The 50,421-nt window shown below is 74.1% G+C and carries 34 protein-coding genes, 1 tRNA gene and 1 pseudogene; 9 read left to right on the plus strand and 27 right to left on the minus strand.

Features of this window, described 5'->3' with window-relative positions; all coding sequences use genetic code 11:
* Positions 1-216 (minus strand): annotated as a pseudogene (locus AB0K65_RS00425) (FUSC family protein); the annotation flags it as partial.
* 83 nt (positions 217-299) lie between these two features.
* On the minus strand, positions 300-1,430 hold the full coding sequence (locus tag AB0K65_RS00430) for a DUF2786 domain-containing protein (RefSeq protein WP_365712744.1): 1,131 nt from the start codon (positions 1,428-1,430) through the stop codon (positions 300-302).
* Positions 1,431-1,628: 198 nt separating this feature from the next.
* Here AB0K65_RS00430 and AB0K65_RS00435 point away from each other — a divergent pair, with 198 nt between their 5' ends.
* Positions 1,629-2,360, plus strand: a complete 732-nt coding sequence (locus AB0K65_RS00435; protein WP_365712750.1) for an ABC transporter ATP-binding protein — start codon at positions 1,629-1,631, stop codon at positions 2,358-2,360.
* Positions 2,354-4,567, plus strand: coding sequence for an FtsX-like permease family protein (locus AB0K65_RS00440; protein WP_365712752.1), 2,214 nt, complete (start codon positions 2,354-2,356; stop codon positions 4,565-4,567). Before AB0K65_RS00435 ends, AB0K65_RS00440 begins: the two co-directional genes overlap by 7 nt.
* Before the next feature lie 235 nt (positions 4,568-4,802).
* Here AB0K65_RS00440 and AB0K65_RS00445 read toward each other — a convergent pair whose 3' ends face one another.
* On the minus strand, positions 4,803-5,720 hold the full coding sequence (locus tag AB0K65_RS00445; RefSeq protein ID WP_365712754.1) for an NADP-dependent oxidoreductase: 918 nt from the start codon (positions 5,718-5,720) through the stop codon (positions 4,803-4,805).
* A gap of 140 nt (positions 5,721-5,860) precedes the next feature.
* Here AB0K65_RS00445 and AB0K65_RS00450 point away from each other — a divergent pair, with 140 nt between their 5' ends.
* Entirely contained in the window at positions 5,861-7,105 is a 1,245-nt protein-coding gene (locus AB0K65_RS00450) for a LuxR C-terminal-related transcriptional regulator (RefSeq protein WP_365712756.1), read from the plus strand.
* Between the two features lie 238 nt (positions 7,106-7,343).
* Positions 7,344-9,053 carry a bifunctional 3'-5' exonuclease/DNA polymerase gene (locus tag AB0K65_RS00455; RefSeq protein WP_365712758.1) on the plus strand — a complete coding sequence of 570 codons (1,710 nt, stop codon included), beginning with the start codon at positions 7,344-7,346 and terminating at the stop codon, positions 9,051-9,053.
* Between the two features lie 193 nt (positions 9,054-9,246).
* Here the strand turns inward: AB0K65_RS00455 and AB0K65_RS00460 are convergent, their stop codons facing one another.
* Together AB0K65_RS00460 and AB0K65_RS00465 are read right to left on the minus strand one after the other, a co-directional pair.
* A complete protein-coding gene (locus AB0K65_RS00460; RefSeq protein WP_365712760.1) occupies positions 9,247-10,566 on the minus strand; it encodes a hypothetical protein in 1,320 nt (439 codons plus the stop codon).
* Between the two features lie 76 nt (positions 10,567-10,642).
* Positions 10,643-11,152, minus strand: a complete 510-nt coding sequence (locus tag AB0K65_RS00465; RefSeq protein ID WP_365712762.1) for a SigE family RNA polymerase sigma factor — start codon at positions 11,150-11,152, stop codon at positions 10,643-10,645.
* A gap of 130 nt (positions 11,153-11,282) precedes the next feature.
* On the opposite strand from AB0K65_RS00465, the gene AB0K65_RS00470 reads away from it, so the two are divergent.
* Positions 11,283-11,672, plus strand: coding sequence for a DUF6479 family protein (locus tag AB0K65_RS00470; protein WP_365712764.1), 390 nt, complete (start codon positions 11,283-11,285; stop codon positions 11,670-11,672).
* A gap of 131 nt (positions 11,673-11,803) precedes the next feature.
* Here the strand turns inward: AB0K65_RS00470 and AB0K65_RS00475 are convergent, their stop codons facing one another.
* The 18 genes from AB0K65_RS00475 to AB0K65_RS00560 all read right to left on the minus strand — a co-directional run bounded on the left by AB0K65_RS00475 (position 11,804) and on the right by AB0K65_RS00560 (position 36,642).
* Positions 11,804-12,007 (minus strand): hypothetical protein, encoded by a 204-nt coding sequence (locus tag AB0K65_RS00475; RefSeq protein WP_365712766.1) that lies wholly within the window; start codon positions 12,005-12,007, stop codon positions 11,804-11,806.
* The gene (locus AB0K65_RS00480) at positions 12,007-13,320 is read right to left on the minus strand and encodes a cation:proton antiporter (RefSeq protein WP_365712768.1); all 1,314 of its coding nucleotides are present in this window, start codon (positions 13,318-13,320) and stop codon (positions 12,007-12,009) included. Before AB0K65_RS00480 ends, AB0K65_RS00475 begins: the two co-directional genes overlap by 1 nt.
* An 81-nt stretch (positions 13,321-13,401) precedes the next feature.
* Complete coding sequence (gntD, locus tag AB0K65_RS00485; RefSeq protein WP_365712770.1) at positions 13,402-14,424, minus strand: guanitoxin biosynthesis L-enduracididine beta-hydroxylase GntD; 1,023 nt, start codon at positions 14,422-14,424, stop codon at positions 13,402-13,404.
* 67 nt (positions 14,425-14,491) lie between these two features.
* Positions 14,492-14,671, minus strand: coding sequence for a hypothetical protein (locus AB0K65_RS00490; RefSeq protein WP_365712772.1), 180 nt, complete (start codon positions 14,669-14,671; stop codon positions 14,492-14,494).
* Positions 14,672-14,883: 212 nt separating this feature from the next.
* The gene (gene rsgA, locus AB0K65_RS00495; protein WP_365712774.1) at positions 14,884-16,005 is read right to left on the minus strand and encodes a ribosome small subunit-dependent GTPase A; all 1,122 of its coding nucleotides are present in this window, start codon (positions 16,003-16,005) and stop codon (positions 14,884-14,886) included.
* The gene (locus AB0K65_RS00500; RefSeq protein ID WP_365712776.1) at positions 16,002-16,727 is read right to left on the minus strand and encodes a 4'-phosphopantetheinyl transferase superfamily protein; all 726 of its coding nucleotides are present in this window, start codon (positions 16,725-16,727) and stop codon (positions 16,002-16,004) included. The genes rsgA and AB0K65_RS00500 overlap by 4 nt, the downstream gene beginning before the upstream one ends.
* A gap of 8 nt (positions 16,728-16,735) precedes the next feature.
* Complete coding sequence (locus AB0K65_RS00505) at positions 16,736-17,455, minus strand: YqcI/YcgG family protein (protein ID WP_365712778.1); 720 nt, start codon at positions 17,453-17,455, stop codon at positions 16,736-16,738.
* Between the two features lie 7 nt (positions 17,456-17,462).
* Positions 17,463-18,731, minus strand: a complete 1,269-nt coding sequence (locus AB0K65_RS00510; RefSeq protein WP_365712780.1) for an MFS transporter — start codon at positions 18,729-18,731, stop codon at positions 17,463-17,465.
* Positions 18,728-27,118: an amino acid adenylation domain-containing protein gene (locus AB0K65_RS00515; protein ID WP_365712782.1), complete on the minus strand. Its 8,391-nt coding sequence runs from the start codon at positions 27,116-27,118 to the stop codon at positions 18,728-18,730. The genes AB0K65_RS00510 and AB0K65_RS00515 overlap by 4 nt, the downstream gene beginning before the upstream one ends.
* Positions 27,115-27,339: an MbtH family protein gene (locus AB0K65_RS00520; RefSeq protein ID WP_365712784.1), complete on the minus strand. Its 225-nt coding sequence runs from the start codon at positions 27,337-27,339 to the stop codon at positions 27,115-27,117. The genes AB0K65_RS00515 and AB0K65_RS00520 overlap by 4 nt, the downstream gene beginning before the upstream one ends.
* A gap of 6 nt (positions 27,340-27,345) precedes the next feature.
* Positions 27,346-28,425, minus strand: a complete 1,080-nt coding sequence (locus AB0K65_RS00525) for a phosphopantetheine-binding protein (RefSeq protein WP_365712786.1) — start codon at positions 28,423-28,425, stop codon at positions 27,346-27,348.
* Positions 28,426-28,514: 89 nt separating this feature from the next.
* Positions 28,515-29,225 carry an SDR family oxidoreductase gene (locus AB0K65_RS00530; RefSeq protein WP_365712788.1) on the minus strand — a complete coding sequence of 237 codons (711 nt, stop codon included), beginning with the start codon at positions 29,223-29,225 and terminating at the stop codon, positions 28,515-28,517.
* 77 nt (positions 29,226-29,302) lie between these two features.
* The gene (locus tag AB0K65_RS00535) at positions 29,303-30,478 is read right to left on the minus strand and encodes an alpha/beta hydrolase (protein ID WP_365712790.1); all 1,176 of its coding nucleotides are present in this window, start codon (positions 30,476-30,478) and stop codon (positions 29,303-29,305) included.
* A gap of 1 nt (position 30,479) precedes the next feature.
* Complete coding sequence (locus AB0K65_RS00540; RefSeq protein WP_365712792.1) at positions 30,480-31,412, minus strand: chlorinating enzyme; 933 nt, start codon at positions 31,410-31,412, stop codon at positions 30,480-30,482.
* A gap of 11 nt (positions 31,413-31,423) precedes the next feature.
* On the minus strand, positions 31,424-33,310 hold the full coding sequence (locus AB0K65_RS00545; protein ID WP_365712794.1) for an amino acid adenylation domain-containing protein: 1,887 nt from the start codon (positions 33,308-33,310) through the stop codon (positions 31,424-31,426).
* Positions 33,311-33,545: 235 nt separating this feature from the next.
* Positions 33,546-33,875 (minus strand): hypothetical protein, encoded by a 330-nt coding sequence (locus tag AB0K65_RS00550; RefSeq protein ID WP_365712796.1) that lies wholly within the window; start codon positions 33,873-33,875, stop codon positions 33,546-33,548.
* 498 nt (positions 33,876-34,373) lie between these two features.
* The gene (locus AB0K65_RS00555; protein WP_365712798.1) at positions 34,374-35,411 is read right to left on the minus strand and encodes a helix-turn-helix transcriptional regulator; all 1,038 of its coding nucleotides are present in this window, start codon (positions 35,409-35,411) and stop codon (positions 34,374-34,376) included.
* Between the two features lie 523 nt (positions 35,412-35,934).
* A complete protein-coding gene (locus AB0K65_RS00560) occupies positions 35,935-36,642 on the minus strand; it encodes a pyridoxamine 5'-phosphate oxidase family protein (RefSeq protein ID WP_365712800.1) in 708 nt (235 codons plus the stop codon).
* A gap of 189 nt (positions 36,643-36,831) precedes the next feature.
* On the opposite strand from AB0K65_RS00560, the gene AB0K65_RS00565 reads away from it, so the two are divergent.
* Genes AB0K65_RS00565 through AB0K65_RS00580 form a run of 4 tightly spaced genes read left to right on the plus strand, consistent with a single transcriptional unit; the run spans position 36,832 to position 43,426 of the window.
* The gene (locus AB0K65_RS00565; protein ID WP_365712802.1) at positions 36,832-37,254 is read left to right on the plus strand and encodes a hypothetical protein; all 423 of its coding nucleotides are present in this window, start codon (positions 36,832-36,834) and stop codon (positions 37,252-37,254) included.
* Positions 37,244-37,900, plus strand: a complete 657-nt coding sequence (locus AB0K65_RS00570) for a hypothetical protein (protein WP_365712804.1) — start codon at positions 37,244-37,246, stop codon at positions 37,898-37,900. Before AB0K65_RS00565 ends, AB0K65_RS00570 begins: the two co-directional genes overlap by 11 nt.
* A gap of 2 nt (positions 37,901-37,902) precedes the next feature.
* Positions 37,903-42,663 carry a putative T7SS-secreted protein gene (locus tag AB0K65_RS00575; protein WP_365712806.1) on the plus strand — a complete coding sequence of 1,587 codons (4,761 nt, stop codon included), beginning with the start codon at positions 37,903-37,905 and terminating at the stop codon, positions 42,661-42,663.
* A 13-nt stretch (positions 42,664-42,676) separates the two neighbouring features.
* Positions 42,677-43,426: a hypothetical protein gene (locus tag AB0K65_RS00580; RefSeq protein ID WP_365713602.1), complete on the plus strand. Its 750-nt coding sequence runs from the start codon at positions 42,677-42,679 to the stop codon at positions 43,424-43,426.
* Positions 43,427-43,599: 173 nt separating this feature from the next.
* Here the strand turns inward: AB0K65_RS00580 and AB0K65_RS00585 are convergent.
* The 4 genes from AB0K65_RS00585 to tmk form a co-directional block, all read right to left on the minus strand.
* Positions 43,600-43,673, minus strand: a tRNA-Thr gene (locus tag AB0K65_RS00585).
* A 74-nt stretch (positions 43,674-43,747) separates the two neighbouring features.
* Positions 43,748-45,283, minus strand: a complete 1,536-nt coding sequence (locus AB0K65_RS00590; RefSeq protein ID WP_365712808.1) for an alpha/beta hydrolase — start codon at positions 45,281-45,283, stop codon at positions 43,748-43,750.
* Between the two features lie 219 nt (positions 45,284-45,502).
* Complete coding sequence (locus AB0K65_RS00595) at positions 45,503-46,705, minus strand: DNA polymerase III subunit delta' (protein WP_365712810.1); 1,203 nt, start codon at positions 46,703-46,705, stop codon at positions 45,503-45,505.
* 153 nt (positions 46,706-46,858) lie between these two features.
* Complete coding sequence (gene tmk / locus AB0K65_RS00600) at positions 46,859-50,209, minus strand: dTMP kinase (protein ID WP_365712812.1); 3,351 nt, start codon at positions 50,207-50,209, stop codon at positions 46,859-46,861.
* Between the last annotated feature and the right edge of the window lie 212 nt (positions 50,210-50,421).

Consider the following 50,421-nt stretch of genomic DNA (forward strand, 5'->3'; position numbering starts at 1 on the left):
GGGGGGGCGCCAGGAGCGCTGGAAGGTGGCGATGGCGGCCTGGAAGGCGCCGAAGGCGGAGGAGATGGCGACGCCGGGGCCGAAGAGGGCGAGGGAGACGCCGACGACGAGCGCGAGGCCGAGGGCGCCACGAGCGGCGACGAGGGGATCGAGCCGCCGCCGCTCGACGGCGAACCCGGAACGGGCGGTCTCCTTCAGGGCGCGGAGCCAGCTCATGCGCCCGAGCGTATCGGCGAAGCGGTACGAAAGGGGCGTACCGCTCTCGGGTGGGGGTGGGGGCCCGCCGCGGCGGGCTCGATTCAGGAGTTTTCGGGGATCGCCGGGTGGGTGGGGTGGAGGCCGGCGCGGTCGGCGGCCGTGGTGCCGTGGGTCCAGCCCGCCTCGTCCCACATCGCGCGTACCCGCGTCGTTCGTGTCCGCGGGAACATCTCGTCCGTGCGGGACGCGACCGCCACCTCCCGCGACGCCAGGACCGGCAGCAGCGTCGGCTCCTCCGCCGCCACGCGGCGCGAGGTGGAAGCCAGCCGCGCCCCGAGCCGGTTCGCGTACGCCAGCAGGAACGACTGGCGGAAGGACTTCGTGCGCTTGCGGCCCCCGGCCCGCTGCTCCGCCTCCGCCCGCGTCATCGCCGACGTGCCCTGGACGAGCAGCGAGGTGTAGAGCAGCTCCACCGGCTCCAGGTCCGTCTCGAAGCCGACCACGGTCGAGAAGCCGTACGGCTCGTTCCACACCGCCCGGCAGTGGTTCGCCGTCGCCACCGCGTCCAGCAGGATGGCCTTGGCCTGCTCGTACGGCGCGTCCACGCCGATCCGGACCGCCCCCGGCGTCTCCGCCCCCGAGGCCCCCGAGGCGCCCAGCGCCGCCTCGTCCAGGCTGTGCCGGGCCATCAGCTCCTGCGCCTTCGCCGTCAGCGCCTCCGCCTCCTCCGGGTACCCCGTCGCCTCCGCCTTGGCCAGCAGCGCCCGGATCCGGGTCAGCATGCGCGGCTCGCCCGCCGCCGGGGGCGGGATCAGCGCGTCACCCGGCATCGGCCCCACCGGGTCGAGGGACGGCAGCCGGACCAGCAGCCGGTAGAGCTCCAGGACCGCCGTCGCGTAGGAGAAGCGGTCGGCCTTCCACGGCCGCGCGTCCAGCTCGGCCAGCTGCGCCGACCACCGGGCCGGCAGCCGCTCGTAGCCGGCCGTCTCGGCCACGACCAGCGCGCCGAGCAGCCGGACGTGCGCCTCCTCCAGGTCCCGCCGGGCGAGCCGTACGACATCCGCCGGCTGCCAGCCGCGCTCCCACGCCCGGCGAACGAACTCCTCGCCCCGCCGGGCCAGTTCCGCGTCCGACCCCGGATCGGCGGCCAGCAGCGACGCCGCCGTGTCCAGCGCCCTGTCGTCGTCCCCGTACAGCGCCTTCAGCGCCTCCGTCACCGTCTGCGTACTCACGACCGCTTCGCGTCCCGTTCCTCGCGTGCCCGCCTCGTGCGACCACGACCGCCCCACCAGGATGGTCCTCACCGAACACGATCGCGAAATCGGGGGAGTCACGGGCGGTGGCGCTACGGAGGGGGTAGGGCCGGCCCTACCCCCGAGACGCCCTCCAGGGGTCGTGATCGGAGGGCCGCCGGACGGTTGGCTTGCGTCATGACCTCAAGCGCCGTCCGGCTCATCGACCTCCGCCGCCACCACCATGACGTCCGCGCCCTCGACGGGGTCGACCTGGACTTCCGCACCGGCACCTTCACCGCCGTCATGGGCCCCTCCGGCTCCGGCAAGTCCACGCTGCTGCAGTGCGCGGCGGGGCTCGACCGGCCCACCGGAGGGCGGGTGGAGGTGGGCGGGATCGCCCTGGAGGGGCTGAGCGAGCGGCGGCTCACCCTGTTGCGACGGGACACGATCGGCTTCGTCTTCCAGTCCTTCAACCTGCTCCCCTCGCTCACGGCCGCGCAGAACGTGGCGCTGCCGCTGCGGCTGGCCGGGCGGCGCCCCTCCCGTAGCGAGGTGCGGCAGGCGCTGGACCGGGTCGGGCTGGCCGGCCGGGAGAAGCACCGGCCGGGTCAGCTCTCCGGGGGACAGCAGCAACGGGTCGCCATCGCCCGGGCGTTGATCACCCGCCCGGCGGTGCTCTTCGGGGACGAGCCGACCGGCGCCCTGGACTCCACGACCGGTCGCGAGGTGCTGACGATGCTGCGGGAGCTGGTGGACCGGGACGGCCGGACGATCGTGATGGTCACCCACGACCCGGTGGCGGCCTCCCGCGCGGACCGGGTGGTGTTCCTCGTGGACGGGCGGGTGGCCGGCGAACTCTCCTCCCCCACCGTCGAGCTGGTCGCCGCGCGCATGGCGGGTCTGGAGACGGAGGCCGTGGCGTGCTGACCGTCGTCCTCTCCGGCCTGCGTGCCCGCTGGGCCGCGTTCCTCGGCAGTTTCGTCGCCCTCGCCCTGGGGGTCGGGCTCCTCACCGTCATGGGCCTCGGCCTCTCCGCCACCACCGACGCCCCCGAGCGGGACCCCCGCCGGTTCGCTTCCGCGCCGGTGGTCGTCATGGGGCGGGACGCGCTCACCGTCGACGTCCGGCGGGGGCCGGACACCGCGCGGGTGTCGCAGCGGCTCGACCGTCCACAGCCTGTGGATATCGAACTGCTGCGCGAGCTGAAGGCCCGCTGGACCGTCACCACCGCCGAAGGCCCGGCCGCCCCGAAGACGGCGGACGGCCCCACGGACACGGGGACGGCCACGGCCGCCGACGCGCGAACCGGCGGCACCGACGGCCGGGACACCACCGCCGCAGGCCGCGCCCCCGACGCCGTCGGGGTCCACGGCCCGGCCGGCGCCGTCCGTGCGGTCGTCGGCGACCGCGCCCGGGTCCTCACCGGCGGCGAGCGGCGGCTCGCCGACCCCGAGCCGCGGCAGGACGCCGAGGCGCTCGTCGCCCTCAACGCCCTCCTCGGCACCGCAGGCGGCGTCACCGCCTTCGTCTCCGTCTTCGTCGTCGCCTCCACCTTCGCCTTCGCGGTCGCCCTGCGGCGCCGCGAGTTCGGGCTGCTGCGCACCGCCGGCGCGACTCCCGGGCAGGTACGGCGGATGCTGCTCGCCGAGGCCGTGGGCGTCGGCGTCGTCGCCTCGGCCGCCGGGTGCGCGCTCGGCTCCCTGGGGGCTCCCCGGCTGGCGCGGGTGCTCGTCGACGGGGGCCTCGCCCCCGACTGGTTCGCGATCGGCGGCGCCGACTGGCCGCTGCACACGGCGTTCTGGACGGGTGTCACGGTCGCCGTGACCGGCGCGGCCGCCGCGTCCCGCCGGGCCGGCAGGATCGGCCCGGCGGCGGCGCTGCGGGACGCGGACGTCGACGCGGACGTCCTGCCGCCCGGCCGGGCGCTGCTGGGTGCGGGCCTGCTGGTGACGGGCCTCGGCCTGCTCGTGTGGACCTGCCTGACCGAGCCGTCGGAGCTGATGAAGCGCAAGACGTACACGACCCAGCCGATGCTCCTGATCAGCGGCGTCGCCCTGCTCACCCCCGTGCTGGTGCGCCCGGTGGCGCGGGCCCTGCGGCTGCCCGGGGTGACCGCGATGCTCGTACGGGAGAACAGCGCGGCGGCCGTGCGCCGCACCGCCGCCGTCGCCGCGCCCGTCCTCGTGACGGTCGCGCTGGCCGGTTCCCTGCTCGGCTCGGCCACGACGGTGACGAGCACCCGGGCGGCCGAGGCGCGCGAACGGACGGCGGCCCGGTACGTGGTCAGCGGCGCCGACCTGCGCCCGGTGACCGTCCCGGGCGCGACCGTCTCGGCGAGCGCGACGACCTCCGTCTTCGTACGGGACGGCGCCGAGGCGCTGGTGAGGTACGGCGCGCGGGCGGTGACCGACCCGGCGGCCTTCGCGGACCTCGCGCGGCTGCCGGTGATCGCCGGGGACCCGGCCGCTCTCGACGACCGGTCGATCGTCGTCGACGAGGAGTGGGAGCGGGCCCGTGTCGGCGCGGACGTCGACGTCTGGCGCGCGGACGGCAGCGGGCCGGTACGGCTGCGGGTCGTGGCCGTCCTGGCCCGCGGTACGGGTGACAACGGGCCGTACGTGACCCGGGCGAACGCCCCCGGGGCGGTGGTCGACCGGATCGAGGCCCGCGGCACGGACGGCCCGAGGGCGCTGGCGGCGGCCGGCGGCACGGTGCGGACCGTCGAGGAGTGGGCCGCCGCCACCCACCCCGTGACCAGCCCGCAGACGCGGCTCGGGCTGCTCCTGGTCCTGGGCATCGCCCTCGTCTACACCGTGATCGCGCTGGCCAACACGCTGCTGATGGCGACGTCGGTGCGGGGCGCGGAGCTGGCGTCCCTGCGGCTCGCGGGGGCAGCGCGCGGGCAGATCCTGCGGGTGGTGACGGGCGAGGCGGCGCTGGCCGTGGCGATCGGCACGGTCCTCGGACTCGCGGTGACGGCGGTGCCCCTCGCGGCCCTGGGCGCGGGCCTCGCGGCCTTGTCCGCGCCGGCCGCGCTCGCCCTCCCCTGGGAGGCGGTCGGGGCGGCGGCGGGTGTCTGCGCCCTGGTCGCCTCCGCGTCGGCGGTCCTCCCCGCGTGGCGCCTGACACGCTGAGCGGCGAAGGTGGGGGGACGGGGCGGTGACCGGGGTCGGAGCCGGGTCGCCGCCCCGTCCCCGGACCGCGCCGTGACCCGGTCCGTGTCGGCCGGGGCACGTCCTCGGCGGCCGCCCCGAACGCGCCGCGGCCACTACGCCACTCGTGAGGACTTCTCCCGCGGCGCGGACGCCGCCATCGCCCACTGGACGATCACCACCGACGACCTGCCCTGTTCCCCCCAGGGCCGGTCGTCTACGGCACCAGGATCAACTTCCCCCGCGCGTGCCCCGATTCGCTCAGCTCCTGGGCGCGGGCCGCCTCCTTCAGCGGGAACGTCTGCGCCAGGCGGACCGACAAGCGGCCCTCCGTCGCCAGGCGGGCGTGGTGCGTCAGCCAGGCCCGGACCTCGGGCGCGGGCGCGGTGACGCCCGAGAAGACGATCCCCAGCTCCGCCGCGTCCGGCGCCGCGATCGTGACGATCCGCCGCGTCCGTCCACCCATCAGGTCGACCGAGAGCGGCAGCGTGTCGTGACCCGCCGCGTCGAAGACCGCGTCGACGCCGTCCGGGACGGCCGCCCTGATCCGGTCCGCCAGGCCCTCCCCGTACGCCACCGGCACGGCGCCCAGTCCCCGCAGGTAGGCGTGGTTGGCGTCCGAGGCCGTCCCGACGACCGTCGCGCCGGCCGCGACGGCGAGCTGGACGGCGACCGAGCCGACGACACCCGCCGCCCCGTGCAGGAGCAGCGTCTCGCCCGCCCTCACGCCGAGCAGGCCCAGGACGCGGGCCGCCGTCTCCCCGGCCACCGGCAGGCTCGCGGCCTGCTCCCAGGTCAGCCCGGCGGGCTTGGGCAGGAACAGCGAGGACAGGGCGTACTGCGCGTAGGCGCCGGTCGTCGTCCAGCCGAACACCTCGTCGCCGACGTCCACCCCGCCGACGCCCTCGCCCAGCGCGTCCACCGTCCCGGCGAACTCCAGGCCGGGAACGGCAGGGAAGACCGTCGGGTAGAACGCCTCGACCCAGCCGCGACGACGCTTGTGGTCGAGGGGGTTGACCCCGGCCGCCGCCACCTTCACCCGCACCTCGCCGGCCCCCGGCTCCGGCACGGCCACCCCGCTCGCCTGGCGCAGCACCTCCGGGCCGCCGAACTCCTCGTACACGATCGCTTCCATCTCGCCCTCCTCCGTCACCGTCCACCGGTGACGGCTCAAGCGTGCGATCCCGGACGGTGCCGCCAGGCCCTCCCGACGGTCAGTCCCACCTGTCCGGAAGACCAGCCCCGCTGCCCCGCCCGCTGGCTACGCTGAAGCACATGGACGCGACCACGCTGACCACCGCCTACGAGATCATCCGGCAGCCGCTGGGCGAGATCCTCCCCCGGCTCTCGGCCGCCCTCGCGCCCCTCGTCCCGCACCGGGGCGCCGCCGAACTCTCCACGCACTGCGCCCACTCGCCGTTCAAGTCCGTCGGCGAGACGGATCCGCTGGTCGCCGCCGACCTCGCCCCGCTGCTCGACTCCGGCGTCCCGGGCAGCCCGTGGCAGGGCCGGGCGGTCGTCGGCGGGGCCGTACGCGAGGTCGTCGCCGTCACGAGCGACGCGACCGCGCGCCGGTCGGTGCTCGTGCTCCTGCGCGACGAGGGCTCGGCGCACGTCGCCGAGGACGCACTGGCCGTGGTCCAGGCGCTCTGGGACCTGGTGACGAGCCACTTCGACCGGTTCGCGGTCGAGGCTCTGCCGGGGGCGCTCGCCCGTTCCCGGGCGGCGGCCGACACCCGGGCGCGGGTGATCGCGGAGTTGTCGACGGCCCACGCCGCCGCCTTCTCCGGGGTTCTCGGAGTGCTGCGCAGCCGCGCCCTGGACGACGCGACCGCCCGGGCGACCGCCACCGACCTGGCGGTCTCCGCGCTGGTCGACATGCGGGCCGAGACCAAGCGCGACCGGCTGATCGCCGAGGAGCCGGCCCGGGAGGCGTTCGCCCGGCTCGCCGACGACCTGCGGCCGATGCTGCGGCACAGCGCGGTACGGCTCGAACTCGGCCCTCCGGAGACGGAGCGCTCGCTCGCGGCGGACGTGGCGCACAGCGCGCGGGCGATCGTCCGGGCGCTGCTGCTGGTCATCCTGGAGCAGGACTCCGTCCGCCGGGTCCACGTGGGCTGGCAGCTGACCGAGCACGAGCTGCGGGCGGCGGTGCGGGACGACGGATCCGGCGGCCTGGACCCGTGCGACCTGGGCGCGGGGAGCGTCACCGACCGTCTGGAGGTCCTGGGCGGGCACCTGGACATGGAGGCGGTGCCGGGCTGGGGCACGACGATCACCGCCGTGATCCCGCTGGCGACCCCGGACGCGCCGGCCGGGGCGGCGGACCCGCTGACCGCTCTCGGCGACCGCGAGCTGGAGGTCCTCACCCGTCTGGCGCTCGGGCTCCGCAACCGGCAGATCGCCGGCGAACTGCACATCAGCGAGTCCACGGTGAAGTTCCACGTCGCCAACATCCTGACGAAGCTGGGGGTGGCGTCCCGGGGCGAGGCGGCCGCCCTCTTCCACAAGGCGGCCTAGGGCGTGTTTCGAAAGGAGCGCCGTCCGCCCGAAGGGCGGGCCCCGCGGCGTCCGGTGCGTGCGATCGCGAGGCGGAGGGTCGCCCTCGTACGGGACGTACGTGGACGATCACGACAACGCGGCGAGCGTGCGTGCCAGGCGTCGCGGGGCAGGCGGGACTTTCGAAACACGCCCTAACCCCCCGGGCGCGTCCCGTCGGTCCCGTCCGCTGTCAGTGGCGGGTGCCAGACTCGCACCCGTGAGCGAAAGGTGGGCGCTGGCCGGCGAGGCGGAGGGTGGCGGAGCACGGCTCGTCCCCCTCGGCCCCGAAGGGCTGCCCGCGGGGCCCGTGCGGCACGAGCCGGACCTCGTCGAGGCCGTGCGCTCGCGGCCCGGCGTCACCCGCTGGGTCTGGCGCTCGACCCCGGAGGTCTATCCGCGCCTCCTCGCCGCCGGGGTGCGCGTCGAGCGGTGCTACGACATCGAGTGCGCCGAGCAGCTCCTCCTCGGGCACGAGGGGCGCCTGGGGGAGCCGCGGTCGGCGGCGGCCGCCCTCGCCCGGCTGCGGAACGCTCCCGTCCCGCCCGACCCGCCGCAGCGCTCCGCCGAGCCGGGCTCGCAGGACTCGCTCTTCGAGCCCGCCCCGGCCGCCGAGGTCCCCTTCGAGGACCTTCTGGAGGTGTACGCCGAGCAGCAGCGCCGCCACGACCGGGCCGAGCACCCCGGGAGGATGCGGCTGCTGACGGCCGCCGAGTCGGCGGGCATGCTCGTCGCCGCCGAGATGCACCGGGCGGGACTGCCCTGGCGGGCGGACGTGCACCGCGAGGTGCTGCACGGTCTGCTCGGCGAGCGGTACGCGGGCGGCGGGGAGCCGCGCCGCCTCGCCGAGCTGGCCGACGAGGTCTCCGCCGCCTTCGGCCGCCGTGTCCGGCCCGATCTGCCCGCCGACGTCGTCAAGGCCTTCGCGCAGGCCGGCATCCGGGTGAAGTCCACCCGGCGGTGGGAGCTCGCCGAGCTGGACCACCCGGCGGTGGAGCCGCTGATCGCGTACAAGAAGCTGTACCGGATCTGGACCGCGCACGGCTGGTCGTGGCTCCAGGACTGGGTCCGGGACGGCCGGTTCCGCCCCGAGTACGTCCCCGGGGGCACGGTCAGCGGACGCTGGACCACCAACGGCGGCGGGGCCCTGCAGATCCCTAAGGTGATACGGCAGGCGGTCGTCGCGGACGAAGGGTGGCGGCTCGTGGTGGCCGACGCCGACCAGATGGAGCCCAGGGTGCTGGCGGCGATCTCCCGCGACCCGGGCCTGATGGAGGTCGCCGGGCACCCCGACGACCTGTACACCCGGCTGTCGGACCGCGCCTTCTCCGGTGACCGCGAACACGCCAAGCTGGCGCTGCTCGGTGCCGTCTACGGCCAGACCAGCGGGGACGGCCTGAAGAACCTGGCCGCGCTGCGGCGCCGCTTCCCCCGGGCGGTGGCCTACGTCGACGACGCGGCGAAGGCGGGCGAGGAGGGCCGGCTCGTGCGGACCTGGCTCGGCCGCACGAGCCCGCGCGCGGCCGGCGCGGGCGACGACGAGGAGGCCGGCCTGCCGCAGGAGGAGGGCCTTCCTCAGGAGGGCGGCGACCTGCCGGGGGCGGGCGGCGACCTCACGCCCGGTTACGCCTCCGGGAACGCACGGGCGCGCGGCCGGTTCACGCGCAACTTCGTCGTGCAGGGCAGCGCCGCCGACTGGGCGCTGCTGGTGCTCGCCGCGCTGCGCCGGGCCACGGCGGGGATGCGGGCGGAGCTGGTCTTCTTCCAGCACGACGAGGTGATCGTGCACTGCCCGGCCGAGGAGGCGGAGGCGGTGACGGAGGCGATCCGCGCGGCGGGGGACGAGGCCGGGCGGATCGTGTTCGGCGTGACGCCGGTGCGGTTCCCGTTCACGACGGCGACGGTGGAGCGGTACTCGGACGCGAAGTGAGACCGGGAAGGGGCGGGGCGGGCCCTGGCCCTGACCAGGGACCGGTCCAAGGGCCCTGGTCAGGGCCAGGTGGCCACGCCCCGGTCCCGGTCCCCGCGCCCTGCCACCGGCCCCGGCTCCCGGCCGTCCGGCCGCGTCCCGGGGCCGGACGGCCCCCCGCCCGGTCAGGGGCGTGGGGCCCTGTCGGCCGGTTCTAGCCGGCGGACGGCTGCCGCCACTTCGGGCTGAGCGCGATCGTCTTGAGCTGCTCCATCGTCAGCGCGGGCTCGGCACGGGTCGCGGCCTCGTGCTGGGCGCCGGTGTTGAACGCGGAGACCACGACCCGGAAGCCGTCCGGGGTGATGGTGTCGGCCGTCCACCACACCACGCCCGCGCCGCCCTTCTCACCGGGCTGCTGGGTGAGCTTCACCTTGCGCCCGTCGGGCAGGGTGGTGACGTCGCCGCTGCCGAACAGTTCGCCGGCGACGTCACCCATCCGGGGCTGCACGTTGATCTGCACGAGGCTCTTGCCGTCGCCGTCGTTCACGACGACATAGCCGAACCCGACGTCGCCGCCCCGGCCGACCACCCGCAGCTTCTCGGGGAGGAGCGCGTCCAGGATCGCCTGGATCTCGCCCTTGCCGAGTTCGGCCGCCGGGGGCGGGGTGCCGGGGTCGGCCTCGTCGGCCGGGGCCGCCTTCCTGTCCGGCGGCAGCTGCTTAATCAGCGGCAGCCAGGCCGGGGCCGTGACCAGGGTCTTCAGCTGTGCGGCGTCGAACGGCGGGTCCTCGCGGGTGATCGGGGAGTCCTTCTGCGTGGCGGCGTTCCACTCGCTCGCGTCGATGAGGATGCCGTCCTTGGTGAGCAGCACCGCCCGCCAGCTCTTGGTCTCCACGCGCTTGTCCGGGTACTCGTACCCCTGGAAGACCATCAGCCGGGAGCCGTTCGGCAGCTGCTCGCTGACGCAGTGGTCGTACGGGACGTAGGTCTTGTCCGGGCACTCCACCTGGTCGGAGCCCGCCTCGCCGGTGTTCCCGGCACGGTACAGGCCGAGGGAGAAGCCGGCCTTGCCCCGGCCGTCGTCGTAGACGCCGGTGACGGACTGGCCCGTCCCTTCCAGTCCCTGGAAGGTCCAGGTGCCGGCCGGGGTGTTCGCCTTCACGACGGCGGCGATGTCCTCGACCGGGATCCGGGCCTCGTACGGCTTGCGCTCGGCCGGGGACTCGGCGCCGGCCGCGGTCGGCTTGGACGCGCCGACCGTGGCCGTCCCCTCCACGGTGCCGTCGCCCGAGCCCAGCAGGCCGCCGCCGTAGACGCCGCCGACGCCGACCAGGGCGAAGGCCAGCACGCTGCCGGTCACCAGGGCCGCGCGGCGGCGGGCCACCCGTCGTCGGCCGCGCCGGAGGCCGCCGGTCGCCAGCTCGTGGCGGTCGTCCGCGGCGAAGCCGTCACCCGTGTGGCGCAGGGCCTCACCGAGCCGCTCCTCGAATTCCTCGTGCTGTCCGTGCCGGCCGGGGCCCTCGTTCAGAGGCATGCCGAATCACCGTCTCCGTCCTGAGTGAAAGAGTGAGAGTTCGAAGGTTCGAAATGAAGCTGATGAAGCGGGGGCGTCAGCGGGAGGCGAAGGCGGCGATGCTGCCGCCGAGCCCGTCCCGCAGTTTGCCCAGCGCCCGCACCGATCGCGTGCGTACCGCCGCCGAGCTGACCTGAAGCGCTTCCGCGGTCTCCTCGATGCTGCGGTCCTCCCAGTACCGCAGCACCACGACCGCCCGGTCCTTGGGCGTCAGCGCGGCCAGCGCGTCGAGCAGGGCGATCCGCAGGGCGGGGTCGTCGTTTCCCTCGGGGGCCCGGTCGGGGAGTTCCCCGAGGGGCCGCTCGGTGGCCGAGCGCCGCCGCTGGTGGCCGAGGAACGTGCGCACGAGCACGGTCTGGGCGTATCCGGCCGGGTTGCCGATCCGTCCCATCCGTCCCCACATCGCGTACAGCCGGCCGAGCGTCTCCTGCACCAGGTCCTCGGCGAGATGGGTGTCGCCGCTGGTCATGAGGCATGCGGACCGGAAAAGGTGCCCCGATCGGGCGGACGCGAATTCCATGAACTCGTCCGCGCGGGACTTCTGCATACCCTCCCCTTCCTCGTCCTCGTCGCTACACCTCTTTGATGCGACGGCCCCCGGGGAATGTTTCAGGTACCGGGGAAAAAGGTTCGGGCGCTGAATGTCTGAGCGGACCGAACGAGGGTATTCGGCGCATATGAACGCTTTCGTGATGCAGTCGGCAGAGGTGACGATGGCCGCGGGCGTCTGGAACCGGGGCCTGGGCCAGCTCTTGGGCGGCCTTGTCGTGGTCGCCGTGCTCATCGGCGCCTTCGCGTGGGGTCGAAGGATCCGCGACCGTGAGCCCCGGCCCCCGACGCCCGAGGAGCAGCCGCACCGGCCGGCCGACGCGGGGCTGCCCGGCGAGGAGTCGGAGTACCGCACGTCCGCCGAGGTGCCGCAGTCGGACGGCGAGCACCGCCTCATGCCGTACCAGCTGAAGAACTCGGGCGAGACGTCGTCCGAACCGCCCACCGAGGAGAAGCGCAAGTGGGGCGGGATCTCCAGCGGCGGTTTCGGCAGCGGCGGTCCCGGCCACGGCGACTGAGCCCCTTCGGCAGGGCGCTCGTCCTCTCGACCGCGCCGGGCGGCCTGGACCTGTCCGGGCCGCCCGGCGCTCGGCCGTGCCGTGAGCCGTGTGACGAGAGGCCCCTCGGGACCGACCGGCGGGGGGGCTCGTCAGAGCGCCGTCCCGGCGGTGAGGGCCGCCCAGCGGGCGAGGACGTCCTGTGCGTCGCCGTCCTCCAGGTCGTCGAGGAGGCGCGGGACCCGGGCGTCGCCGCGTACGACCGCGACGATCCGGCAGGCACGGGTGATGACGACCGTGCCGTCGGCGCGGTGCTCGTAGCCGAGGAGGCGGGTCCGGGAGGCGGGCGCGGGCATCAGGGCACTCCGATCACTTGCTTGCGGCTGTCGTGGGCCTGGTCGCCGCCGTCGCCTCCCCCGGCCGGGGCCGCCGCGTCCCCCACGCCGAGCAGGCGCAGCAGGGGCCCGGCCATCGCGGTCGTCACCAGCGCCATGAGCACCATCATGGTGAAGAGCTGCGGTCCGATCAGGCCGAGTTCACGGCCCACGCCGAGGATCACGAGTTCCGTCAGCCCCCGGGTGTTCATCAGCGTGCCGAACGCCCCGGCGTCGCGCCAGCTCATCCCCGACAGGCGGGCCGGGATGACCGCGCCGGCGTACTTGCCGACGACGGCGGCCGTCAGGACGAGCAGCAGGGCGAGGAACCCGGTCGCGCCGAGGTCGCCGATGTCGACGGAGAGTCCGGTGAGGACGAAGAACACCGGGAGCAGCAGGGAGGAGGTCTTCTCCAGCGGTGCGGCGAGCCGCCGGCGCAGGCGGGGCTCCTCCGGTCGCGGCATGACCAGGCCGAAGGCGAAGGCACCGAAGATGGCGTGGATGCCGATCCACGAGGTGGCGTAGGAGGAGAGCAGCACTCCGGCGACCACCAGGACGAGCCGGGCGCCGGTCTCGGGCCGTCCCGGGGCGGCCGGGCGCAGCAGCCGGTGCAGCAGGGGCCGGACGGCGAAGACCATCACCGCGGCGTAGAGGGCGGTCAGGGCGAGGACGGTGAAGAAGCCACCGGTGCCGCCGGCGCCCGCCAGGGCGACGACGAGGACGAGGACGCACCAGGCGACGACGTCGCCGGCCGCCGCACAGGCCATCGCCAGGGTGCCCACAGGGGTGTGGCCGAGCCCGCGGTCGCGGATGATGCGGGCGAGGACCGGAAACGCGGTGATGGAGAAGGCGGTCGCGAGGTAGAGGACGAAGATGTCGGCGCCGACGCCGTCGGGGGCGGTGGAGCGGTACAGCAGCGCCGCCGCGCCCGCGCCGACCGCGAACGGCACGGCCATCGCCAGGACGGCGGTCGAGCCCACGGATCGGGTCCGGCCGCGCAGTCGGCCGAGGTCCAGCTCCCAGCCGGCCAGGAACATGAAGAGGGCAAGGCCGACCTGGGCCAGCGCCGACAGCGCGGGCCGCGCCTCGGGCGGGAAGATCAGGGCGGGCAGGTCGCCGGGCAGCAGCCCGAGCACGCTCGGCCCGAGCATCAGACCGGCCGCGATCTCCGCGACCACCGGTGGCTGGTGCAGCCGTCGGCCGAGGGCGACCATCAGGGCGCCCACGAGCAGGACGACGGCGACGTCCGCCATGACGATCGCGTCCAGCGGCACACTCGTCGACGCTGCCGTCATGCGCCTCACCTCCCCTTGCCTCGTGCGGTGTCGTCGGTCCACGGGCCGAAGGCGGCCGGTGGCGGTGGATCAGGACACGACCTAGATCAGGACGCGGCCGGCGGCGGTGTCGCGGGTCTCGCGCGACTTGCGCAGGTCCCGGGTGATGATCGCCTTCTGGAGCCAGCGGTCGGTGCCGTCGTAGCGGGCGGTGAAGGCCTTGCGGCCGTGCACGGCGAGGTAGTTGTCGACGACGAGCAGGGTGCCGGCCTCGACCACGATGTCCCGGGTCGCCGACTCCAGCTCCCGTACCAGCTCCTTGAGTGCCTGCTCGGCGGCGGCGTCCCCCTCGACGCAGCGCATGAAGAAGGGGTCGATCCGCAGGTACGGCGAGTCCGGGGCGCCGAAGAGGACGGCCACGGGCTCCGGAGTCTCGCGCATGGCCCGCATGCGCAACAGCCCGGGGTGGTCCGGCTGCTGGGCGGCCAGCTGCCGCAGGTGTTCGTCGTCGGGGAGAATGTAGAAACGCGGTTCGGAAAGGATCTTGCGGGTGTCCTCGCGGAGGGTCACATCGCGTACTGAGGCCACGGTGGTCGGAACTCGGTCGTGGTTTCGGATTCCGAACAGCGCCAGATAATCGCAGCGGTACGGATGGAAGCCGTCCTCGGTGTGCCATTCGAGCAGGACATCGCTGCCGTGGCCGCTCTGCTCGTTCTCCTCGCCGGCGATCGGCAGCACATTCTGGATCATTCTTCCGGATTGCAGAGTCGGCCAGCTGAACACTTCCCCGAGGCATGTGCCGATCAGCGACAGGAAGAGTTCCTCGCGTCGGGTGCGGACCGACCGGGCGGCTTCCGCCCAGTTCCGGGGGGTGGGCCCGACGGCTGTGTCGTCGACGACGAACCCCCTGATCTTGAAAGCGGCGGCGGGGTCCTCGCGGCGGAAATCCGCCAGGAACCTGCGCAGTCCGACGGGGAGCCGGGCGGCGAGTTCCCACGCCCGGTCGTGGAAGAGCGGGTCGCCCGGGTCGCAGTCCCCCGCCTTCAGCTCGGCGATCAGCGCGTCCAGCTGGGCGACTTCGCCGGTGGACAAGTCGTAGTGGAGTACGCCCTGGTCATGGGTCACGGAATTCGCCCTCTCTGGCGTGGGTGGTGGCGGGGCGGGCGGGGCCGGGGCCCCAGGCCCGGGGGTGTCAGTCCCAGCCCCAGCTGTCGCCGTCGTCGTTCGGACCGGTGGCGGCGGTGGTCGGGCCGCTCTGCGCCGCGGAGGTCACCGGGTAGGTGTCCGCGGCCCGCGCCGTGGTGGTTCCCAGGACCGTCGTGGTGACGGCCGCAGCGCAGGAGATCAGGTAGACGAATGCCTTGCGTCGCATTTTCTCGTCCGATTCCGTCGAAGTGACGGGAGGAAATTCCCCTCCCCCGGACGGGCCGGTGAGCCTGCCATTTGTGTGGCTCTCATTCACCGGCCGCCGATGGGTAATCTGTCAGGGTCCGAACGGGCGTCACAAGAAGTTGTGGTGGCACCAAGGTGCAGTGGCTGCAAGTGGCCAGACGGGCATCCGCGGGAGTGGTGACGGGACCACCGTCAGAACGCCTTGCGGTGTTTCCCGCCACGCTTGCGCTCGTACATCTCGCGCCCCGCCGCCTCTCGGCGCCGCCATTCCCTGCTCAGTTCGGCGCGCAGCCGGGCGTCGGTGCGGGAGGCGATCCAGGCGCTCTCGCGCAGCAGTTTGCGGTAGCTCTCGAACCGGCGGTGGGACAGCGTGCCGGTCTCGACCGCCGCGAGGACGGCACAGTCCGGTTCCGCGTGGTGTTCGCAGTCGTGGAAGCGGCAGTGGACGGCCAGCTCCTCGATCTCCGAGAAGACCTGCGCGAGCCCGTCGTTGGCCTCCCACAGGCCGACCCCGCGCAGCCCGGGGGTGTCGATGAGGACCCCGCCCCGGGGCAGCAGCAGCAGCTCGCGGGCGGTCGTGGTGTGGCGGCCCTTGCCGTCGCTGCCCCGCACGGGTCCCGACTCCTGCTCCTCCGTCCCCAACAGGGCGTTGACGAGAGTGGACTTGCCGACGCCCGACTGTCCGAGGAGGGCCGAGGTACGGCCCGACAGCTCGGCGGCGAGGGCGTCGAGGCCGGCTCCGCTGACGGAGCTGACCGGGAAGACCCCGGCGCCCGGGCCCGCCTGTTCGACGTCGGCGACGAGATGGGTGATGTCGGGGACCAGGTCGGTCTTGGTCAGGGCGACCACCGGCTGGGCGCCGCTGGACCAGGCCAGCGAGAGGAACCGTTCGAGCCGGCCGAGGTCCAGATCGACGGCGAGGGAGACCCCGATCACGGCGAGGTCGATGTTGGCGGCGAGGGTCTGGCCCTCGGAGCGTGCCGACGACGTGGAGCGGGTGAAGCGGGTGCGTCGGGGCAGCGGGGCGCGTACGACGGGGCCGGCCGGCGGAGCCGTGTCGACGGCCACCCAGTCGCCCGTGCACAGGCCGCTCGCGGGATCGCTCTCGGCCCGTAACGTACGGAGCGGGGCACGGGCGCCGGGGGCGGAGCCGGGCGGGTCGTCGTCGGCCGCCACGACCACGTCGCAGCGGCCCCGGTCGACCCGCACCACCCGTCCGGGCACCAGGCCCGTCGGCGCGTACGGGGCGAAGGCGGCCGCCCAGTCGGTGTCCCACCCGTAGGCGGTGAGCGGTGAATCGGCTGCACGGGTCACGGATTCCCCTTCGATCGGGCCGGGTCGGGGCCATTGTCGGCACGGCGGCCCGCACCCGGGGACCGGTGCACCGTCGTCGCGGTGAGCAGCAGCCCGTCCCTGACCAGAAACCGCCCCTCGAAGCCGCCCAGCCGCACGCCGTCGACCAGCGGCCCGTCCACGAGCAGCCGGGCCGTGAACGTCTCCGTACGCGGCTGGAAGGCGACCCTGGCCTCAAGGAAGTCGAGCCAGCGGCCGGTGAGCGGCGACCACGCCTTGTAGACGCTCTCCTTGGCGCTGAACAGCGCGCGGTCCCAGTGCACGTCGGGTCGCAGCGCGGCGAGTTCGGCCAGGTGCGCGCGTTCGGCGGCGTCCGTCACCATGTGCAGGACGCCGGTGCGGTCGAGCGCCTGGTGCGGCTCCGCGTCGACGCCGAGGGCGGCGACGTCCGTGGCGCGCGCCACCGCGGCGGCGCGGTAGCCGGCGCAGTGGGTGATGCCGCCGACGATCCCGGCGGGCCAGACCGGGGCCCGTGCGGCGTCGTGCGGGATGGCGACCCGCGGCGCGCCGAGCCGGCCGAGGGCCCGGCGGGCGCAGGCCCGCGCCGTGGCGAACTCCCGTCGCCGCGCGGGCACGGCGTGGGGCAGCAGGTGCTCCTCCCCGGGGAAGGGGACGGGCGGGCCCGCCGGGTCGCCGAACGCCTCGGCGGTCGCGACCGGCCGGGGCAGCAGCTCCTCCAGCATCCGTCCGCCTATCCGGCCTTCTCCGCCGCGCCGGACCGGCCGGCCCGGTGCGCCCCGGCCGCCGCGACCTCCCGGCCCGCCTGGTGCGCCTCTGCCGTCGCGGCCTCCCCGGTGGCCTCGTCGGCCCCGTCCTGCCACCACCGGATGGCCCGGTCGAGCGGGGCGATCGGCATGACGGACTTGAACATGTCGTTCTCGACGTTGGCCAGGTGGGCGTCGTACGGCCTGCCGACCGCCGAGAAGGCCCGGTGGATGCGCTCGCGCCGCTTGTCGATCGCGGTCGCGTGGCGCTCGAAGGTGGAGGCCGGCTGGAGCAGGAAGTACGTGTGCGGGCTGCCGTGGTTGTGGCGCGGCGAGTGCTCGGGGTAGCACGGCGCGAAGGAGACGACGAAGAAGCGCTCGCCCTCGATCATCGCGTACCAGGTCTCGTCGGGGTCCGGGGAGTCCTGGATGTAGACGCTCGGGTACATCGCGCAGAGCGTCTCGAAGAACCGCCGGGTGAGCCGGGTGAGGGCCTCCAGGGTGGCGCCGAGCGCGGGATCCTCGAAGGTAAGGACCATGCCGTCGCGTTCCTCGGCCCGCGCGGTGCGGAAGAAGTCGGCGAGGGCGGTGCGGTGGGCGAGCAGTTCCGCCTCCACGTCGGCGGAGGTCACGGCCAGGGGCGGGCCCATCCTCGACGGCTTGGCGAACGGGCACAGGGTGGTCTGGACGATCCGGTCGAAGCTCATGGTCACCTCACGGGTTCACTTTCCGGGCGTCGGGGAGGCGGGCGGTGGCCGTCCCGGGGACGGTGGCCCGGCAGCCGAGGACGTAGAACCACCAGCCGGCGATCACCAGGGCGACCAGCGCGGCGAACATCGCGGCCGGGGAGGCGTGGACGAGGAGGAAGCCGCAGATGATCGGGCCGATGGCCACCCCGATGTGGACGAGGTTCTGGGCGCCGAAGTAGCTGCCGCGCAGGTGGCTCGGGGCGATGGCGTCGATGAACATGTACTCGGCCGGCACGACGATGACCTCGCCGATGGTGAAGACGACGATCGCGGCGACGATGATCCAGGCGTTCGTCGACAGGGCCATGCCGATCAGGCCGAGTACGAACGCCCCGGTCCCCCAGGTCAGCCAGCGCAGCAGCGTCTTCTCCTTCAGCCGGCTGCCGATCACGTACTGCGTGGAGATGACGACGATCGCGTTGGCGGCCGAGATGTAGGCGACGAGCCGGTAGGCGGAGTCGCGGGACTCGACGAGGACCAGGTACTGCGACATGTAGGTCAGCAGGGGCCCGTAGACGACGATGCTGAGGATGCCGCCGAGGGTGAAGAGTCCGAGCCGGCGGTCGGCCCGCATGACCCGCAGGACCTCGCGGAAGTTCATCGACTCCTCGTCGGAGGAGGCGGCGTCGGCGGCCCGGTCCTCGGACGCGCCGGTCGCCGTGAACAGCCCGCGGTATATCACCAGGGGCAGCAGGGCCGCGAAGATGACGCCGGCGGCCAGCAGGAACGGGCCTCCCGGGCCGGCCTGCACGGTCCACACGCCGAGGAACGGCCCGACGGCGGCGCCGATGTTCTGCAGGGAGTAGCGCAGCGAGAAGACCTTCGCCCGGTTCTCCGAGGGCAGCAGGTCGGCGAGGAGCGCGTTGGCGGTGACGCTCATCGAGGAGGAGGCGGTGTTGGCGACGAGCAGGATGCCCACGACCAGGAACGGGGAGCCGACCATCGGCAGGGCGGCGTAGAGCACGGTCAGCACGACGTCGAGGACGATCATGAAGTGGACCTTCACGAACCGGTCGGCGAGATAGCCGCCGTAGACGCTCACCATCGTGCCCACGAGCAGGCACACGCCGAGGACGTAGCCGACGGTGGCGCCGTTCATGTCCAGCGAGTCGTTCAGGTAGATCGGCAGATAGGCCAGGATGCCGAAGAAACTGACCGAGCGCGCCATGGCGCACAACAGCAGGATCCGGACGGCGACGGGCAGTTCACGGACGAGGGCCAGGAGGTTCTTCACGCCGGACCCTCCGCAGCGATCGCTTCGATGATGTCGATGAGTGAGTCCTTGATGGTGTCGATCCGTCGCCGGTCGAACAGGTCGGGGTGGTGGCCGAAGAGGATCTCCAGCCGCTCCCCCGGGATGACCGTGATGCCGAGCGGATAGTGGGAGACGCCCTTGGCGCCCTGGGTCCGCTCGCGCACACGCGGCCCGTCGGCACCGGCGAACGGGCCGGTCTGGTCAGGGTAGTTCTGGAAGACGTAGTACGCGTCGAAGATCTCGCCCGCCCCGGCCAGCCGCTGGATCTCGGTCAGGCCGAGATGGCGGTGCGGGAACACCTCCAGCTGGGCGGACTGGACCCGGCGCAGGGTCTCGCGGAGCGGCTCGCCGGGCCGTGAAAGGACGCGGAGGGGAACGGTGTTGATGAGCAGGCCGACGACGGACTCGATGCCGTCGATCTCGGCCGGACGCTCCGAGACGGTGGTGCCGAAGACCACGTCGGTGGTGCCGGTGAGCCGGCCCAGCTGGATGCCCCAGGCCGTCTGGAGCGCGGTGTTCAGGGTGACGCCGAGGCGGGCGCAGGCCCGCTCCAGGTCGCGGGTCAGCGCCGCCGGGAGGAGGGCGGTGGTGGTGAGGGGCAGGACGTGGGAGGCGAGGCCGGGGTGCCCGACGAGGGTCGGCCCCCCGAAGCCCGCGAGGTACTCCCGCCAGGCGTCGAGCGCGCCCTGGCGGTCCTGGCGTGCCAGCCAGGCGAGGTAGTCGCGGAAGGGGGTGACCGGCGGCAGGTCTGCGGCGCGGCCCGCGTAGAGGTCGAACAGGTCCTGCCAGACGACGGGCATGGACCAGCCGTCGAGGAGGATGTGGTGGTCCGCCACGAGGAGCCGGTGGCGGGTGTCGGAGAACCGCAGCAGGCAGAAGCGGAGCATGGGGCCGGCCGCCAGGTCGAAGCGGAGCGCCGCGTCCGCGGCGACGATCCGGTCCGCCGCCGCGGCCTGCCCGTCGGGGGTGAGCCCGGAGAGGTCGTGGAAGCTCCAGGGAGGCTCGACGGCGTCCCGCACCACCTGGACGGGTGTCTCCAGGCCGCGTACGGCGAAGCTCGCCCGCAGGTTGGCGTGGCGGGCCAGGAGACCGTGTGCGGCGTGCCGCAGCCGGTCGGGGTCGAGGGGGCCCTCCAGGTCGAAGAGGGTCTGCCCCTGGTAGGGGTCGTCGTCCTTCTCCGGGTCGGCGGCGATGGCGTGCAGCAGCAGGCCCTGCTGGAGCGGGGCGAGCGGGAGGACGTCCTGGAGGCCGGGATAGGTCCGCTCGAGGGCGGTGAGGGTGGACTGCTTGAGCGGCAGGAGCGTCACGTCGGAAGGGGTGAGCCCGCCGAGGCCCGGATGGCCGGTGAGCCCGGCGAGGCCGGCGAGCAGCCCGTCCCACCGGTCGGCGAGCGCGGCGACGTCCCCCTCCGGGAAGAGCGCCGTGTCCCACCGCCAGACGGCCTCCGCCCCGCCGTCGCCGCATGGCCGTACGTCGAGCAGGAGGGGGTACGGAGCCGGTGCGGCGTCCACGTCGTAGCGGAAGCAGACCTGTGAGGGCGTGAACGCCCCTTCCGGCCCGGGGGCGTCCGCGCTCGCCCGGCGCAGCTCGGCGTACCGGCGGCCCTCGTCCGGCAGCGCTCTGACCTGCTCCTTGACCCGCTTCAGGGCGCGGGCGAGGGCGCGCGGGTCGGTCAGGCTCCGGTCCAGGTCGGCCAGGCCGGGGGTGAGCCGGACCGGAACGGGGTCGGGGACCGACGGCGTCGCGAGGTCGACGCGGAGCGCCGACAAGGCCTCGGGGACCCTCCGCCCGCGCCACTCGATGAGCGCCGGGGCGAGCGCGGCGAGGGCGATGTCCGCGGGCCGGGCGTGGAACATCCGCGGCAGGGCGCTCAGCAGCGCCTCCGCGAGGTCCGGCGGGAGCACGCGGACCGACTCGGCCCGGGCGCCGCCGGGTGTCCCGTACGCCGGGTCGGGGGTCTCCAGCACCTTGTGCCAGAGGGGCAGTTCGGCGGCCGCCGTCCTCTCCGGGCCGGGGGCGGCGGTCCGCCGGCCGGCGTGGGCGATCAGTGCCTCCACGGTCTGGTGCCGGAAGACGTCCCGGGGGGTGATCACGAACCCCTCGGCCCGGGCCCGGCTGACCAGCTGGATGGAGCGGATGGAATCGCCGCCGAGGTCGAAGAAGCGGTCGTCGACGCCGACGGTCTCCAGAGCCAGGACCTCGGCGAAGAGGCGGGCGAGGGTGATCTCCTGTGCGGTGCGCGGCGGCCGGGCGGCCCGGGGGGTGAAGTCCGGTGCCGGCAGGCGGCGGGTGTCGAGCTTGCCGTTGGGGGTGAGCGGGAGCGTGTCGAGGGGGACGACGGCCGCGGGCACCATGTGCTCCGGGAGGGTCCGGGCCGCGTGGCGCCGGACGTCCAGGGCGAGGGCGCGGCCGTGCTCCTGCGCGCGCGGGTCGTTGCCGTGGTCGTAGAGCGACCGGCCGTCGGACGCCCGGGGGACGAAGAGGTCCGTCAGCAGGGGGTGGACGGTGTCCCCGGCGAGCAGCACCGCGTCGAAGCGGTCGCCCCCCGGAGTGTCCGTCCAGGTCAGCCGGGCGGTGTAGCCGAGCCGCCCGGCCAGCGCGTGGACGGCCTCGGGATCGACGCCGGGGCGGGCGCGGGTGCCGAGGCCCAGGTCGCGCACGCGGGCGGACTGTTCGGTGCGCATCAGGCGCGCCGCCTCGACCTCGGCGGCGACCCGGTGGTTGGGGATGCCGGTGACGCGGAGCACGGCCGGGCGCGTGCGCTCCAGCCGGTCCCGCAGGGCGCCCAGGCCCGCGGTGCCGGAGCCGTCCGGGCCGGTGGCGTCCGAAGCGCCCGAGCCCGCCGCGCCGGGGCCGTCCTGCCAGGCGACCTCCTCCGCGTCGCCCACGGAGACGAGCGCGGCGCCCCGCTTGTGCAGGACGACCTCGTAGCGGAAGTCGGTCAGTTCGTTGCGGAAGCGGCCGCGCTTGAGCTGGATGTCGACACCCGCGACGTCATCGATCTCCTCGGCGATCCGGCTGAAGAACGCCGGGTCGAGCAGGAGTTCGCCCTCCAGCCGCACGGTGTGGTCGACCAGGTCGCGTACGGCGGTGACCGGGTCGTCCGCGTGGGCGCCGCCGTGCAGGGCGGTCGCGGTGAGGAAGGGGTGGAGCAGCCGCAGGTGGCGGATGTCGCCGAGGAAGATCCGGCCGCCCGGCTCCAGCAGGTCCATGGCCTGCCTGAGGACGTCGACGAGGTAGGCGACGCTGGGGAAGTACTGGGCGACCGAGTTGACGACGACGGTGTCGAAGCGCCGGCCGGCCAGGTCGCCGATCTCGTGGGCGGCGAGGCTGCGCAGCACGACCCGGTCGCGCAGCGCGTCCGACTCCTGCACCCGGGCGCCGAGCGTCTGGATGAGGGAGGGCGAGAAGTCGACGCCCGTGTACGTCTCCACGTGCGGGGCGACCTGCCACAGGACGAGTCCGGAGCCGACGCCGACCTCCAGGACATGACGGGGCCTCAGGTCGAGGACGCGGCCGACGGTGGCGGCCTGCCACTCGCGCATCTCCGGCAGGGGGATGGGCCGGTTGTCGTAGCTGCTGTTCCAGCCGGTGAAGTCCTGTTCGACGCCCAGGTCCTCCTGTTCGCTGTAGCCCTGCTCGTGGATCTCCAGCCACCGGTCGACGTGGGCGATGTCGTCGGCGAGCCCGGCCCGGGCGCGGCCGGCCGCGTCGGACGTCCTCGGTACGACGTAGCCGACGAGCTGCTGGTGGCCGGGGGTGTCCTCGCGGACGACGACGACCGACCGGGCGACGCGCTCGTGGGTGTCGAGGACGGCCTCGATCTCGCCGGGTTCGATGCGCATGCCCCGGATCTTGACCTGGTCGTCGGCGCGTCCGACGAAGTCCACGACGCCCTGGCCGGAGGGGAGCGTGCGCCACTTCGCCAGGTCGCCGGTGCGGTACATGCGGCCGCCGGGCGGACCGTAGGGGCAGGCGACGAACCGTTCGGCGGTCAGGCCGGGACGGTTGAGGTAGCCGCGGGCCAGTCCGTGCCCCGCGAGGTACAGCTCGCCGGTGACGCCCGGGGGGACCGGCCGCAGCGCGGCGTCCAGGACGTACACGCGGGTGTTGGGCAGCGGGCGGCCCACCGGCACCGAGTCGGCCTCGAACTCCGGGCCCGCGCTGCCGCACTCCCAGTACAGGGAGTCGACGGTCGCCTCGGTCGGGCCGTAGGCGTTGATCATCGTGCGCCCGCGCGACCAGGTCGCGGCGAGCCCGGGCGGGCAGGCCTCGCCGGCCACCATGAGGTGCGGCACGTCCGTGAGGGCGTCCTCGGCCATGGAGCCGAGGATCGTCGGCGAGAAGGTGATGTGGGTGGGCCGGAAGCGGGCGGTCAGGGCGCGCTGGCGGTCCGGCGAGAGCAGTTCCTCCGGCGAGGTCAGGATGACGGCCGCGCCCGCGAGGAGGGTGCAGCACATCTCGCAGAACGTCGGGTCGAAGTTGATCGAGGAGAACTGCAGGAAGCGGGAGCCGGTGTCGAGCCGGAACCGCTCGATATAGCCGCGGGCCAGGTTGGGGATGCCCCGGTGGGTGACGGCGACGCCCTTGGGCCGGCCGGTGGATCCGGAGGTGTAGATGACGTACGCGAGGTCCTCGGGCCGCAGCGGGGCGCGGCGCTCCGCGTCGGTGGGGGCGTGGCCGGGAAGCGCGGCCAGCCCGGCACGCGCGTCCGGGTCGGCGAGGTCGAGCCGGAGCACGCCGGCGGCGTCGGGGGGCAGCTTGGCGAGCAGGTCGCCGGTGGTCAGGAGCGCCTTGGGCCGGGTGTCCTCGACCATGAACGCGAGCCGGTCGGCGGGGTAGTCGGGGTCGAGCGGGAGGTAGACCCCGCCGGCCTTGAGGATGCCGAGGAGGCAGGCGAGCAGCTCGGGCGAGCGGCGCAGGGACAGGCCGACGACGTCGTCCCGGCCGATGCCGTGGGCGATCAGCCACCGGGCGATGCGGTTGGCCTGCCGGTCGAGGTCGGCGTAGCCGACCTCGGTGTCCTCGTGGACGAGGGCGAGCGCGTCGGGGGTACGGGCGACCTGGGCCTCGAAGAGGGCGGGGAAGGTCGTGTCGGGCAGGTCGAGCGCGGTCGCGTTCCACCCGTCGAGGAGGGTGGCGCGCTCCTCCTCGTCGAGGAGGTCGATGGCGTCCAGGCGGCGGGCGGGGTCGGCGGCGACCGTGCCGAGGACGCGTAGGAACCGGCGGGCGAGCTGTTCCACGGTCTCCCGGTCGAAGAGATCGGTGGCGTACTCGATCTCGCCGCGCAGGCCGGCGGGACGTCCGTCGGACGCGAAGCGCTCGGTCAGCTCGATCGTCAGGTCGAACTTGGACGTGTGCGTGGGCACGGTCTCGTGGACGGCGGCGAGGCCGTCGAGCCGCCAGTCGGGCTCGATGTTGTTCTGGAGCACCAGCATGACCTGGAACAGCGGGTGGTGGCTGGTGGTGCGGGCCGGGTCGAGGACCTCGACGAGGTACTCGAAAGGCAGGTCCTGGTGCTCGTACGCGCCGAGGTTCGACGCGCCGACCCGGGCGAGGAGTTCGGTGAAGGCGGGGTTGCCGGAGGTGTCGGTGCGCAGGACCAGCGTGTTCACGAAGAAGCCGACGAGGTCGTCGAGGGCACTGTCGGCGCGGCCGGCGAGCGGGGAGCCGAGGGGGATGTCGGTGCCCGCCCCGAGCTTGGTCAGCAGGGTCGCGGCCGCCGCCTGGAGCACCATGAACAGGCTGGCGCGTTCGCGCCGGGCGAGCGCCTGGAGCCGTTCGGTGAGCACGGCGGGCACGTCGAAGCGGACGACGTCCCCGCGGAAGGTGGCGAGTGCGGGGCGCGGCCGGTCGGTGGGCAGGTCGAGGAGGGCGGGGGCGCCCGCCAGCCGCTCGCGCCAGTAGGCGAGCTGCCGGGACATCGTGGAGCCGGGGTCGTCGGCGGAGCCGAGCAGCTCGCGCTGCCAGAGGGTGTAGTCGACGTACTGCACGCCGAGCGCGGGGGCGTCCGGGGCGGTGCCGGCGCGGTGGGCGGTGTAGGCGTCGGACAGGTCCTTGACCAGCGGGGCGAGGGACCAGCCGTCACTGGCGATGTGGTGGATGCACAGCAGCAGGACGTGGTCGCGGGGGCCGGTGCGGAAGAGGTCGACGCGGACCGGGATGTCGGCGGCCAGGTCGAAGAGGTGTCCGGCGGCCCGGTCCACCGCCGCGCGCAGGGCGTCCTCGGGCACGTCGTGGAGGGTGACGTGGACCCGCGCCTCGCCGGCCGGGACGACGATCTGCTCGGCGCCCGACGGTCCTTCGGCGAAGTACGTCCGCAGGCTCTCGTGCCGTACGAGCAGGTGGCCGACGGCCGCGCGCAGGGCGGCGAGGTCCGGCTCTCCGGTGAGGCGGACGGCGATGGGCAGGTTGTAGGTGGCGCTGGGTCCTTCCAGGCGGTGCAGGAACCACAGGCGCTGCTGGGCGTAGGACACGGGCACGCGGGCGCCGCGCTGCCGCACGCCGGGCGCGGGGCGGGCGGGTGCGCCGCCGTCGAGGCGCCGGGCGAGCGCGGCGGGGGTGCGGTCCTCGAAGACGGCGCGCAGGGGGAGTTCGACGGCGAGGGCGGAACGGACGCGGGCGACGAGCCGGGTGGCGAGCAGCGAGTTGCCGCCGAGGTCGAAGAAGCTGTCGTCGGCGCCGACCCGGGCGACGCGCAGCACCTCCCGGAAGAGGTCCACGACGGCCCGCTCGCGGTCGGTGGCGGGTGCGCGGTACGGAGCGGAGTGCGCGAACTCCAGCGCGGGCAGGGCCCTGCGGTCCACCTTGCCGGCCGGGGTGAGCGGGAAGCGGTCGAGGACGGCGATGCCGGCGGGGACCATGTGGGCGGGCAGCCAGGTGCGCAGCGCGTCGCGCAGGGCGGCCGGGTCGGGGGTGTGCCCGGGGGCGGGGACGACGTAGCCGGCGAGGTGGCGGCTGCCGGGGGCGCGGTCCTCGCCGTCGGCGCCGCGGTCCTCGCCGTCGGCGCCGGGCGCGTCCTCGCGGACGACGACGCGTGCCTGGGCGACCTCGGGCAGGCGGCGCAGCGCCTCCTCGATCTCGCCCAGCTCGACGCGGTATCCGTGGATCTTGACCTGCTCGTCGACCCGGCCGAGGAAGTCCAGCGCTCCGTCGGCGCGGCGGCGTACGACGTCTCCGGTGCGGTACATCCGGGTGCCGGGAGGGCCGGACGGGCAGGCCACGAACCGCTCGGCGGTGAGCGCGGGCCGGCCGTGGTAGCCGCGCGCCAGGCCGTCGCCCGAGAGGTACAGCTCGCCGGGCTCGCCGGGGGCCACGGGCGCCAGGCGCTCGTCCAGGACATGGACTCCGGTGTTCCGCATCGGGGTGCCGATGGTGACCGGCTCGCCCGGGCGCACGGGGGCGACCAGGGACCAGATCGTCGTCTCGGTGGGCCCGTAGAGGTTCCACACCTCGGCGTGGCCGTCGGCGGACAGGAAGTCGGCCAGATCCTTCGGCAGCGCCTCGCCGCCGCACAGCAGCCGGGTCCCGGCGGGGACTTCGGCCGGTGTCCAGCCGGCCTCCCGGAGCAGCTGCCACAGGGCGGGGGTGCCCTGGACCAGTGTGGGCCGGGCCTCGGCGAGGCGGCGGCGCAGGGCGGCGCCGTCGACGGTGGTCGCGCGCGGGACGAGGTGGAGCGTGGCGCCGTTGACCAGCGGGAGGTAGAGCTCGAGTCCCGCGATGTCGAAGGAGATCGGGGTGGTGGACAGCACCACGTCCCCGGGGCGCACGCCATGGTGCGCGGACATGAAGGCCAGGAAGTTGGCCAGCGAGCGGTGGGTGACGACCACACCCTTGGGGCGGCCCGTCGAGCCGGAGGTGTAGATGGTGTACGCCCCCCGGCCGGGGCCGGCGCCGCGGCCCACCGGGTTCCCGGCCGCCCCGCTCCCCCGGGGGAGGCCGGTGGAGGGGTCGAGCAGGGCTGTGGAGGGGTCGACGGGGCCCAGGCCGGGGGCGATCGCGGCGGTCGTGATCAGGGCGCGCGGGCGGGCGTCGGCCGTCATGTAGGCGAGGCGCTCGCTCGGATACCCGGGGTCGAGCGGGAGGTACATCGCGCCGGCCTTGAGCGTGCCGAGGAGGGCGGCGACCAGGTCCGGCGAGGAGGGCAGGGCGACGGCGACGGTGTCCTCGGGGCCGGCCCCCCGCTCGATCAGCCAGTGCGCGACGCGGTTGGCCCGCTCGTTCAGCTCCTCGTACGTGAGGGCGGCGCCCTCCCCGCGTACGGCGACCGCCGACGGCTCCAGGGCGACCCGCTCCTCGAACCGGGCGACGAGTCCGGAGGTCCGGGTGGCGCCGGGCGCGGTGGGGCCGTGCGTCCGCGCGGTCATGAGCGGCCGTCCCTTCCCGGCGAGCCCGCCGGTGCCAGGGCGGTCCAGTGCTCCTCGACGTACCCGAGGCAGGCGGCCCGGGCGTCGGGGCCGAAGACGGTGTCCCAGCCCCGCGGGACCGCGACGGCGTCGGGCCAGAGCGAGTGCTCGCCGGCCTCGTTGGCCAGGACGCGGTACACGCCCGACTCGTCCTCGAAGGGGTTGCTGCTCGGCTGGTCCATGTCGCCCTATCCCTCGCCCACGAAGTCGTCGATGCGTGCGGCGATGTGCGCCGCGTCCGTCACGCAGAGCCGCACCCCGTGCTCGTCGGAGTCCATGACCTCGGTCGTCAGCCGGCCCGTGATCACCGACCGCCAGTGCGGCAGCGTCTCGTTGTCCTTCGCCAGGAGCATCAGCGCGTCGATGGCGAGCGGCTCGGGGCGGTGGGTCTCCAGGGCGCGGGCGGTGGTGCGGAACGCCTTGTGGAGCCGCTCGGCGAACCGGGTGGCCGCTCCCGCACCGGCCGCCTCGGCCCCGAACAGCACGGCGGTGATCTCCCGGTAGACGCCCTCCCGGGTGGCGTCGGCCGGGGCGAGCGGCGGGTGCGTGGTGTGGGGGTCGACGACCCGCAGGACGTCGTCGCGGAACTCGACGAGCCGGGCGGCCTCGTCCTCCGCGTCCCCGGGGTCGGCCGAACCGTCGAGGTAGCCGTCGACGATCACCAGCTTGCGCAGGCCGAGCCCGCGTTCCTCGGCGATCCGGGCGATCTCGTAGCCGATCACCCCGCCGGCGCACGCCCCCACGAGGTGGAAGTCGTCCTCGCCGAACTCGTCCTCGATGAGGTCCGCGTACTGCTCCGCGATCGCCCGCATGTCGTCCGGCACGTCCACCGCGCTGATGTGCGGGGACTGGAGGCCGAAGCACCCGCGGTCCGTCCCCAGCAGCCGGACGAGACGGGCGTAGCCGTCGACCAGGCCGAGTCCGGGGTGGATGAACAGCAGCGGGGTGCGGGAGCCCTGGTTGCTCATCCGGATCACCGACCGCTCGGTGTTGGCGGCCTGGAGCAGCGCCTTGTGGGCACTCAGGGCCCGGATGGTCCGGTGGCGCAGCAGATCGCCCATGTTGAGCGACCAGCCCAGGCGCTGGTTGATCTGCTCGATCGTGACCAGGGCGAGCAGGGAGTCGCCCCCGGTGGCGAAGAAGTCGTCGTCGGGACCGACCGACGGCCGGTCGAGCGTCGTCTTCCAGATCTCGACGAGGGCCTGCTCCACCAGGCTCTGCCCGGGCGCGACCTCGCTCTCCTCGGGTGCTGTCTGCCGAGCACTCACAGCGGGACTCTCCTTCTGATCGGTTCGGGCGGGTCGGTCGGACGGGAGAAGGGGCCGGGTCGCGGGGCACGGGCGGCCAGGGCCCGGCGCTACATCCAGCCGCCCGTGAAGTGCAGGACGTCGCCGGTGAGGAAGTCGGCGGAGCCGCTGCCCAGGAAGACCACCAGGTCGCCGATCTCCTCCGCCGTGCCGAGGCGGCCGGCGGGCAGCAGGTCCCGCAGCCGGGCCCGGCCCTCGTCCGTCTCCCACAGTTCGGGCGGGTAGTACGTCTCGCTGCGCAGGAAGTTCGGCGCGACGGCGTGCACGGTCACGCCGTGCGGCGCCAGTTCCCGGGCCGCCGCCCGTGCGTAGGCGGAGGCTCCGGCCCGCAGCGAGCTGTACGCCGAGAACCCCGCCTCGGGCCGCAGTGGGGCCGCGGAGGTCATCAGCACGATGTGTCCGCTCCCCCGGCGCTTCATGTGCGCCGCCGCCTTGGCGAGGACCGCCGCCGGAGTGACGAGCAGCGCTTCCGCCGCCTGCCGCAGCTCCGCCGGATCGGCCTGGTCGACCGGCAGGTAGCGGGCCGGGTGGACGTCGTTGCTGACGACCAGGTCGAGCCGCCCGTACCGCTTCACGGCCTGCCCGACCGCGCCCGCCGCGGTCCTGGCCGGGCAGGCCACCGCGCCGTCCCGGCCGTCCTCGTACGCGGTCCGCTCGGCCTCGTCGAGGAAGGTCTCGTCGTGGCAGAGCACGGTGTAGCCGGCCTTGCGCAGGGCTTCGACGCAGCCGGGCCCGGCGTAGCGCGTCACATGGGTGACCACGGCCACGCGCTCCGCCCCCGGGCCCGGACTACGGACCGGCTCGGCCTCCGCCCGCCGGGCCGGATCCGTCCCCGTGTTCACGCGCCACCGCCGACGAACTCCCGGATCATGGCGTAGATCTCCCGGTCCGGGATCAGGATGTCGTGATGGCTTCCGGAGTCCCGCTCCGCGACCCTGGCCGCTCCCGCCACGAGCCCGTGGAAGTGGTGCGCCGTCTCCGGGTGGGTCATCCGGTCGGTACGGCTGGTGGCGATGAGCACCCGCTGCCCGATCCGGCGCGCCGCCTCGTTCGCGTCGTACGCCATGAGCGCGTTGTTCAGCCGGGCGTACCGGTGGAAGAGCTCCAGGTCGCCGTACGGATAGAGGACGTAGGGCGCCAGCCGGGTCGGCACCCCGAACAGCATGTTCGGGTCGAGGAACAGGTCGAGGACCTCCCGGGCCCTGCGGTGGCCGGAGGCGGCGCCGGCGAGCAGGCCCTGGAACTGCTTCTGGAACGGGGTGCGCATGACCCCCTCGCCGAAGTTCAGGTCGGGGTGGAGGACGGTCAGCGTCTCCACCCGGTCGCCGAACTCGGCGGCCGCCGCGAGCGCCACGGGGGCGCCGCCGCAGATCCCGATCAGCTGCGCCCGCCGCAGGCCGTACTCCGCGAGCACCGCCCCGACGAGGGCGACCTCCTCGGCGAAGTCGCCGTCCGGGGTGTCCAGGGACTCCCAGTCGCCGAAGAGGTACGGGTTCTCGTACGTCACGACCTGCCGGTCTGCGGACAGCTCGTCCAGCCAGGGGCGGAACAGGGCGGCGGGGACGCCGCAGGGCAGGACGAGGACGACGGCCTCGCCGTCCGGCGAGGCGGCCCCCGAGGAGAACGAGTCGAAGGACGGCAGCCCTTCGGCCCGGACCCGGCGGCGGCCGGGGAGGGCGGCGAGCCCCGCCAGACCCGCCGCGCCGCCGGACGGCTCCCCCGAGCGGTCGGCCACCGGCTGCCAGACCCCGGGCTCCAGGTCGAGGAAGTTGCTGAGCGCCACTTCCAGGCTGGAGGGCTTGTCCGGGGCCGGCCAGACGAACCGGGGCACCGTCAGCCCGTACGAGGCGCCGATGCCGGCCAGGACCTCGTTGCACCGCTCGACGTCCCGCGGGCCGAGGGCGTCGCCGCCCCGGTCGTTCGCGGGGAACACGCGCAGCGTCTCGCGGGCCGATCCCAGGAGGGGCTGGCACAGTTCCAGCGCCTCCACCACGCTCAGGGTCGTCGTGGTCATCTCAGAACTTTTTCCCGCGCGTGGTCTCGGTGACCATGCGGTTGGCGGGGTTGTTGTTGGCGCCGTTGACCAGGACGCTGCCGTAGCGCTCCAGGCTGATCCGGCCGCCGTACTCCTCGATGTGGTCGCTTCCCGGGTAGACGGAGACCGAGGACGGGACATAGCGGGAGGCGAAGCCCATCCGCATCTCGTTGGTCAGGCCCGCGTGCGGGTGGGACGCGTGCATCAGCGTCGACCAGAAGATGATGAACTGCCCCGGCTCCATGACCTGCGAGACGGCGGCGTCCTCGTCGGGCTTCCAGTCCGGGTCGACCTGGAGCTCGCGGTAGTCGTAGCCGAAGAAGCCGCGGCGCACGCCGTCCTTGTCGACCCCGTTGATCGAGTTCGGGTCGTAGTGCATCCGCTTGGTCTCGTCGTAGTTCATCTGCTGGTGCGTGCCGGGGATGAACTGCAGGCAGCCGTTCTCCACCTTGGCGTCGGTGAACGCGGACCAGACGGTGATGGTCCCGCCGAACTCGGCGTTGTCCGGCCACAGGATCTGCGGCGTGCCCGAGGCGTTGGCGAAGGTGTCCGCCTGGTGCCAGTCCGTGCCCTCGTCGCCGGGGTGCTTGGGGAAGAACTCGGTGCGCCAGCAGATGACGTCCGGGCCGAGGATGGAGGCGACCCGCTCGACGATCTCCCGCTTGCCGATGTGGGCGGCGAGGAAGTCGTTGTCGAGGTGGCGGTCGTAGTTCGAGATGTTGGTGGCCCCGGACAGCTCGTCGTCGGGGTAGACGGCGTGGCTGCGGTCGAGCATCTGTAGCCGGGTCTTGCGCCAGATCTCCCGCATCTCGTCGGGCTGGTACAGCGTGAAGGGGCCGATGAACCCCTGCCGGTGGAAGGTGGCCAGCTCCTCGTCGGAGAGGGCGAAGGACTTCTGGGCGTGCGTGGTCATGTGCTGCGCTCCTAGCGGGAGGTGAGGGCGAGCCGGCTGCGGATGGCGGCGGCGAGGGCGGCGATGTTCGCGCCCTCGGCGAGCGTCCCGACGTTGAGGTCGGTCTCGAACCGTTCGTTGACGACGCCGAGCATGTGGATCAGGGAGAAGGACGTGCCGCCGAGGTCGAAGAACTCGTCGGTGTCCGCGATGCCGTCCGTGCCGAGCACCTCCGTCCAGACGGCCCGCAGGACGTCCTCGACGGACTCGTCCCCGGAGCCGGCCGTGACCGTGACGGTCTCGCCGGCTCCGGCGCCCGTTCCGGTCTTCGACGTCGCGGCGAGCCGGAGCTCCAGCCGCTTGCGCAGGCCGTCCTCGTCGAGCTTGCCGTTCACCGTGACCGGCAGCTCGTCCAGCGGGAGGTAGGCGGAGGGCGCCATGTAGCGCGGAAGCGCGTCGGCGACGGCGTCCTTCAGCTCGGCGACGAGCCGCTCCGGATCGGCGGTGGTCACGGGGTACGCGACCAGGCGCGGATCGCCCTCGCCGAAGTCGGCCGCGAGGACGACGGCGTCCCGGACCTCGGGGTGCCGGGTGAGGACGGCCTCGATCTCCCCGGGCTCGACGCGGTAGCCGCGGACCTTCAGCTGCCGGTCGGCGCGGCCCGCGTAGGCGAAGGTGCCGGGAGCGATCTGGACCCCGCGGTCGCCGGAGTCGTACCAGCGCGCGGTGGTCCCGTCGGCGGCGGTCCGCTCGACGAACCGCTCGGCGGTGAGGGCGGGGTGGCCCAGATAGCCGCGGGCGACACCGGCGCCGGAGACGTGCAGGACGCCCTCCTCGCCGACCGGCAGGGAGCGGCCCCGCTCGTCGAGGACGTCGAGCCGCAGGTCGGCGAGGGGCTCGCCGATCAGGCTGCGGCCCTCGGCGTCGCCCGCGAGGTCGGCGGCGGAGATCCGCCTCCAGGTGACGTGCACGGTGGTCTCGGTGATGCCGTACATGTTGATCAGCGCGGGCGCGTCCAGGCCGTGCCGGTCGGTCCACGGCGTCAGCGCGCGGTGGTCCAGCCTCTCGCCGCCGAAGACGACGTACCGCAGGCTGAGCGGGTCGTCGGCCGGGGCGGCCGCGTCCGCCTGGACGAGGTTGCGGAACGCCGACGGCGTCTGGCTGAGCACCGTGACCCGCTCGCGGCGCAGCAGCTCGTGGAAGGCCCGCGGGTCCCGGGCGGTGTCGGAACCGACGACGACGAGGCGCCCGCCGTGCAGCAGCGCGCCCCAGACCTCCCAGACGGAGAAGTCGAAGGCGGCGGAGTGGAAGGCGGTCCAGACGTCGCTCTCGTCGAAGCCGAAGACCGGCGCGGTGGCGGTGAAGAGCCGGACGGCGTTGCGGTGTTCGACCATGACGCCCTTGGGCTCGCCGGTGGAGCCCGAGGTGAAGATGACGTACGCGAGGCTCGCCCCGTCCGCGCCCTGGTGGCCGGCCGGGGCCCGGTCGCCCTCGGGGCCGGTCTCGGCGGGGGCGTCCACGAGGACGACCCGCCGCCCGTCCACCAGGCCGGCCGTGGCACCGCTCGCGACGACGACGTCCGCGTCGCAGGCGGCCAGGACGAAGGCGCGGCGCTCGGCGGGATAGGCCGGGTCGACCGGCACATATCCGGAACCGGACTTGAGGATGCCGAGTATTCCGACGACGAGATCGGTCCCGCGCTCCACGCAGAGCCCGACCCGCCGGTCCCTCCCGGCGCCGGCCGCCCGCAGCGAACGGGCCAGCCGCTCGGCGCGTACGTCGAGTTCGCGGTAGGTCAGTCGCGTACGGCCGTCGGTGACCGCCACGGATTCCGGGAAGCGCGCGGCGATCCGCTCGAAGTTCTCGTGCAGGGTGAGCGAATCATCGAGCGATTCGCTGGAAATCGCACCAGGATTCATAGACGTGGAGCCTTTCCCAGTCGTGGATCAGGAGGATTCGGATGTCGCGGGATTCTCGGAACGCACGTCATTCCCGGGATGCGCGGCGCTCGCGGAATGCGCGGACCCCCGGAGACTCCGAGGAGGTCCGACGCTCTCGGGACCCGGCGGCGTCTTCATGAATGTGTCAGCCGCCCGCGGGGCCCTTCAAGGGAATCTCCTGGCACCAAGGTGCAGTGGCTGCAAGTGGCCAGCGTCAGGGCGCGCGGTCGTCGACGACGCACACGATCCCGTGGCAGAGCCCGAGATCCCGCCCCTTCCGGGGCATCCTCAGCTCGACCCGCACCCGTTGCGACGGGGGCCGCAGCAGGAAGCGGACGGCCGCGAGGACCCCTGTGCCCGCCTCGGGAGCGGAGGCGGCGGAGACGAAGACGACGGAGCGCCGATCGGGTTCCGGCGGCCGGGGCAGATAGACGTGTTCCACCTGACAGCTGGAGATCTGGCGGACGACTCTGGCCAGATCGTCGGGATCGATCCGCGCCGACCCGAATTCGCCGGGCGGGACCTCGAGATGGATGGCGTACATGGCGAAGAGAATCCCAGCCGTTTCACGGGGTACGTCCCCGCGCTCCGGGCAGCTTCGTGCCATGGCAGCAAAGGGCCTTCGGGTCGCGATGACAAAGCGTCAGAGGCATGCGCGGTGATGACGGCTGACCCTTCGCGGCGCTCCGGAGCCGCTCCGGCGGACCACCGGTGGCCGGGCCACCGGCCGGTGGAGGGGGCCGGCGGACCACCGGGCGACGGGCCCCCGTCGGACGGGCACGGGCCGACGGACCAGCGGCCGACAGGCACGGGTCGACGGGCACGGGTCGACGGACCAGCGGCCGACGGCACGGGCCGACGAGGGCCACCGGGCTCACGGACCACCGTCGGACGGACACGGGCCGACAAGGGCCACCGGGCTCACGGACCACCGTCGGACGGACACGGGCCGAAGGACCGTCGGGCGAACGCGCCGGGGCCGGATCCCCGCCGCATCCCGGCCGCCGGTCCGGGCGGGCCGGAGCCCGCCGGCCCGGGGGACTCAGAGCCAGCCGGCCCGCTCGGCCAGGACGCCGGCCTCGAAGCGGCTGCGCGCGCCGAGGCGGGCGGAGAGGGCGGACATCATCCGGCGGGCGGTGCGGAGCGAGAGGCCCAGCTTCCGGGCGGCGACCTCGTCGGTGAGCCCCTTCTGCAACAGCCGGAGCAGCTCGATCTCCTGCTCCGAGGGCGCGCCCGCGGCGGGCCGCTGCCGGCCGTGCAGCGGTGTGGCCCGCTCCCAGACCAGCTCGAACAGCGCGAGGAGCGCGGTCACGACACCGGGGGCCCGCAGGATCACCGCTCCCGCGCGCGTGTCCTCGGGGCTGACCGGCAACAGCGCCACCGAGCGGTCGGCGATGAGCATGCGCAGGGGCAGGGACGGCATGGTGCGTATCTCGCCGCCGAGTTCGGAGAGCCAGCGGGCGTACTCGGTGGTGGCCCGGTCGTTGCGGACGCTGTCCAGATAGATGGTCCGGAGCTTCACCCCGGCGGCCAGGCTCTGCTCGTCGAGCGGACGGCTGGCCTCCAGCGCCTCGGGGCTCTGCGCGCCGCCGGGCATGAAGGCGACGATCTCGGTGTCGGCGTGACGGGCGAGTTCGGAGAGCCGGGCCCGCACCTCGTTGACGCCCTCCAGCTGTTCGAGACCGGCGTTGCCGTGCCGGGCGCGCTGGGCGGCGTAGATCGCCGTGAGTTCGGCGGTCGCCGCCCGAATCGTCGCCAACTCCAGCTGCTGGGAATGGATTTCGGTTTCCCGGCGGTGAATGTAGGCGGCGAGGCCGACTTCGGGACTTATCGGGGCGACATCCGTCGCGTCTTTCGTGGGGTAGAGCATCGACAACTCGGCCAGTTTGTCCAGACTGACCCGGACCGCGGCTTCCTCGACGGACAGCTCCTTGGCGATCTCCGCGAGCCCCCACCGCGGTTCACTGATCACCAGGCGGTAGACGTCGACGCAGATCTCGTCCTGGCCGATCAGCGCCGCGAGCGACGAGAAGTCCGTATCCGCACGGGTACCGCGGCCCGGGTCGGCGAAGCCCCCCATGAGACCCATCCTCACTCAACGGATCGAAAGTCGGTCAATCCTTTGATCGCCCCGAACCATTCGGCCCCGGATGGTCGATCCCGGTACGGAGATCGGGGTGCCCTTTTGGGTGTTCGACGTTACAGGACGGGAGCGGATATGGGGACCACGCGCAATCGGGTCGTTCACGCCCGGCCCGGCGAAACCCGGGCCGAAAGGCGAAGGCCGAACAGACCGGTCGGGATGGCGGTACCGCTCCGGAACTGCGCGGCTCCCCGGGCCGCCGCGCCGCCGCGCCCACGGGCCGGAGCGCCCCGCGGGGCCCGTCGGGCCGCCGCTCCGCCTCCGACTTCGTCAGGTCGTGGGGGGCGAGGCGGCGCAACCGCGGGGCGCAGGGCCGGACCGCGCGGACGCCGGGGCGCGGGACGGGACGGCGCGATCGCGGGGCGCGGGACGGGACGGCGCGCACGCCGCTGCACGAGGCGGCTCGGCCCCCGGAGCGCTGCGCGAGGCGGCGTGCGCGCCGTTCATCCACCTGCACGCCTCAGGCCGGAGCCCCTCCGCCGACGACCTGCCCCGTCCGCTGCACCACATGGGCCGGTGGCTCGACGCCGGGCGGCAGGACCGGGTCGGCGACCGGTGCCCCCAGCGTGGTGACCACCGGAAGGACCCCGGCCCACAGGCCCAGTTCCGCGTCGGGCCCGTCCCCGTCGTCCGGCGGCCCGCTCGCCGTCTTCACCGACGCCTCGTCGAGATCCAGCGCGACCAGCGCGGTCGCGGCCAGCTCCTTACGGCTGGGCTGCCGGGCGTACTCCCACTGCCCCGGCGTGCACTGCTCGGTCAGCGCCCGCAGCCCGCGCAGCTTCTCCTCGGGGTCGGTGACCGTCCTCGGCACGCCGTAGATCATCGCGGACCGGTAGTTGACGCCGTGCTCGAAGACGGAACGGGCGAGGACCAGCCCGTCCACGTGCGTCACGGTGACGCAGACGGCCCGGCCGGGCGCCTGCACCAGGCTCCGGCTCGCGACCGACCCGTGCAGGTACAGCCGCTCGCCGTCCCTGCCGTAGACGGTCGGCACGACCATCGGGGTCCCGTCGACGGTGACCCCGAGATGACACAGGAATCCGGCGTCGAGCACGGCCTCCAGGTCCTCCCGCCGGTGGCTGCCCTTGTGCCGCATGCGCCGCAGCCTGGTCCGCTCGGTGACGTCCAGCTCCCCCGGCTCGGATGCCCGCTCGTCGGCGGTGGTCATGGTGCCCCCTCGTTCTTCCCGATCCATGATCTCGATCCGGGATTGTCACGTCCTCCACCCCGGAGCGCCACCGCCGCCCGCCTGGCGGACGCGCCGGGAGCCCGCGGCCCCCGCGTGGAACCGGCCGTGCCATGCCGGGTGTCCTGCTCTACGGTGCCCTCAGTCACCCACGACGGACGGGGAGGTAGCGTGCGGCAGCCAAGGGCGGCACTCGCCGAGCGGATCGCCGAGCGGAGAAGGGGAGGCGACGACCCCCGCGCGCTCGTCGGCGAGATGCGGCGCTCGATCCTTCTGGTGCCGGTGGCCGACGGGGGTCTGTGGTCGGTGCGTTCGGGAGGGGTGCGGTGGATCTGCGGGTTCACCGACGAGACGGCGCTGGCCCGGTTCGCCCTCCGTCACGGGCCCGGTGACCGGCCCGTGGAGTACGCCGCGCTGCGGGGCGCGCGGATCGTGGACGAGATCGTGCCGTCCCTGGGCGAGCCCGCCGGCCTCGCGGTCGACATCGCCACGGAGGACGCGTCGATGTTCTTCCCCCCGGTCGCCGGCATCGTCCCCGACGCCGTCGCCGTCGACCTCGGCGCGACGGAGGAGGTGCGGGGCCATGGGCGGTGACGGTGCCGACCTGAATCTCGACAAGGCGTCCGTCGTCAAGTTCACGCAGGGCGTGGGCGCGACCATCGACCAGCTCGGCGACCTCGGCGGCGCCACCGGTTCGGTGATGGGCAAGGGCTTCTCGGAGCTGTCGATCACCGGGATGGAAGCCGGGCACCACGGCCTCGCGGTCGACTTCGAGGACTTCTGCGAGCGCTGGGAGTGGGGTGTCCGCGCACTGGTGCGGGACGCGAGCGGGATCGCCGACCGACTCGGTCTGGCGGCGGGCACCCAGTGGGAGCACGACCAGTACGTCGAGGGCACGCTGAAGGTGGGCGTCAACTCCGTGATGGGCGGCAACCCGCACGCCTCCGAGGAGGAGATCACCCGGCAGGACTGGGGCGACGTCTTCACGCCGGACGCCCTGGACCCGGACTGGAGCCCCGAGTCGTTCGAGAAGGCCGGCGAGGAGATGGAGCAGACCTGGAAGGACACCGGTCGCGCCGTCCTCACCGAGGGGCAGGGCGGTCAGCGGTCCGAGATGCTCAACGACGCGCTCGGCATCTCCGACGACCAGTGGAACCGGGCGCTTGACGACACCTTCGGCCCCTCGCCGCAGGAGCGTGCCCGACAGGCGCAGCAGCAGGGCGATTCCGGGGGGAACTGAGCATGGGCATCGGCGACTTCATCAGCGACATCACTCCCGACGCGGTCGAGGACGTGGTCGAGGACGGCGTCGAGTGGGTGGGCGGCCGGGTCGAGGACGCCGGGAACTGGACCGCCGACCGGCTGGACGACGTCGGCTGGGAGTCCGGCGCGGACTGGGTGCGCGAGCAGTCCCGGTCGGTCGCCAACCGGATGGGCGCCGAGGTCGACGAGATGGACCTCGGGCAGACCGAGGACAAGACCAAGCTGATCTACGGCAGTGCGAGCACCCTCCACTCCACCGCGTCGAAGCTCCGCGCGTTCCAGACCGCCTTCGACAGCGCGGGCGACGGCCTCAAGGGCCTCGACCCCTCCCGGCTCGCGGGCGCGACCGCCGAGGCGTTGCGGACCGCCGTGAGCACCCAGCCGCCCAGGTGGTACACCGGCGCCGACGCCTGCGAGAAGGCGGCGGCCGCGCTGGAGTCGTTCGCCGACACCGTCACCTGGGCGCAGGGCCAGGCCCAGACGGCGATCGACAAGTGGAAGGAGGGCGTCAAGGCGTCCGAGAACGCCGCGGACGCCCACCGCAGGAAGATCGACGGTTACCGGAGCGCCGTCGAGCGGTACAACGCCCAGCCCGCCGACAAGCGCGACCCGTCCTCGCTGCCGCCCTGTCCCGCCCCGACGTTCGACGACCCCGGCAAGAAACTGATGCAGGAGGCGCAGGACCTCCTGGCCGAGGCCCGCAGACAGCGGAACACGGCCGCGGAGACCGCCCGGACGGCGGTCCGCGCCGCCCGCGACAAGGCGCCCGAGAAGCCCTCGTACGCCGACCAGCTGGGCGACGGGCTGCGGGAACTCCAGATCATGGGGGACCACGTCGGCGGCGGCGTCATCAAGGGCACGGCGGGGCTGCTCAACTTCGTCCGCAGCGTCAACCCGACGGACCCGTACAACATCACGCACCCCGCCGAGTACGCGACGTCCCTCAACAGCCTGGCCGCCGGGCTCGTGGTCGCCGCCAACGACCCGGTGGGCACCGGCAAGCAGATGCTCGACGGCTTCATGAAGGACCCCTACGAGGGCCTCGGCCGTCTGCTGCCCGACGCCGCGCTGACCGTGGCCACCGGCGGTGGCGGCGCCGCGGTGAAGGGCGTGCGCGTCGCCGCCGACATGGCCGACGCCGCGAAGACGCGCAGGCTGCTCGACGACGCCCCGGACGGCACGCACGACACGCCCGACGGCGAGCGCACCGCCGGCGGCGACCCCGTGGACCTCGCCACGGGCCGGATGTACCTGCCGCAGACCGACGTGGACCTGCCCGGTGTCCTGCCGCTGGTCTTCACCCGCCGCACCGAGTCCGGTTGCGCGGTCGGCCGTTTCCTGGGCCCCGCCTGGACCTCCACCGTCGACGAGCGGCTGGAGATCGACGCCGTCGGCGTCCTCCACGTCACCGCCGACGGGCTGCTGGTGGCGTATCCCCACCCGGCCCCCGGCGCCCCCACCACGCCCACGGCCGACAGGTTCCGCACCCAGCTGTCCCGCGATGCCGACGGCGACTACACCGTGACCGTCCCCGACAGCGGCCTGACCTTCCGCTTCAGGGCGCCGTCCGGCGGCGAACCGGGGGACGACGGTGTCGCCTGGCTGTCGGAGGTGAGCGAGCGCAACGGCCACACGATCCACATCGACCGCGGCGAGGACGGCCTGCCGCTGGCCCTGGTCCACTCGGCGGGCCACCAGGTGACGCTGTCGTCCGCCGACGGACTGGTCACCGGTCTCACCCTCGCCCGCACGGGCGAGAGCGGCGCCGGCCTGCCCCTGATGTCGTACGGCTACGAGAACGGCGATCTCACCACCGTCACCAAGCCGTCCGGCGCCACCACCACCTACGTCTACGACGACCGCCGCCGCGTCATCGCCTGGATCGACTCGAACGACAGCCGCTACGACTACGTCTACGACGAACGGGACCGCGTCGTCGCCGAAGGCGGCGAGGCCGGCCACGTCCAGCTCACCCTGACGTACACCGAGCCCGACCCGCTGACGGGTCACCACACCACCACGCTGACCACCGCCGACGGGCACGCGACGCGCCACCTCTTCGGGCCCGGCTGCCGCCTCCTGGCCCTCACCGACCCGCTCGGCCACACCACCCGGTTCACCTACGACGCCCGCGGCAACCTCCTGACCCGTACCGACCCGCTGGGCGGCACCACCTCCTTCTCGTACGACGAGGACGGCCGGGTCGTGGCCGCCACCCGCCCCGACGGAAGCGAACTGCGCACCCTGCGCGGCCCCTTCGGCCTCCCCGTCGAGGTCGTCGGGGCGGACGGTTCACGCAGGGTCCACGCGTACGACGCCTTCGGAAACCGCACGGCGGTCACCGACGAGGCCGGGGCCACCACCCGCTACACCTACGACCGCGGCCGCCTCACCTCCGTCACCGACGCCCTCGGGGCGACGACTCGGCTGGTGTGCGACGCCGCGGGACTGCCCGTGGAGGTGACCGACCCGGGCGGCGCCGTCACCCGCACCGAGCGGGACCTCCTCGGCCGGCCGGTCCGCGTCACCGACCCGACGGGCGGCGTCACCCTCATGGAGTGGCACGCCGACGGGCCACTCGCCCGGCGCACCGACCCGGACGGCGCCACCGAGTCGTGGACCTACGACGGCGAGGGCAACCTCCTCACCCACACCGACGCGTCCGGTGGCGTCTCCCGCCTCGAGTACACGCACTTCGACCTGCTGGCCGCCCGTACCCGGCCCGACGGCGCCCGCTACGAGTTCGAGCACGACAACGAGCTGCGCCTCACCCGCGTCGTCGACCCGCACGGCCTGTCCTGGACCTACGACTACGACGCGGCCGGCCACATCGTGTCCGAGACCGACTTCGACGGCCGCACCCTCACCTACCGGACGGACCCCGCGGGCCGTCTCGCCGCGCGCACGGACGCGCTCGGCGGGACCGTCTCGTTCACGCGCGACCCGCTCGGCCAGGTCGTCCGCAAGGACGTCGACGGCCGCGTGACGACCTACGCCTACGACCGCGCCGGGCGCCTGCTGGAGGCGTGCGGGCCGGACGGCGAGCTGCGGTACCAGTACGACCGCCGGGGCCTGGTCAAGACCGAGCTGGTCGACGGCCGCCCCCTCGCCTACGCCTACGACGTCCTGGGCCGTCGCATCCGCCGGACGACCCCCACCGGTCACGTCACCTCCTACGCCTACGGTGCCGACGGGCGGGCCCGTCGCCTCACCACCGGCGACCACCGCGTCGACTTCACCCACGACGCCGCCGGACGCGAACTGACCCGGGCCATCGGCGACGCGATCACCATGACCTCCGTCTGGGACGAGGCCGGACGGCTGTCCGCCCAGCACATCACCGCCGGGGCGCGCGCCGTCAACAGCCGCGCCTACTCCTATCGCGCCGACGGTCAGCTGACGTCCGTCGCGGACCGGTTGTCGGGCACCCGCACCTTCGACCTCGACAGCGTGGGCCGCGTCACCGCCGTCCACGCGCACGGCTGGACGGAGCGGTACGCCTACGACGCCGCGGGCAACCAGAGCGCGGCGTCATGGCCGTCCCACCACCCCGGTCACGAGGCCACCGGACCGCGCGCCTACTCCGGCACCACCCTCACCCGCGCCGGTGCCGTCCGTTTCGAGCACGACGCCCTCGGCCGTGTCACCCTGCGCCGGAAGACCCGCCTCTCCCGCAAGCCCGACGCCTGGCGCTACACCTGGGACACGGAGAACCGCCTCACCTCGGTGACCACCCCCGACGGGACACGGTGGACGTACCGCTACGACCCGCTGGGCCGCCGCACCGCGAAGCAGCGTCTGGCGGCCGACGGCGAGAGCGTCGTGGAGGAGGTCCGCTTCACCTGGGACGGCCTCACCCTGTGCGAGCAGACCACTCACCGGCCGGACCAGCCGAACACCGTCGCCCTCACCTGGGACCACCGCCACGACGTCCCCCTGACCCAGACCGAGCGCATCCTCACCGCCGACGACCACCAGAGGGAGATCGACCGGCGGTTCTTCGCCATCGCCACCGACCTCATCGGCACGCCGACCGAACTCGTCGACGAGGCGGGCGACATCGCCTGGCGCACCCGGAGCACGCTGTGGGGCACCACGGCCTGGTCCCGGGAGAGCGGCGCCTACACGCCCCTGCGCTTCCCCGGCCAGTACTACGACCCCGAGACCGGCCTCCACTACAACCACTTCCGCCACTACGACCCGGAGACCGGCCGCTACACCTCCCCGGACCCCCTCGGTCTGGCTCCCGCCCCGAACCCCGTCGCCTACGTGGACAACCCGCTCAGCGGGTACGACCCGCACGGCCTCATGCCCAAGTACACGAAGGAGGAGAAGGCCCAGCAGCGGATCGACAAGATCCTGGACGGCATCGCGGAGAGGGCGGAGAACGGTGAGATCAACAAGCACCCGAAGTACCACGGGGACACGCGGCACGGCTTCACCGACGAGCGGGTCCTGGAGATCCTGAAGAACCCCGACGCCGTGTACCAGTCCTCGGGCCAGGCCGGTAACTTCGTGTTCCGCAAGGACAACGACATCGTCGTGGCCTACGGACCCGGGTCCAAGCAGGGCCAGGCCATCACGGCGTACGGAGATTCGGGCATCAAGGGCGACTCCGGCGCGGCGGCGCTCGGCGGCAAACCGACGGACCCCGGCAAGCCGGTCACCCACGAGGACATCGTGCAGGGCAGAATCCCGACCGACGGCGGCTTCCTGGCCCCGGCACGGCAGATCAGATGAGGCGAGAGTGGCCATGAAGCTGTCGTTCGACGGAGACTGGCGCGCGACGGTGACGGACGACCCGCTGCGCATCACCCCCCGCTTCACGGGCGACTCCGTGGACGTGGCCCGCCACGCGGACGGGGAGGAGCGCGAGCGCTTCCTCTCGAACACCTTCGGCAGCCAGGACCTGCTGTGGGACACCTTCGACACCCTGCGGTTCGACCCGGACACCCGCGAACTGGCGGGCACCGAGTTCCGCATGCCGTACGTGTCCGCGGACGCAGAGACCGTCCCCCGCATGCCCGTCCTTCCCGCGGTCCGCCCGGGCGGGCTCCGCGCGGACGAGGTCCGGGACTTCCGCCAGGAGACGTGCACGGTGCTGTGCCGGGCCCCGGGCGATGCCGAGCTGGCCTGCCTGCGCGACCTCGGCGTGCTCGACGGCCCCCTGGACGCCCGTGTCGGCATCGCCCCCGACGTGGCACTGCTCGTCCAGCACGGGACCGTGGTCGGGTGGAGCCTCACCGACCCCGCGCGGTACCTCACCGCCGCGCACACCGTCCCCGACGCGAGCCCTCCCTCGCCGGCCACGCGTCGTCTGCTCACCGCATGCCTGGACTTGGTGACCTCACCGCTGGTCGACGACGTGGTCGACGGCGAACCGGCCGCCCTGGCCCGCCTCCGCGCCGCCGACGCGGCCCTGCGCGCCCACCACGAGGACCGCAACCGGGCGGACGCCCTGCTCGGCCTGATCGCCACTTACGTGGAGGACTACGCGACGTGAGCACCACCCGACGGCGGCAGCGGCCGGGCCCACCGGGGCCCGCGCCGGGCGCCGTACGGGCCCTCCGCTCACGCCTCGCCCGCCCAAGCCCGCGAGATCCCGTGGCGCGGCCCGACCTGTCCCGGGCATGAAAAAGCCCCAGGTCACGGCGAGTGAGTCCTGGGGCTGATCCGAGCCGCCTTCGGGATTCGAACCCGAGACCTACGCATTACGAGTGCGTTGCTCTGGCCAACTGAGCTAAGGCGGCATGCCGTGCTTTCCCATACTGGGCGCAGCGGCCTCGCCAAGTCTACACAGTTTCCGGGGGTGCTCCGACCACCCCTATGAGCAGCGCTTTCCCTCCTCCGGGACGGTGCCCTCCAGGAGGTAGGTGTTGATCGCGGTGTCGATGCAGTCGCTGCCCCGGCCGTACGCCGTGTGGCCGTCGCCCTCGTAGGTCAGCAGCGTGCCGGAGGCGAGCTGGTCGGCCAGGGAGCGGGCCCACTTGTACGGGGTGGCCGGGTCGCGGGTGGTGCCGACGACGACGATCGGCGGGGCGCCGGCGGCGGTGATGCGGTGGGGGCGGCCGGTGGCGGGGGTCGGCCAGTAGGTGCAGTTCAGGGCGGCCCAGGCGAGGCCCGCGCCGAAGACGGGGGACGCCTTCTCGAAGGAGGGGACCGCCGCCTCGGCCCCGGCGGGTCCGGTGAAGGAGGCCGGGAGGTCGAGGCAGTTCACGGCGGCGTTGGCGAACATCAGGTTGGCGTAGGAGCCGTCCGGCTCGCGCTCGTAGTAGCTGTCGGCCAGGGCGAGCAGAGCCGAGCCCTCGCCGCCGATGGCCCGGGTCAGCGCCTCCCGCAGCTGCGGCCAGGCCCCCTCGTCGTACATCGCGGCGATCACGCCGGTCGTGGCCAGCGACTCCCCGAGCCTGCGGCTCTCACCGGTCGGCACCGGCTGGGCGTCGACCGTACGGAAGAACGCCTTCAGGTTGTCGGTGGCGGCGGCGACCGACGTCGTGCCGAGCGGGCAGTCGGGCTTCTCGACGCAGTCCGCGGCGAAGGACCGGAACGCGGTCTCGAAGCCCGCCGTCTGGTCACGGTTGAGCTCGACGGCCGGCAGGGAGGGGTCCATCGCCCCGTCCAGGACGAGGCGACCCGCGCGCTCCGGGAACAGCTCGGCATAGGTGGCGCCGAGGAACGTGCCGTAGGAGGCTCCGACATAGGTCAGTTTCCGGTCGCCGACGGCGGCCCGCACGATGTCCATGTCGCGGGCCGTCTCCACCGTGGAGACGTGCGGCAGGATCTTCCCCGAGCGCTTCCCGCACCCCGCCGCGAACGCCTTGAACGAGGTCGTGAGCGCGGCCGTCTCGCGCGCGTCGTCCGGGGTCTGGTCGACCTGGGTGTACGCGTCCATCTGCGGGCCCGTCAGGCACTCGACGGGTTCGCTGCGGGCCACTCCGCGCGGGTCGACGGCGACGATGTCGTAACGGGCGCGGACGGGGGCGGGGTAGCCGATGCCCGCGTAGCCCTGGAGATAACCGACGGCGGAGCCGCCCGGCCCGCCCGGGTTGACCAGCAGCGAGCCGAGGCGCTTGCCCGGGCCCGTGGCCCTGACCCGCGAGACGGCGAGCTTGATCTCGCCGGCGTCCGGACGGGCGTAGTCGAGGGGGGCCCGCAGCGTGGTGCACTCGAACTTCGGCACTCCGCAGTCCCGCCAGACCGGCTTCTGGGCGTAGAACGCCTCCAGGCCGGCGACCGAGGCCCGGGGGGCCGGCGCCGCCCCGGGCGCGGCGGCGTCGCTCCCGCCCGTGCAGCCGGAGAGGATCAGCCCGGCGGCCGCGAGGGCCGTGGCGGACGTACGGAGGAAACGCCTGGAGTCCATGACCGGAGCGTATCCGCACCCGCACGGAGCGTGTCCAATCGGACGTCTTCCTGTGGACAACGGCGGGCGCCGGTCGGGCGCCGCGTGGCCGTCGTCCGGGGTCCTCGGCCGACCACGGCGGGCGTCTCAGCGCCGTCGCCGCGATGCCGGTCGGCGTCGGGGCCCGGATTCCCGGATTCTCAGGTTCGTCGCCACGGGCCGGCCCCCGTCGTCGCGGTGTCAGTCGCGCAGCGCCATGGTCATCGCCTCCACCGCGAGCAGCGGCGCCACGTTGCGCTCCAGGGCGTCGCGGCAGGCGAGCACCGCCTCGATCCGGCGCAGGGTCCGCTCGGGGGTGGTCTCCCGCGCGATCCGCTCCACCGCGTCGCGCACGTCCTCGTTGGCCAGCTGCGTCCTCGCGCGCAACTGCAGCGTCAGCACGTCGCGGTAGAAGGCGGTCAGGTCGGTGAGGGCGAGGTCCAGACTGTCGCGCTGGGTACGCGTCTTGCGCCGCTTCTGACGCTCCTCCAGCTCCTTCATCGCACCGGCGGTACCGCGCGGCATCCGCGAACCCTGCCCGCCGCCGAGCGCGGCCCTCAGCTCCTCGGTCTCCTTGGCGTCGATCTCCTCGGCGACCTCCTTGGCGTCCTCGCCGGCCGCGTCGATCAGCTCCTGGGCGGCCTTGAGGCAGCCTCCGACGTCCCCGACGCGCAGCGGCAGCTTGAGGACGACGGCGCGGCGGGACCGGGCCCGCTCGTCGGTCGCGAGGCGGCGGGCGCGGTCGATGTGGCCCTGGGTGGCCCGGGCGGCGGCCATGGCGGCGGCCGGCTCGACGCCGTCGCGGCGGACGAGGACGTCGGCGACCGCGTCCACCGGTGGTGTGCGCAGGGTCAGGTGCCGGCAGCGGGAGCGGATGGTGGGCAGCACGTCCTCCAGCGAGGGCGCGCAGAGCAGCCAGACCGTGCGCGGCGCGGGCTCCTCGACCGCCTTCAGGATGACGTTACCCGCGCCCTCGGTGAGGCGGTCGGCGTCCTCCAGGACGATCACCTGCCAGCGGCCGCCCGCGGGCGAGAGCTGGGCGCGGCGGACGAGCTCGCGGGTCTCCTTCACACCGATGGAGAGGAGGTCCGTGCGGATCACCTCGACGTCCGCGTGCGTCCCGACGAGGGCGGTGTGGCAGCCGTCGCAGAAGCCGCACCCCGGGGATCCTCCCAGGGCCCGGTCGGGGCTGACGCACTGCAACGCCGCGGCGAAGGCGCGCGCCGCGGTCGCCCGCCCGGAGCCCGGAGGGCCGGTGAACAGCCACGCGTGGGTCATCTTGGAGGCCTCGGGGGCCGGTTCACCGGCGGCATGGGAGGTCACGAGCGCGTCGGCGTCGCGCGCGGCGGCGGCGAGCTGCTCCTCGACCTTCGCCTGTCCGACCAGGTCGTCCCATACGGCCATGTGCCCTCCTCAGGTACGCCCTCCATTGTGGAGCACCCGACTGACACCGGTTCCCGTACGCCCGACCCCTGACGGGCGGGAAGCGGACGGGGGGCTCACGAGGGGGTCCGGCCCCCTCGTGAGCCCCCTCGGAGGCACTCGCGTACACCCGCCCTAGCGGCGGCGGCCCCGGCCGTCGTCCTCGTCGTCGTGCGGGCCGAGCAGCTCGTCCGCCAGGGTCGGCAGGTCGTCGAGCGGCGTCTCCTCCGCCCAGTCGGAGCGGCGGCGCGGCCGGCCCTGCTCGTCGAGCTGCGGGAGTTCACGCGTCCGGTCGTTCGCGCCCTGCGGGTCGGCCGCGGGCCGCTCGTCCCGGAAGAAGCCCGGCGGCACCCGGTCGGCCGAACCGGCGTCCCGTACGGGCGGCAGCACGGCCGTCTCGTCGGCGTCCCGGCGCACCGGCGGCAGCACCGCGGTCTCGTCGGCGTCCCGCACCGGCGGCGGTACGGCGGTCCGGCCGGCGTCCCGCACCGGTCGCAGGACCGTCGTCTCCTCCTCCGGCCGAACGTCCTCCGGCTCCGGCCGGACGATCGGCGTGGGGACGGTGATCTCGTTCGGCGACACCTTCGGCACGGTCTGCGTCACGTCGTCGGGCCGGACGTCGTCGGACCCCGGCTCCTCCGGCCGCACGACCGGCGTCGGGACCGTGACCTCGTTCGGCGACACCTCGGCGGCCTGCCGAGCGGCCTCGCGCGCCGCCCTCGCGGCCTCCGCGTCCCGTGCCGCCTTCTCGCGCGCGGCGACCTGCTCCGCCGCGGCCGCCTCGGCGGCCTCGCGAGCGGCGGCCTCCTGAGCGGCCTTCTCCGCCGCCGCCTCCTGGGCCGCCTTCCGAGCGGCGGCCTGCTCCGCGGCCTCCCGGGCAGCCTTCTCCGCCGCCTCCGCGGCGGCCTTCCGCGCCGCCTCCTCCGCGGCCTTCGCCGCGGCGGCCTCCGCAAGACGCCGGGCCTCCTCGGCCCTGACCAGCGCCTCCTCGGCCTTGCGCTGCTTCTCGCGGCGGCGTTCCTCGGCCTCCTCGCGCAGCCGGGCCTCTTCCTCGGCCTGCTTGCGACGGCGCTCGTCCTCCTCGCGGCGGGCCTTCTCCTCGGCCTCGCGGCGCCTGCGCTCCTCCTCGGCGGCCTGCCTGGCCTCCTCGGCACGCCGACGCGCCTCCGCCGCCTGCCGTTCGGCCTCGCGCTGCCGCGCCTCTTCCTCCTCGCGGCGCTTGCGCTCCTCCTCCTCGGCACGGAGCCGGGCGAGCTGCTCCTGGCGCTCGCGCTCCAGTCGCTCCTCCTCCGCCTTGCGCGCGGCCTCTTCCTCGGCCCGGCGCCTGGCGTCCTCCTCGGCCTTCCGGCGAGCCTCCTCCTGGGCCTTCACCTCGGCCTCGGAGAGCGGAAGCATGCGGTCGAGCCGGTGGCGTACGACGGTGGTGACGGCCTCCGGCTCCTGGCCGGCGTCGACGACGAGGTAACGGCCCGGGTCGCCCGCGGCCAGCGCGAGGAAACCGGCCCGCACGCGCGCGTGGAACTCCGGCGGCTCCGACTCCAGCCGGTCCGGCGCCTCGGTGAACCGTTCCCGCGCCGTCTCCGGCGCGACGTCGAGCAGCACCGTCAGGTGCGGGACGAGACCGCCGGTCGCCCAGCGGTTGATCCGGGCGATCTCGGTCGGCGACAGGTCGCGCCCGGCGCCCTGGTAGGCCACGGACGAATCGATGTACCGGTCGGAGATCACCACCGCGCCCCGCTCCAGGGCGGGCTTGACCAGCGAGTCGACGTGCTCGGCGCGGTCGGCGGCGTACAGCAGCGCCTCGGCGCGGTTCGAGAGCCCGGCCGAGGAGACGTCGAGCAGGATCGAGCGGAGCCGCTTGCCGATCGGGGTGGCCCCGGGCTCGCGGGTGACGACGACCTCGTGGCCCTTGGCCCGGATCCACTCGGCGAGCGCCTTCGCCTGCGTGGACTTGCCGGCTCCGTCGCCGCCCTCCAGGGCGATGAAGAAGCCGGTCGAGGCAGGCGCCTGCACGGGGTCGGCGCCCCGTAGCGCGTCGCGCAGATCACGCCGCAGCGGTACGCCGGCGCGGTCGTCGGTCTTGGCGAGGACCAGGGCGGCGACCGGCAGCAGCAGCGCGCCGGCCAGCATCAGGGTGAAGGCTGCGCCGCCGTGCGCGAAGACGAAGTCGCCCGAGGCGAGCCGGTGCGGGCCGATCGCGGCGGCGAGCAGCGGCGCTCCGAGCGCGCCGGCCGCCATGGCGACCCGGACGACCGCCTGGAGGTGCTCGGTCATCCGGGGGCGGCGGGCCTCCTCCGTCTCCTGGTCGAGGAGGGTGTGGCCGGTGTGGGCGGCGACGCCCCCCGCGTATCCGACGAGGACGGCGAGGAGCAGCACCGTCGCGGTGTCCGGCACGAGGCCCGTCGCGAGCAGCGCGATGCCGGTGACGGTGATCGCGAGGGCGAGGAGCCGGCGCCGGGACAGCGCGGGGACGACGGAGCCGCCGGTGCGGATGCCGACGGCGGTGGCGCCGCTCAGCGCGAGGATGAGGAGCGCGAAGGTGACGGGGCCGCCGGCGAGGTCGTGGGCGTGCAGGACGGCGACGGCCGCCGCGGCGGTGACGGCACCGGCGACGGTGGCGCAGGCGAGGACGAACAGCGGGACGGCGCCCGTGCGTCCCTTCTCCGCGGCGGGCCGGCGCAGGCCCTCCAGGGGCGAGCGCGGCCGCGGGGTCTGTCCGCCGGGCAGTTCCATGACGTACAGCACGGAGACGGAGGCGGCGAAGAGGCCGGCGGCGACGTACGAGCCGAGTGCGGCCTGGTGCCGCGAGAACCAGTCGATGCCGGTGGCGAGCAGGTTCCCGATCAGCGTCGCGACGAGCAGCACGGCGGCCGCCGCCGGGACCGCGAGGAACCCGGTCCGCAGCGAGAGCCGGCGCAGCGCGTCCATGTGGTCCGGCAGCGGCCGGACGGCTGCGCCCTCCGGCGGCGGCGCGGGCAGCAGCGCGGGGGCCGCGCCCTCCCGGGCGATGGTCCACAGCCGCTCGGCCGCGCCGGTGACGAAGACGGTCCCGAGCACGAACCACAGGGCCTTGTCCGGTGTCCACACGATCCACAGCGGCGCGACCACCAGCAGCGCGACCCGCAGCCCGTCGGCGCCGATCATGGTCCAGCGGCGGTCGAGCGGGCCCGCGGGCCCGGTCAGCGCGGTGAGCGGACCCAGGAGTACGGCCCCGAACAGCACGGTGGCCAGGAGTCTCGCGCCGACGACGGCGGCGACGGCGAACGCGGCCCCCCGGTAGCCGCCGCCGAGGGCGCCCTCGGAGACGGCGGCCTGATACCCCAACAGCACCAGGACGAGGAGGGCGAGGGCGTCGCCCGTACTCCCGGCCAACTGCGCGCTCCACAAGCGTCGCAAGGGCTGATGGCGAAGAAGGGCGCGTACGGCACGCTCGCGGGAGTCCGCGACAAGGGCGACGTCGGAGTCTGGCTGCTCTGCTCGCGTCATCCGTCCACCCTATCCGGACGCCTTCACTCCCCGTGGCCTCCACCCGAACAAACGTCGGGGGAGGGGACGGTCGCTTCGTGAGGAACGGACCGGTCGGCCCCGCCCCAGGAGCGGGCGGGAGACACACCGGCCCGGCCCTCGCCCCGCGACCACCCGCGCACCGCACCGCCCCGGTCCCACCCCGGAAACGCCCAAGGGGCCGAGGTCTCCGG

This window comes from Streptomyces sp. NPDC053755 (assembly GCF_040677675.1).
Lineage (GTDB): Bacteria > Actinomycetota > Actinomycetes > Streptomycetales > Streptomycetaceae > Streptomyces.

Excerpts from the sequence above, each read along its gene's own strand:
- AB0K65_RS00535 (WP_365712790.1), bottom strand. The coding sequence starts at position 30,478 with ATGACCACGACGACCCTGAGCGTGGTGGAGGCGCTGGAACTGTGCCAG.
- AB0K65_RS00545 (WP_365712794.1), bottom strand. The coding sequence starts at position 33,310 with ATGAATCCTGGTGCGATTTCCAGCGAATCGCTCGATGATTCGCTCACC.
- AB0K65_RS00560 (WP_365712800.1), bottom strand. The coding sequence starts at position 36,642 with ATGACCACCGCCGACGAGCGGGCATCCGAGCCGGGGGAGCTGGACGTC.
- AB0K65_RS00500 (WP_365712776.1), bottom strand. The coding sequence starts at position 16,727 with ATGCTGGAGGAGCTGCTGCCCCGGCCGGTCGCGACCGCCGAGGCGTTC.
- AB0K65_RS00595 (WP_365712810.1), bottom strand. The coding sequence starts at position 46,705 with ATGGCCGTATGGGACGACCTGGTCGGACAGGCGAAGGTCGAGGAGCAG.
- AB0K65_RS00490 (WP_365712772.1), bottom strand. The coding sequence starts at position 14,671 with ATGCGACGCAAGGCATTCGTCTACCTGATCTCCTGCGCTGCGGCCGTC.
- AB0K65_RS00460 (WP_365712760.1), bottom strand. The coding sequence starts at position 10,566 with ATGCCTCTGAACGAGGGCCCCGGCCGGCACGGACAGCACGAGGAATTC.
- AB0K65_RS00550 (WP_365712796.1), bottom strand. The coding sequence starts at position 33,875 with ATGTACGCCATCCATCTCGAGGTCCCGCCCGGCGAATTCGGGTCGGCG.
- AB0K65_RS00590 (WP_365712808.1), bottom strand. The coding sequence starts at position 45,283 with ATGGACTCCAGGCGTTTCCTCCGTACGTCCGCCACGGCCCTCGCGGCC.
- tmk (WP_365712812.1), bottom strand. The coding sequence starts at position 50,209 with ATGACGCGAGCAGAGCAGCCAGACTCCGACGTCGCCCTTGTCGCGGAC.
- AB0K65_RS00505 (WP_365712778.1), bottom strand. The coding sequence starts at position 17,455 with ATGAGCTTCGACCGGATCGTCCAGACCACCCTGTGCCCGTTCGCCAAG.
- AB0K65_RS00520 (WP_365712784.1), bottom strand. The coding sequence starts at position 27,339 with ATGGACCAGCCGAGCAGCAACCCCTTCGAGGACGAGTCGGGCGTGTAC.
- AB0K65_RS00570 (WP_365712804.1), top strand. The coding sequence starts at position 37,244 with ATGGGCGGTGACGGTGCCGACCTGAATCTCGACAAGGCGTCCGTCGTC.
- AB0K65_RS00475 (WP_365712766.1), bottom strand. The coding sequence starts at position 12,007 with ATGCCCGCGCCCGCCTCCCGGACCCGCCTCCTCGGCTACGAGCACCGC.
- AB0K65_RS00465 (WP_365712762.1), bottom strand. The coding sequence starts at position 11,152 with ATGCAGAAGTCCCGCGCGGACGAGTTCATGGAATTCGCGTCCGCCCGA.
- AB0K65_RS00575 (WP_365712806.1), top strand. The coding sequence starts at position 37,903 with ATGGGCATCGGCGACTTCATCAGCGACATCACTCCCGACGCGGTCGAG.
- AB0K65_RS00450 (WP_365712756.1), top strand. The coding sequence starts at position 5,861 with ATGGACGCGACCACGCTGACCACCGCCTACGAGATCATCCGGCAGCCG.
- AB0K65_RS00555 (WP_365712798.1), bottom strand. The coding sequence starts at position 35,411 with ATGGGGGGCTTCGCCGACCCGGGCCGCGGTACCCGTGCGGATACGGAC.
- AB0K65_RS00435 (WP_365712750.1), top strand. The coding sequence starts at position 1,629 with ATGACCTCAAGCGCCGTCCGGCTCATCGACCTCCGCCGCCACCACCAT.
- AB0K65_RS00480 (WP_365712768.1), bottom strand. The coding sequence starts at position 13,320 with ATGACGGCAGCGTCGACGAGTGTGCCGCTGGACGCGATCGTCATGGCG.
- AB0K65_RS00540 (WP_365712792.1), bottom strand. The coding sequence starts at position 31,412 with ATGACCACGCACGCCCAGAAGTCCTTCGCCCTCTCCGACGAGGAGCTG.
- AB0K65_RS00580 (WP_365713602.1), top strand. The coding sequence starts at position 42,677 with ATGAAGCTGTCGTTCGACGGAGACTGGCGCGCGACGGTGACGGACGAC.
- AB0K65_RS00515 (WP_365712782.1), bottom strand. The coding sequence starts at position 27,118 with ATGACCGCGCGGACGCACGGCCCCACCGCGCCCGGCGCCACCCGGACC.
- AB0K65_RS00470 (WP_365712764.1), top strand. The coding sequence starts at position 11,283 with ATGAACGCTTTCGTGATGCAGTCGGCAGAGGTGACGATGGCCGCGGGC.
- AB0K65_RS00445 (WP_365712754.1), bottom strand. The coding sequence starts at position 5,720 with ATGGAAGCGATCGTGTACGAGGAGTTCGGCGGCCCGGAGGTGCTGCGC.